This window comes from Geomonas ferrireducens (genome assembly GCF_004917065.1).
Taxonomy (GTDB): Bacteria; Desulfobacterota; Desulfuromonadia; order Geobacterales; family Geobacteraceae; genus Geomonas; species Geomonas ferrireducens.
In genome coordinates, this window is sequence record NZ_SSYA01000002.1 from 742129 (window position 1) to 799799 (window position 57671).

Genomic DNA, 57671 nt, shown 5'->3' on the forward strand with positions numbered 1-57671 from the left:
TGTATTACGTGCTGGATGAGGTTGTCGATGGAGCCGACCTTCGCCACCATGTACGGTGCCTGGTCCGGACGGACGCGGATGACCACCTTGACGGAGACCTGGATCGGGAAGCCGTCCTTGGAAATGACGGTCAACTGGTCGAAACGGGTGTCTTCCTGATCATCCCAATCTATGGTGATGTTGGTGGTGTCGATGATGTACGCCATGAAGGCGCGACGGTTGAGGTAGTAGCGGCCCGGTCCGGCGACTTCCTCCTGGATGCCGCGGAATCCCTTCGGGACGACGTACTTCTCCTTCCCCTCTTCTTCGGAGGCGCCGGTCTGTGACGAGCCGAGACGTTTCTTCATCTCCTCGGTCGGGTCTTCCCCCACGTTGGAGACGATGACACCGACCTGCCCGCGCTCGACCACGGCAACGTCGTCGATGGCGACGCTGAACATGAGCGGGTTGATGTAATAGGTTCCCGGACGCAACACGTCCAGTTGCGGGCCGCGCTGCCCATGTTTGAGCAGGAAGGCCGAACCGTCCTGGTAGTCGTTATGGCCGGTGATCGGGGAGGCGACGTATTCGCGCTCAGGCAACGGAATACCGTCCAGAGCGGTTACGAGGCCGATCTTGTTCGCCTCGACCACCGCCGCAGGCGCGACCTGGATATTGAACAGGTTCAGGTTGATACGGTAGGTACCCGGAAGGAGCACGTCGATCTGGGGCCCCTTTTGTCCGCCGTTTTTGAGGAAGGCCTCGCCGTTTTCGTAGTTGGAGTGTCCCGGTACGCTCTGGGCCAGAAGGCGTCCCATGGGAATGGGTGCGCCGTCCTGGGCGGTGACCATGCCGACCTCCCCTTTCGCGATGATGACGGCCTCGGCCTTGGTCACCTTGAAGAGGTTCGGATGGATGCGGTAGACGCCCGGCGGCAGGATCTCGGTCTGAGGCCCCTTCTGGCCGCCGCTCACGATGAAATCCTGGCCGGACTGGAAGGAGTTGTGCCCGGAGACTACGGAAGCAAAGATGCGTCCGGCGGGGATGGCCGAGCCGTCGGCCGATTCCACCAGGCCGATCTCCCCGTCGCCGATCTTGGTCGCCGAGCTCTTGGTCACCTTGAAGAGGTACGGGTTGATGCGGTAATTGCCGGGAGGGATGATCTCGATCTGCGGACCTTTCTGTCCGCCGTTGTTGATGAAGGCCTCGCCGTTTTGGAATGAGCTGTGCCCTTCCACCGCCTGGGCGAAGATCCTCCCTTCCGGTATGGCGACACCGTCCACCGACTCTACGATGCCGATCTCGAAGTCCTTGATCTCGGTGACGTTCCCCTTGGTCAGCTTGAAGAGATACGGGTTGATGCGGTATTTGCCTGGAGGAAGCACCTCGATCTGCGGCCCCTTCTGGCCGCCGTTTCTGATGAAGGCTTCGCCGTCCTGGAAGGAATTATGACCGGCAACTACTGCGGCGAAAATGCGTCCGGACGGGATCGATGTGCCGTCCACCGATTCGATCAGGCCGACCTCGTTTTCCAGTATCTCGGTGAAGACACTTTTCGTGGCCTTATAGATGAAAGGGATGAGGAAGTGCAGTCCCGGGCCAAGGGTGCGGGCCTGGATCCCTACCTCGTTCCCGAGGGCCACGACCCGCCCCTGCGGCATCTTGCTGCCGAACCAGCGTCGCTCGATGAGAGCGATCTCGTTGCCGCCGACGATGACCACCGAGTTCCAGAGCAAAATTACGAGGGCTGTGAAGGCAAGAAAGTAGAGATAATGATTACCAAGCCAGATGAAGAGATTTGCGGGGTCGGACATGGTGCCTCCTGGATGTTCAGTGCTTAGACTAGGCTAAAATAAACCCATTAAAAAAGCCGCCAGTGCTGGTGAATAGCACTGGCGGCTGTGAACTGTGACGAACTGCCTCTTCCTATTGTCATGTTGACCTCTTAGCAAGATTTGGAGCGAGAATCTTTATACGCTCTTTTGCACTTGGAGGTCAATGAGAATGAATCAACTTGGAGAAAATCCTGATGGTGGAGGGGCCAAGGCTACGGGGGACAGGCCCCTTCGCGAAGGGGGGAACGCTAGGGCTCGTGCAGCGTTTTAGGAGTCATTGGTGAGCGGGTGTAGCTGGAGAAAGAAGGCGCCCGGTTTGGGGAAAACGGGCGCGTGGGGGGACAAAGCAAAAGAGCCTTCCGGCGGTAACCGGAAGGCTCTTTTTTTATGGTGGCGGTGCAGGGACTTGAACCCCGGACAACACGGATATGAGCCGTGTGCTCTAACCAGCTGAGCTACACCGCCAAGCTCTTATTTGTAATGATGTCAACTACCTGACTGCCTCTCGAAGCCTTTTATGCGCCGCCTCAAGAGACACTCTTTATAGTCTAGAGCGTCTTCGTTGTCAATAAAAAATAGCGCTAAAACTTTCTCATGCTGCGCGGACATATCAGCAGCAAGAATTTACTTCAGTATATCCAGAAGCTCGACCTCGAATATCAGTGTCGCATTGGCGGGAATCATCCCGGAGCCCTGCTCACCATAGGCCAGTTCAGGAGGACAGACGAGTTGTGCCTTGCCGCCGACCTTCATCTTCTGCACGCCCTCGGTCCAGCATTTGATGACCTGGTTCAAACCGAATTCGGCGGGACGCCCTGCGGCGTAAGAGCTGTCGAACTCCTTGCCGTCGACGAGGGTGCCGCGGTAATTAACCTTCACCCTGTCGGTGGCTGCGGGACTTGCGCCGGTCCCTTCCTTGATGGACTTGTACACGAGACCTGAAGCGGTCTTGACCGCACCTTTCTCGCTTGCGGCCTTCTCGACGAATTCTTTTGACTTGGCAGCAAGACGCTCGCCCTGTGCGGCACGACGCGCCAGTGCAAGCTGCTGGATTTTCGCCTTGTAAGGCTCGATGTCGAAATCCGGCTTCTTCCCGGCAATACCGTCCTTAACGCCTTTCAGCACCTGGTCCAGTTCATCCGACGTCATGTCGAAGATGGCCAACTGGCGTGCCATCACCTGGCCTACGGCATAAAGGGTCTTCTGGTCCTCGGCTTTCTTGTCGTCAGCCGCAAAGGCGGGAACAGCGAGAAGTACCAACAGCATGGCAGCGATGAGTCTGTTCATGGCTTATTTCCTCCTGGTTGGATGCGAAAAAAAAGCACCCCTTATGGAGTGCTTTAATAATAACGATGGTGCGGCCTACTTCTTGGCCTTGGGTGCTGCTTTTGCCTTGGGGGCTTTGGCAGCTTTCGCCGGCGCCTTGGGGGCCTTCGCGGCCTTTGCCGGTTTGGCTACCGTCTCTTTCTTCGCCTCGATGTTGGCCATGCGAACTTCCCGCGCCTTGGCAAGGTTGTCGGCCAGACCGCGGTCCTGCGCCATCTTGCGGCGAGACTCGGAATAGCTCTTGGCGGAAAGAGCCTGTTTGCTCGGGATGCCGAACTGTTTCTTGTAGGCACCCGGCTTCATCCCGTGTGCTGTGCTCAGGTGACGCGCAAGGGTCTTGAACCCTCCTTTGCCGCACACAAGACAGACCACCTCGTTCTTTTTGAACGCTTCTTTGATGGAGAGTGAAGATTTAACCTCTTCGACGCCTTCCACACCCTGTCCCGCCTCAAGATTCTTCAGTGCAGCGTGAACTTTGGCTATTTCCGCGAGAAGCTCGTCCGATGTCATCGGCGTGCTGGAGGCATGCGATGCAACGAGTTGTGCAGCTATTTCTACTAAGGTCGCCATTTACCACCCTCCTTCAAAGTTATAGTTAGGTGATTAATAGCAGAGACAGAAATATTGTCAATAATAAAGTAAAAATAACATTTATGGACTCAGTATACGGGAGGACAAAAAGAATGGAACACACGTGCAGAAGATACGGGCTTGAAATGATATGGTACGCGAGACCGGGTAGAGCGTATGTCGAGGCGACAGGATCATGCACCGGCTCCGCCGCCTGCAAGGATCAGCGAAAAAGGAACTATATCTCACGGGTGTGCATAGAATGCAGCTCTTCCGGCACCTAAAAGAGCGGTTTTTTCATTCAGTATGACGTGCACCGGAATAGACTGTACAAGTGGACTCAGCCTTCCTTTTGCGGTGAAAGAAAGCATGAATGCGGGTCCTTTCAGCAGATCAAGGATCTTCGGTGCGATCCCGCCGCCAAGGTAGACGCCGCCTGTGGCGAGAAACCTGAGGGCGGCGTTGCCCGCCTCGGCTCCGTAGACGGATATGAATACTTCAAGCGCCTTGCCGCACATGGGGCACCGGGATTCCAGGGCCGCCTTCGTGATGACCGCGGGCGGATCGCCGGCGCTCATCGCGGCGGCGATGGATTCCTGTTCGGGGAAGTAATGTTTGTCACGCAGGAAACGATAGATGTCCAGGAGCCCGGGGCCGGACAACACACGCTCGTAGCTGACCCGGCCGTGCTTCGTCTGCAGGTAAAGGAGAAGTTCTGCTTCCAGTTCGTTTCGTGCCGCGAAGTCGGCGTGTCCCGCTTCGCTGGGAAGCGGGTGGTGGATCCCTCCAGCGAAATAGGCGAGCGACTCGCCAAGGCCGGTCCCTGCAGAGACCACGGTTATGGTGCCGGAAGGATTGGCAACACCATGGTTTAGGGTGAAGAGGTCCTGTTGCTTAAGCGACGCGATGCCGTAGGTGTTCGCCTCGAGGTCGTTGATAAGCAGCACGTTTGGGAGTTCCAAAGCCGCAGCGAGTTCATCGCTCTCAATGGTCCAGGGGAGGTTCGGTGTGCGCACCCGTCCCTCGATGATGGGGCCGGCGATACCGAAGCAGGCGCGTTCAGCGCTGATGTGATGCTGCGAGGTGAAGTGGCGCACGATGTCGATGAGGCTGCCGTGCGCGGCGCTTTTGTACTGCGTCTCGGCAAGTGTGGTAAGTCCGGCGGGATCGGCCTGGAAATAGGCAATACGGGTCGAGGTTCCCCCCACATCTCCTGCGAGAATGAGCATATGACCTCCCGTTAACGGCAGTGCTGTGGCTGCGTAACTTGTTGTTTACCCCTCACAGATCAGTGGGGACATCGGAGAGACGGAAATCTGGGATCAAAATGCAAATCCCCCCTGCCCCCCCTTCGCAAAGGGGGGGACGTTATGCCATGCTCGCTGCTTCGAGACTATCGCAAAGATGCTTCAGCGATATTTCAGGAAGAACCTTCACAAAAGGGTGGGGAGAACTTCTATATCCGCAGGTTACTTTTGGGTCGCCTCCGCGGCAAGGACGGTTTTGACGATCTCGGCGCTGATCGTGTCGAGGGCACGGCTCGTCGCCTCTGCTACGGCTTCGTAACCTGGTCCGGTCGTTTTTTCGCGGACCACGGCGCGCCCTACCCTGCTGTCATTTCCACTGCGCACACTCCAGACTGCCTCGAGAGTGACTGCCTCGCCGGGAACGGCTTCCAGTCTGAGGATATCGACCGGCACCCCGTACTTGGCATCGGCGCCGGTACTTTGGCCGTAGGCAAACACGCGGTTCGAACCGAGCCTGCGCCCTACATCCTGCGATAAAAGCCGTGGGATTTCCTCTTTCAGCGGTTCTGCCCAGCGGTGCGATTCCAGAATGGCAACACGGTTGGGGGCAACGCGCACGACAAGCTGGGGGCGATCCAGAAGTTCCGGCAGCGTTACCGGTCCTACCCTTACCGACAAGGCCTGCGCGGACGACGCTTCCACCTCCGGAACCGCTGCCGGAGTCAGGGTGTAGAAAGTGACTCCGGGAGACCTGACGCATCCTGCGCACAGGAGAAAAAATCCAAACAAGACCGGGAGTACGGAGACGGTGCGCATGGCTATTTTCCCTCCTTTTTGCCGCGTATCAGGGATTCCGGATGCTGTTCGAGGTAATCACCAAGAACCCGCAGCGAACGCGCCGCACGCGAAACCTCGCGCATGGTGTCGCGCAGGTCGACCTGCACGGGCGCGTCGGCGCTTAGGACCCCGCTAGCACCGCCCAAAGTGGTCCGGGCTTCCGTGAGGGTCTTTCTCACGTCCTCGAGTGTTGTCTTCGTCTCGGTGAGCACCGATTTCGCCTCGGGAACCAGAGACTTGTCCATGTTCTGCAGCAACCGGTCGGCGCTCTTCAAGGTATCGTCGAGGGAGCGCATGGTCTGCCCCGCATCTCCGGCGAGTTTTTCGAGCGGCAGTTTTTCGATCCGCTGCACGATCTCGATGAGGTTCTTCTGCAGCTTCTCCATGGAGCCGGGCACGGTCGGGAAACGCGGCGGCGAGCTGTTCCAGTTGATGCGGCCGGCACGGGCGTCAGGTGCGAAGTCGAGCGCCACGTAGAGCTGGCCTGTCAACAGGCTGCCGCTTTTGATCTGGGCCCGGAAGCCGTGTGCCACCAGGTCGTCGAGAAGTTTGTGTGCTTCGGCGGTACCGGGCAGTGGCATCTTGCCCCCGCTGTCCTTGCGGAACTGGGTCTGCAGGTGCTCAGGGTAGAGCTGGATCTCGACCGGAACGGAGAAGTCCTTGCGGTTGGGGTCGAGCACCACATTGATATTGGTGACCTCACCCACGGTAACGCCACGCAAATCCACCGGAGCACCGACGGCAAGACCGCGCACCGATTCTCGGAACTCGAGGATGAATTTTTCCGAGGCAGCGGAGTTTTTGAGGGCCTCGTCGCGGGTACCGTAAAGGGTGTACGCGGTGTCGGCGGGAGCGGCGACGGCGCCGGAGGCGGATTCCTCGAAGGAGATGCCGCCCAAAAGAACGGCAAGCATCGACTCGGTGTTCAGCTTCACGCCGCCTGGTGTAACGGTCAAGTCGACGCCGCTTGCCTGCCAGAAATAGGTACTGGTGGTGACAAAGCGGTCGTACGGCGACTTGATGAAGACACGGACGGTGACGGCTTTGCCATCCCGGTCGAGGTCGGTGGAGATGACCTGCCCCACCTGTATGCGGTGGAAAAAGACCGGTGAGCCGGTGTAGAGCGAGCCTACATCGTCGGTGTGCAGCACGAACTGACGCCCCGGGACATCCATGGAAACAGCTGGGGGAGACTCTAGGCCGATGAAACTGTCACTGAGCTCCTTCGAAGTCCCCGCCTCGACTCCGATATAGGAGCCGCCAAGGAGCGTGGTGAGGCCGGAAACGTTTCCGCCGGAGATGCGTGCGCGCACCACCCAGAAACGGGTATCTTTCACCATGAGCCCCTTGGCGTCCTTGGTGACCTCCGCGGTAACCACGACATGGGTGCGGTCGTCGGAGATGGCGATCGATTTCACCTCGCCGATCATGACGTCCTTGTACTTAAGCTTGGTCTTGCCCGCCTCGAGCCCTTCACCGGTCTTGAAGGAGATGGTAATGGTCTCGCCGCGATCAACCCACGCCTTGGCCGCGATGGAAAGGCCGATGATGGCGGCGACTATGGGTATGATCCAGACGAGCTGGATCGAGAAGCGCCGCTTCGGCTCGCTTACCGCCTCGGGAAGGTCCTGTATCTCTTGTTTGTCCGATGGTTCAGTCATGGAATTCCTCTTTCTGCAACGGGTCCCAGATCAGGCGCGGGTCGAACTCCATAGTGGCAAGCATGGTGAGGACAACCACCGCGCCGAAAGCGATCGCGGCGGGGCCGGCCTTCACTATCGCGAGGGAGCCCAGTTGTACGAGCGCCGCGAGCAGGGTGACTACGTAAATATCCAGCATGGACCAGCGCCCCACCGCTTCCACCAGCCGGTAAAGCCGGGTGCGCTGCTGAGGGTGCCAAGTCGATTTGCGCTGCACGGAGATGAGCAGCAGGGTCAGGGAAAAGAGCTTTAAAAGCGGTATCGCCACGCTGGCCACGAAGACGATGACGGCGATCATCCAGGACCCGGTCCTCCAAAGATGCACGACACCGCTCACAATGGTGTCCTTACGGTAGCTGATCAGGGAGCCCGTCTCCATCATGACCAGGGTGTTGGCCGGTATGTAGAGGATGTAGGACGCGATGACGAGCGCCCAGCAGCGCTGCACGCTGCCCGGTCTGCGCAAATGAAGCCGTGCGCCGCAGCGCGGGCAGTACTGCCCGCGCGAAGTGCCGGTGCTCCGGGAGACCAGTTGGCAGACATGGCAGGAGCAAAGCCCGCGGCCGGCCGCGATGGGGGAGTCGGCGGTGCTCACCTTGACTCCAGATCCCGGCGTTTCGCGTCGAGCTGGGCCCAGACGTCGCGCGCGTTGAAGGCGGTGGCCGCGGCGGCAAGCAGCAGGGTGAGCACCGCGAAGGACCACAACGCCATCCCGGGTATGACGCGGAAGTTGTTGGTCAGCTTCACCAGGGAAACCAGCAGGCCGAGCATCAACACCTCCACCATCCCCCACGGCTCGATGCACTGCAGGGTGCGCATGAAAAGCGGATACCTCGGGGGCACCTTGCCGAGTTTTAAAGGCAGAAGCAGATAAGTGAGCGAGGCGAGCTCAAGCGCCGGAATCAGAATGGCAGTGATCAGGACGAGAGTTGAGACGCTCCTCATCCCCTGATCCCAAAGGGAGAGCACGGCGCCGAAAAGGGTGATGGCACTGCGGTCGCCCTGCACCTCGATGGCGAATATGGGAAAGAGGTTCGCGCCCAGGAAAACCATGCATGCCGCCAGGGTATATGCGAGGGTGCGGTCGACGCTGTCGGTGGCGTTACGGTACAGCACGGCACCGCAACGCCGGCAGCTGGCGTAGCAGCCTGGGTTGAGCTGGATGTCGCGCTGCAACAGGTCGCATTCGTGGCAGGCGATAAGTTGTGCGGTTCGATCGGTCATCGGGGAGACGCTCCCTCATATGCGGCCCCGGCAGGCCGTGGCAGACGCGTCGCACAGCGGAGGCCGGCAGGACATGACAGATGAAAACATACCACAGTTGCAGGCTTAAAACTAAGCCTGACTGTATCAAAAACGGTCTTAAAACTAGATCAGCCGCCCAGGAAGTCTCCCAAGCGGCTGATTGAAATGGTCGGTGCGACTGGATTCGAACCAGCGACCACTAGACCCCCAGTCTAGTGCGCTACCAGGCTGCGCTACGCACCGATTAAACCTGATAATTACAACTGATCCCGCAAATTCATCAATTCCAGCTTCACATCCTGAAGCAGTGCCGCAAGCGCTTCGCCGGAAAGGTCAGATTTTCGGTACTTTTTCTTCGCTTCCAGACGCTTTCTAGCTCCCTCGATGGTCAGCTTTTCGGCGTACAGAAGATCTTTTATCTCGTGGACCAGCTCTACGTCCTTCTTGGAGTAAAGCCTTTGGCCGCTGCTGCTTTTCCTTGGTGCCAATCCCGGGAATTCCGTCTCCCAGTAACGCAGCACCGAGGTTGGAAGGCCAGTTACCGCGGACACCTCGCCGATTCTGAGGTAAAGCTTGTCCGGGGTGCCGGTCGCCATGATTACGGCTGGGTGTTGATCGCGCTCTTCAGTACCTGGCTCGGTTTGAAGGTGAGGATCTTGCGAGCAACGATGGTGATCTCTTCGCCGGTCTGCGGGTTCCTGCCGCGACGGTCGGACTTCTCTTTCACTACGAAGTTGCCGAAGCCGGCAATCTTGATTTTGTCGCCGTCTTCAAGAGTGGACTTAATCAGGTCGAAGACCGTCTCAACGAGTTCGGCGGATTCTTTCTTGGAGAAACCGACCTTCTCATAAATTTTTTCTACGATGTCCGCTTTGGTCATAATCCCCTCAACAGGTTAAACATTTCAGTGTGTTCTCAACAGCGGCTTAATCTAATACCATAGCGTTTTCGATTTCGCAACCGTTTTTATCTGAAGGAAACATTTAATTTTTTCTGCAGTGCCTCGGTTACCTTCGTGTGCAGACGGGTTACTTCTTCGTCGGTAAGGGTCTTCTCCTTCGACCCGTAGCGCACGCGAATGGCGACACTCTTCTCATGAGCCGCAATATTCCCACCCATGTACAAGTCGAAGATTTCCACCCCTTCCAGCTCGGGCGCCTTTACGCCGTTCACGCACGAAACCACGTCGGAGACGGGAAGTTCCCGCGGCAGGAGCATGGCGATGTCGCGGAAGGTGGACGGGAAGCGCGAGGGGACCTGGGCGGCACCCTGTTTCTTCCGCGCGGAGAGAAGCGCCTCGAAGTTGAGTTCCAGGTAGTAAAGCGGCGTGGAGATGCCGTAGTTCTCCTGTACGGTCGGATGGAGCTCTCCCATGGAGCCGAGCACTTTCTTGCCGCTCAGGATGCGGCAGGCCTTGCCTGGATGGTAGTACGGATCGAGCTCCTCGACGCTGTAGTTGACCCCGCCTACGTTCAGGTCGGCTAAGAGGTTCTCGGCGATACCCTTGACGTCGAAGAAGTCGATATCACCCTTGGCCTGGTTCCACCCCTCGGGGTCGCGCCTTCCGGTCAGCAGAGCGGAAATGTAGAGCGGCTCTTCGGGGAGCTCGGCCCCCTCGACGGGAAGGTAGATGCGACGCATCTCGAAGATGCCGAGGTTCAGCGTCCTGAAGCTTACGTTCTTGACCGCGGTGTCCAAAAGCCCCGGGAGCATGGTGGTGCGCATGACGGAGAGTTCGTCCGAGATCGGGTTCAAAAGGACCATGCCGTTGCTGCGGAAGTCGTCCGCCGGGAGCATGATTTTTTCGCAGGAAGAAGGTGCGACGAAACTGTAATTGATCACCTCGGAGAGGCCGTGGGAGACCAGAAGCCCCTTCACCCTCCCAGCCAGGCGCTGTGTGTCGGAAGGGAGATCGGAGAAGACCGACGCCTGCGGCAGCGTGGCGGGTACTTTCTCGAAGCCGTTCACGCGGACCACCTCTTCGATGAGGTCTATCTCGCGCTCTATGTCGACCCTGAAAAGCGGCACCTTCACGGTGAAGACACCAGGCTCGCCCTGCTTCACCTCGAATTCGAGGCGCTCGAAGATGTCCTGCACCTCGGCGGCGGAAAGATCCAGACCGCAGACGGCGTTGATGCGCGACAGGCGCGCGGTGATGACGCGCGGCTCGACCGGCGCCGGATAGACGTCGATGATCCCCTTGGCGACCTTGCCGCCGGAAAGCTCGGCGATGAGCTGGGCGGCGCGATCGAGGGCGCGGGTGAGCCCGGCGACGTCCGCCCCGCGTTCGAAGCGGTGCGACGACTCGGTGTGGATCCCGAGACGCTTGGAGGTCTTGCGGATGGCGGACGGGTTGAAATAGGCGCTCTCGAGAAGCACCTCGGTGGTCCCCTCCCCTATTTCGGAGTTACCGCCACCCATGATGCCGGCAAGGGCCACCGCCTTCGCGCCGTCACGGATGGTGAGATCGTTCGAGGTGAGGGTTCTCTCCTGGCCGTCGAGGGTGGTGAACTTCTCCCCCTCGCCCGCCGCGGCAACGACGATCTTTCCGCCCGACAGGAGCTTGTAGTCGAAGGCGTGCAGCGGGTGACCGTACTCGAGGAGCACGTAGTTGGTCACGTCGACGATGTTGTTGATGGAGCGGATCCCGGCGGCCATGAGCCGGTTGGCGAGCCAGGCAGGGGAGTCGGCGAGCGTGCATCCGGTGATGTGGCGCGCGGTGTAGCGCGGGCAGAGTTCCGGTGCGAGGATCTCGACGCTTGCAATCGACGCGACGGGCGCCCCTTCCTCTTTTACCTCGAGGCCCGGGTAGTGCACCTTTTTGCCGAGCTTCGCGGCGACCTCGCGCGCGATGCCGACGACGCTCAGGCAGTCGGCACGGTTCGGGGTGAGCCCGATCTCGAATATGACGTCCTTGGTCCCGAGCGCGTCGAAAAGCGGAGTACCGAGGGTGTAGCTTTCGGGGAGGATCATGATCCCGGAGGACTCGGCGGAGAGGGCAAGCTCCTTCTCGGAACATAGCATGCCGCAGGACTCCTCGCCGCGGATCTTCGAGCGCTTGATCTTGAAGTCACCGGGGAGCGTCGCGCCGATCTGGGCCAGGGCGACCTTGTCGCCGGCCTTGAAGTTCTGCGCGCCGCAGACGACGTTCACGATCTCGCTTCCGTTGTCGACCTTGCACAGGGAAAGCTTGTCCGCGTTGGGGTGCTGGTTCTTTTCCACCACCCGGGCCACGACGACGTCGTCCATGCCGCCGCCGACCTCTTCCATGCGCTCGACCTCGAGGCCGAGCATGGTGAGCAGATGCGAGAGTTCAGCCGCCGGGAGGTCGCAATCGACGAATTCCTTGATCCAGTTATAGGTAACTATCATATCGATTCCTTCAAATGGAAAATCAATTAACAGGGATGAAGGTGCGGACCCTTCATCCCTGTTCAGCTCTTTTTAAAATTGCTTCAGGAACCTGAGGTCGTTCTCGAAGAGAAGCCTCATGTCGGCGATGCCGTACTTGAGCATCGCGATCCTCTCGATCCCCATGCCGAACGCGAAGCCGGTGTACTGCTCCGAGTCGTACCCCACGTGGCGGTAAACCTCGGGGTCGACCATGCCGGCGCCCAGAATCTCGAGCCACCCGGTCTCCTTGCAGACCCGGCACCCCTTGCCGCGGCAGATGACGCAGGCGATGTCGACCTCGGCGGAGGGTTCGGTGAACGGGAAGAAGGAGGGACGGAGCCTAACGCCGATGTCCTTGCCGAAGAGCTGGCTGATGAAGAGGGTCAGGATACCCTTGAGATCGCCGAAGGTGATCCCCTTGTCGACCATGAGCCCCTCGATCTGGTGGAACATCGGGGAATGGGTGGCGTCGGAGTCGCAGCGGTACACGGTCCCCGGTGCAATGATGCGCACCGGCGGGGGCTGCTTCAGCATGGTGCGGATCTGCACCGGAGAGGTGTGGGTCCGGAGAAGGACGCTCTCGCCGAAGTAGAAGGTGTCCTGCATGTCGCGCGCGGGGTGGTCCTTCGGGAGGTTCAGCGCCTCGAAGTTGTAGAAGTCGAGCTCGACCTCGGGACCTTCCGCAACGGCGAAACCGAGCGCGCCGAAGATGGAGCAGATCTCCTCGGTCACCAGGGTGATCGGGTGCTTGGAGCCCATCGCCTGGCGCCTGCCCGGCAGGGTCACGTCGATCTTCTCACCGGCGAGCCTGGCGGCCTTGGCCGTCTCGCGCACCTGGCTGCCGCGCGCATCGAGCGCATCCTCGAGCTTCGCCTTCACGGTGTTCACCACCTGGCCGACCAGAGGCCTTTCCTCGGGGGAAAGCGCACCGAGCCCTTTCATGACGCCGGTGAGCGCCCCCTTCTTGCCCAGGTACTTGACCCGGAGTTCCTGCAGCCCCTCTTCCGTGGAGGCCTGAGCCAGCTCGGAGAGGGCCTCTTCTAAAAGTGCTTCCAGTTTATCCTTCATCGCATGACCCTATCTTCGGAAAAAAAAAGAAATGGGACATCGCTATCCCATTTCTCTTTATGCCCGCGGTATGTATTAAAATTTTGCTTTGGCTGCTGCCGCGATAGCTGCGAAACCTTTCGGGTCGGAAACGGCTAGGTCGGCCATCACTTTCCTGTCGATTTCTACGTTGGCGAGCTTCAGACCGTGGATCAGCTTGCTGTAGGAAAGACCGTTGATCCTTGCCGCAGCGTTGATCCTGGTGATCCAGAGGGCCCTGAAGTCCCGCTTTTTCACCCTTCTGTCCCTGAACGCGTAGTTCAGTGCGCGGTCCACCGCTTCGGTGGCGCTCCTGAACAGTTTGCTTCTCGCGCCGCGGTAGCCCTTGGCAAGTTTCAATACTTTGTTTCTTCTCTGTCTCGCTTTAAAACCGCGCTTTACTCTTGGCATACATACTCCTTCTGGTCTTTAAATTAGCCGGATCCGCAAGGGGAGACGTTTCCTCACGGTTCTCGGACTTCGGTAACGGGCGAAAACGGCGGTTGAAGACGAACAGCTCCGAGGCGCACCCCGGTGCCGGTGTTCCAGTCCCTAGTCCCCAGCCCCCAGTCCCGATGTTATTTGTAGGGGATCAGGCAGCAGATGTTCTTGTGGTCGGAGGCTGCTACGATACCGCTTTTACGGAGGTTGCGCTTGGTCTTCCTGGTCTTGGAGGTCAGGATGTGGCTGGTGAAGGCGTGAGCCATCTTGATTTTGCCTGTGCCGGTCTTGCTGAAACGCTTGGCGGCGCCCCTATGGGTCTTCATTTTAGGCATTGTTTTACTACTCCTTTGTTGTGGTGTTTATTTTTTTACTTTGGGGGCGATGATCATGAACATGCTGCGCCCTTCCATCTTCTGCTTTACCTCGACCACGCCGATATCGGCGAGTTCGGCGGTTATCTTTTCCAGTGCGGCCATGCCGAGTTCCTGGTGCGTGATCTCACGACCGCGGAAAACGACCGTGATCTTCGCCTTGTTCCCTTCTTCCAGGAAGCGACGTACGTGCTTAACCTTGAACTCCAGGTCGTGCGTATCGGTCTTCGGACGAAGCTTCACTTCCTTCAGCTCGACCTGCACCTGCTTCTTCTTTGCCTCAGCCTGCTTCTTAGCCTGCTGATATTTGAACTTGCCGTAATCCATGATACGGCAGACAGGGGGAACGGCCGTCGGCGAAACCTCTACCAGATCGAGTTGCTGACTCTCAGCCAACGCCAGAGCCTCGCGAAGCGGAAGAATACCAAGCTGCTCACTTTCGGCACCTACTACCCTTACCTCTTTGGCCCTGATTGTCTGATTGATGTTGACTGTAGGTTTAGCTATGACGCCACCTCCTATTTGTAGGTTTTAACTTCGTTCTCAATGAAGGCGATGAACTGTTCGGGAGTCATCGCTTCGAGGTTCTTGCCGTCGCGGAAACGAGGCGCGAGCAGGCCGCCTTCGACCTCCTTGTCCCCCACCACCAGCATGTACGGTATCTTCTGCAGCTGGGCCTCGCGGATCTTGAAGCCGAGCTTTTCGTTTCTGAAATCCTTCTGAACCCGCACGCCCGCGGCACGCAGCTTGTCGAACGCAGCCTGTGCGTAGGGAATCTGGTTGTCGGTAACCGTAAGAACGGTCGCCTGAACCGGTGCCAGCCAAGTCGGGAAGTTTCCGGCGAAGTGCTCGATGAGGACACCGATGAAGCGCTCAATGGCGCCAAGGATAACCCTGTGCACCATGACAGGGCGTTTCTTTTCACCATCCGCGTCGACATAGGTGAGATCGAAACGCTCCGGAAGGGTAAAATCGCACTGGATAGTAGCACATTGCCATCTTCTGTCAAGAGCATCGCGCAGCTTGATGTCTATCTTCGGCCCGTAGAATGCACCGTCGCCCTCGTTTATCTCATAGGGACGACCGGAATCCTTCAGTGCATTCAGAAGCGCGTTGGTGGCAAGTTCCCATGCATCATCGGAGCCGATCGACTTCTCCGGACGGGTGGAAAGCTCCATCTCGAACTCGAAGCCGAAGATCGCCATCACCTCGGTGACGAACTGGATGACCCCCTTGATCTCGCCGTCCAGCTGTTCCGGGGTGCAGAGGATGTGCGCGTCGTCCTGGGTGAAGCCGCGTACGCGCAGAAGGCCGTGGAGGACGCCCGCCCTTTCGTGACGGTGCACCGTGCCGAGCTCGAAGTAGCGCAGCGGCAGGTCGCGGTAGGAGCGAAGCTGCGAGCGGTAGATCATCATGTGGGCCAGGCAGTTCATCGGCTTCACGCCGTAGCTCTGCTCGTCCACCGTGGTGAAGTACATGTTCTCGCGGTAGTTCTCGTAGTGGCCGGAACGCTGCCAGAGTTCGGTCTTCAGGATCTGCGGCCCCTGGACGATGTCATAGCCGCGCTTTAAGTGCTCCTTCCTCTCGAAGTCCTCGAGGATGGTGCGCAGCATCGCCCCTTTCGGGTGCCAGATAACCAGGCCGGCGCCGACCTCGTCGTTGAAGGAGAAGAGGTCGAGTTCGCGGCCGAGTTTCCTGTGGTCGCGCTTCTTCGCCTCCTCGATCCTCTCGAGGTAAGCCTCCAGTTCCTTCTTGTCGGCAAAGGCGGTGCCGTAGACGCGCTGCAGCATGGCGCGCTTTTCGTCGCCGCGCCAGTAGGCGCCTGCGATGGAAGTAAGTTTGAACGCCTTGCACCAGGAGGTGCTCGGCAGATGCGGTCCGCGGCAGAGGTCGGCGAAGTCACCCTGGGTGTAAAGGGAGACCTTGTCGGCGCCGAGATCCTCGATCAGTTCGACCTTGTAGCTCTCACCCATCTTCTTGAAGAGTTCAACGGCGTCAGCGCTGGTAAGCTCGGAGCGGACGATCTTGAGATCGGCCTTGGCGAGCTCGCGCATCTTCGCCTCGATCTTCTCGAGGTCTTCCGGGGTGAAGGGATGGTCGACGTCGAAGTCGTAGTAGAAACCGGTCTCGATGGCGGGACCGATGGTCACCTTGGCCTGCGGGAAGAGCGCCTTCACCGCCTGGGCCATCAGGTGCGAGGTCGAGTGCCTGATGATCTCGACCGCCTCGGGGCTTTTCTCCGTGACGATCTCGACGCGGGCGCCGTCGGCGAGCTTGGTGTTCAGGTCGACAAGGTTGCCGTCGATTTTGCCGGCGATGGCAGCCTTGGCAAGACCAGCCCCGATGGAGGCGGCCAGATCGTAGATAGAGGAGCCTTCAGGCAAGGGCCTTTGGGAACCGTCCGGAAGCGTGACCTTAATCTCGTTCATGCAAGACCCCTTTTGAGAAAATCGAATACAAACAGAAAGAGGCATCGAAACTCGATGCCTCCGTCGAACCTCGTACTGAAGGTCTCTGTTTAATTGGTAGGCGCGGGCGGTTTCGAACCGCCGACCCCTAGCGTGTCGAGCTAGTGCTCTACCCCTGAGCTACGCGCCTGTTTTTATTGCTGCTTCGTGGAACTTGAACTTTGTACCAATTCGTAGTTTCAAAGTCAAGGTTTTATTTTCGAGCACATGAATTTTTCTCATTGGAGAGACGGCGTCCCCGCACATGCTTCGTCAAGCAGCCGAATCAGCGCCCTTGAGACCTCTGATGGATCGGCATCGACGCAACTCCCCTCATGTGAACAGGGGGGGATGGTCCCCCACCTAGAGCATGGAGCACAGGAAAGGGTCGAGGCGAAAACGCGGTGGCGCTCCCCCTTGGGGGCCCATTTGGCGGGATCGCTCGGCCCGAAGAGCGAAACGGTTGGCGTACCGAGACCGGCTGCGATATGCAGAAGGCCGGAGTCGCCGGAGAGAAGCGCCTTTGCTTTGCCGATCACGGCAGCACTTTCGGCGAGGCTCCCCTTCCCCGCAAGGTCAAGCGCACCTGTGGACCGGGCAATCATCTCGCACGCCTCAGCTTCCCCTTCCCCGCCCAGAAGGACGACCGCGTATCCGGCCAGCACGGCTGAGGAGGCAACCTGACGGAACCGGCCGATGCCCCATTCCTTGCGCGGAACACTCGCTCCGGGAAAGATAGCGACGAATGGGCGCTCGCCGATATAGGCCAAAAGGCGCTGAGCCCCCTCCACCGCCTCCGGTGAGAGGGTCAGGAAGGGAACGGGGAGTTCGGACGGCGCCTCGATGCCGAGAGGGGCCAGCAGGCGGAAGAAGGAATACGGCTCGTACTCGTCGAGGGCGTAGGGGACGGCGTCGGTGAAGAGCCTCTTTCTCTCGTTGGTGGCGAAACCGATGGAACGGCCGGCACGCACCGCACGGGAGACGAGCGCCGAGAGGCGGTACCACTGCTCGGTGTCGATGACGAGGTCGTAGCGGTTGCGCAGGACGCTGGAAAGCTCTCCGGGGGCGTCGTAGCGGTGCACGGCATCGAGCCCGGGGCAGAACTCGAAAGCCGCGGCGTTTCTGGTCTCGGCGAGGATCTCGATGCGGCAGGCGGGGTAAGCGGACTTAAGCGCGCGCAGCACGGGGATGAGGAGTATGGCGTCACCGATCCCACCGGGGCGTATGACGAGGGCGCTTTGCGGCGCGCTGGTGGTGCCGGGGCGGCGGCGACGCGGCAAGAGATGGGACAGCAGGGGACCGGCGATGGAGTCGATTTTTTTCAAGAGGGTCGGTTGCAAGAGGGGTCCTCCGTGGGATCGTCGGCGCCGGTAGGCGCCGGTGCGCACTATCTTTACAGAAAACGGCGCGCTTTTGCAACCGGGTCCCCCCCTCCCGACCTCCCCCTCCAGGGGGAGGAGCGATGGACGGAAGCGGTGGACTAAGCGTGGACTTGCGCAAGGGGGGCATCCCTCCCCCGGAGGGGGAGGGTCTGGGAGGGGGAAGTTTTCTGGAACGGCGCGGCTGCGCGGCGGTGTGCCTTCTTCCTCAGCGCCCCGGCAGCTCAAGCTCCTTCATCTTCCGGTAGAGGGTGTTCCTGGCGATGCCGAGCGCCTTGGCGGCTTCGGTGATGTTGCCGTCATACTGGGAAAGCGCCTCCTTGATGGTTTCGGCTTCGGAATCCTTCAGGGCGTGCATGGGAGGAACGATCTTCTTCCTGCGCATGACCGCCAGCAGGTTGGACTGGGCCTGGCGCAGCGAGCTGAGCATCCGGTTCAGCTCTTCGGCTCCCATCCGCTCGAGCGCTTCAAAGCTCCCGCACTGCTCGACCAGTTCTGCCCCGGGTGCCGCTGAGGTCTGAGCTGCCGCGGTGACGGCGGTTTCGGTACGTCGCGCGGCGGACGGACCGGCCAGAAAAGTCCCCCCTAGGTGTTCGGGCAGGATGGTGTCGCCGTTACAGATGACGACGGCACGACGCATCACGTTGGCTAACTCCCTTATGTTTCCTGGCCAGGAGTACCCCTGCAAAAGTCGCACGGTGCCGGGGGCGAGACGCAGTTCGCGGTTCAATTGCTGCACGAAGTGTTCGGCCAAAAGCGGGATGTCTTCGCTGCGTGCACTAAGCGACGGGATCTCGAGGCGCACGACGTTCAGCCGGTAAAAGAGGTCCTCGCGGAAGGTCTTCTCGCGGATCGCCTGCTCGAGGTCGACGTTGGTCGCCGCTATGACGCGCACGTCGGTCTTGATCGGGCGCTCCCCCCCTACCCGCATGAATTCGCCGGTCTCCAGCACGCGCAAGAGCTTAACCTGGATCTGCGGCGTCGCGTCACCGATCTCGTCCAGAAGGAGGGTCCCGTTGTTGGCGAGCTCGAAGATGCCGCGCCTGGTCTGGTTCGCGCCGGTGAAGGCCCCCTTCTCATGCCCGAAGAGCTCGCTTTCCAGCAGGTTCTCAGGAAGGGCGCCGCAGTTCACCGGGATGAAGGGCTGACCGGCGCGCGCGGAGGCGGCATGGATGAAGCGGGCGAGCACCTCCTTGCCGGTGCCGGTCTTCCCCTGGATCAAGACGGAGATGTCCTTGCCGGCAACCTTGTACGCGAGTGAAACCATCCGCTTCATCGAGGGCGCGCTGCCGACCCGGAAGCCTACCCCCTGCGCGACCTCGGACCATTCGTCTACGGAAGCTTCCCCCCTTCTGTGCACGGCGCCCGCTCCGGCGGCCCTGGCGACCAGCTGCTCGATCATGTCGATGTCGTCGAAGGGCTTCTCTAGGTATTCGTAGGCGCCAAGCTGCATGGCGGTGACCGCGGTTTTCACCGTCGAGTAGCCGGTCATGATGATCACTTCGCAGTCAGGCTGACGCGACTTGATGATCTCCAAAAGCGTGATGCCGTCGGTGTCGGGGAGCTTGAGATCGACCAGGGCCACGTTGAAGCGCCCCGACTCCAGTGCGGCCATCGCCTCAGGCTCGTTAGCCGCGGTCACCACCTCGTACCCCCTGCGCGCCAGGAGGCGCTTGAAGAAGGTACAGACATCCCTCTCGTCGTCTATGATCAAAACCTGCGTTAAAGAATCACTCACGGCCAGCTCCACAGTTCGTATTGAATAATCATGCCTCGTCCACCGGCAGCACCAGGCTGAAACAGCTCCCCTGCCCCGGCGTGCTCTCCACCTCGATCCTGCCGTGGTGGGACTCCGCGATGCCGAGGCTGACCGAGAGACCGAGGCCGGTCCCTTTGGTCGCTTCCTTGCTGGTGTAAAACGGGGTGAATATCTTGGTAACGTTTTCCGGCGCGATCCCGATGCCGTTGTCGGACACGCTGAGCACCGCCCAGCGGCGCCCCCCCTCGATGCGCAGCGAGGTCGCCACCTCGATCACCTTCTCTTTCCCTTCGATCTCGTTGAGGGCGTCGCGCGCGTTGATCAGGAAGTTCGTGAGCACCTGCTGTATCTGGGGACCGTTCGCCTTTATCTTTGGGAGCTCGCGGTCGAAGTGCTCGAAAATCGCGATCTGGCTGCGGTTGATCTGGTACTGGATCATGTCGAGGACGCGTTCCGCCTCTGCGTTCAGGTTGATCCGGGTAAAGGGGGCCTGGTCCTGCCGAGAGAAGGTAAGGAGGTTCTGGATGATCCGTTTGCAACGCAGCCCGCAGTTTATGATGTCGGAGAGTGCCTCGGCGCGCTCGGTGTCCTCATCGTTCTGGATGTCGCGGGCGAGCATCTGCGCCGTACCGATGATCACGGTCATCGGGCTGTTCAGTTCGTGCGCGACCCCGGCCGCCATGACGCCTAGAGCGACCATCTTGGCGGACTGTACCAGTTGGGCCTCCATCTTCAGCTTCTTGGTCACGTCCTTCATGATGATGGTGACCGCGGCGAGCTGCTTCTCCTCGTTGAAAACCGGGTAGTAGGAGAGTTCCAGGGACTCCCCTTCCGGGGTGTTCCACTGCTGGAAAACCGGCTTGCCGGTCTGCTTGATCTCCTGGAGCGGGCAGTTCTGGCACGGCTCGGACGCCCCTTTCAGCTTGGCGAAGCATTTGTTGGTGACGGCCCTGTTCCAGTGGGTGCTCATGCCGGGGGGGAGCTGCCCGTTGTGCAAAAGCACGTTGTAATCGGTGTCGATCAGGAAAATGGGATCGGTCACCGCGCGGAACGTCGCCTCCCACTCCTTCTTGGCGCGGGAGACCTGCTTGTAGAGCCTGGCGTTCTGCATGCTGATGGCGAGCTGGTCGGCCAGGTGCTGCACGAAGTTCAGCTCGGCGCGGGCGTAGGCGGCATCGATGGTACTCCCGAGCAGGAGAAGACCGGTGACGGAGGAGCGCTCGAAGAGGGGTGCCGCGGCGAGGGAGCGCAACGGTTCGGTGTGCTTCTTCGTCATCCGCGCGAGGCAAAGCGGGTCCTGCATCGGGTTGTAACTGGTGGCCCCCTTGTCGCGGAAGGCGTTCCAGATGACGGACTGCTTCGGGATGTAGCCGAGATCGGTGAAGTCCCTCGGGGAAACGGCAATGAGCTTCAGCTTTCCGTCCTGCAGCTTGGCCAGGGCGAGAAAGTCGCAGGGAAGCGCCTCGGGGAGCTTCTTGAAGGCCCTCTCGATGATGTCCCCGATCGACATGTCGATGTTTATGTCGCGGGTTAGTTGCTGCAGGATCTCCAGGCGGCTGTTTTGTTTCAGCACGTCCTGGTTTCTCTTTTTCAGCTCGACGTAGTAGTTGAGCTTCGAGGAATCGACACCTGTCAGTTGTTCGAGCAGCTTGCCCCTGTTTTTCACGTTGCTTCCTCTGAGGACCGGCCTTCAGTGCCTACATGGCGTTACGGTAGATCTCCATGATCTGCTCGCGGGTGGCGTTGCGCGGATTGGTAACGAGACAGGCGTCTTTGGTCGCGTTCTCGCTCAAAAGCGGGATGAACTCCTCCTTGAGGCCTAGCTCCGAGAGCCCCTTGGCAAGACCGATGTCCTCGATGAGACGCTTGACCGCCTCGATGGAGCGCTCGGCGGCGGCCATCACGTCGAGCCCGGCCACATCCTCGCCCATGGCGACAGCGATATCCCGGAAACGCTCCGGGCAGGCCTGCAGGTTGAAACGCATGACGTGGGGCAGGATCGAGGCGTTCGTCTCGCCGTGGTGCTGGTCGAGAAGACCGTCCACCTGGTGCGTCATGGCGTGAGCCGCGCCTAGGATGGCGTTCGAGAAGGCAAGACCGGCGGTGAGGCTCGCCATGGCCATGTTGGTGTTCGCCTCCATGTCGCTTCTCTCGGCGACGGCGCGCCTTAAGTTTTTGGAGATGAGCTGGATCGCCTTAAGCGCGTGAATGTCGGTGAGCGGCGTGGCGGCGAGCGAGACGTATGACTCGATGCCGTGGGTGAGCGCGTCGACCCCGGTGGCCGCGGCGAGCTTCGCGTCCTTGGTCTTCAAGAGCTCGGGGTCCACTATGGCGATGTCGGGGATGAGGGAGCGCGAGATGATGGACATCTTCAGCTTGCGGTCCGTGTCGACGATGATGGTGAACTGGCTCACTTCGGAACCGGCACCGGCCGTGGACGGGACGATGACCATCGGGGGAAGCGGCGTGGAGATCTTGTTGATCCCCTCGTAGTCCTTAAGCCGCCCGCCGTTGGAGGCGAGGGTGGCGATCGCCTTGGCGACGTCGGTGGGGCTCCCCCCCCCCACCGAGACGATGCCGTCGCAGCCGGAGGTGAGGTAACGCGCCGCACCTTCGGTGACCTCGCAGTCCTTCGGGTTGCTGGTGAGACTGGCGAAGATCACGGTCTCTAGCCCCGCCGCACGCAGGTATTTGACCGCCGTGTCCACCCACCCCGCGGAGATGACGTCGTTGTCGCTCACCAGGAACACCTTGGAGACGCCCAGACGCACCACGCTCTCGCCGATCTGGCTCAAAGAGCCCCTGCCGAAGATGATCTCCGGTGCCACGAACTTGCTGATATCCATCTTTCAACTCCTAAAGGGTCTGCGCCGTTTTGCCGGCGAACCGGCCGAACCTATGGCAGGCGCGTTTTGTATACACAGGCAAGATCGATACCAATACGGCGATTACGCTCCAGCGCGGCGCCAAATTCTAATGAGCGACTGCGGCTAATGCTTTGAATACAAAACTGTGAGACAGTTTTTTAGCTTTTGCAGAATTGACAAAAAAACCTGCCGTTCCCGGCGCAAGCGACGTCGACACAGTGTCACTATATCTAACAGTTGTCACCTTTTGGAACATAAAAAAGTTACATAATGGAACACTAAGGAAGGCTGGCGTAGAGGAACCGGTCAACCGATGGGAGAAAAAGTGGCCGTCGATTTAGGCACTTACCTCGTAACATCGAAACGCCCCTATCTCCGGGGCGGTGCAGGGGCGCTGATATTCTATTTAGCTGTAAACAAGAGGAAAGCGTGCCGGGGAGGAAGCGGGGTTGTCAGAGGTGGCGCGGTGCGCCGCGGGGTGCATCAGTTCTGCTTGGCCTTGATCTTCACGTGCGGCTTGAACTCCCACGGAGCCTGGGGGTTTTCCTGGATCCACAGGCCGTTGCGGCGAGCACGGGCCATCCGTTCCTCGGCGAAGAACTGCGGGTGGTCCGCGCGGTTCAGAAGTCTGCGGTAGGCCCAGGCCCACCCCTCGTGGAGCATCTCGAGGTTTATATTGCGCCCGTCAAGATAGACGACCGCCACGGCGATCTGGTTCGGCTGCGTTTTGAAAAGCAGGGTTTGCTTCACCTCGATCTTGACCACCTGGTGCAGGACTTTGATGGAGAGAGCCCGGAAGGCGTCTTCGGCGTAAGGCTGCCCCGGCTTGTACCAGCCGGTGAACTTGTCGATCTTGGCGGTCTGGGGGGCGGCTATGCCGTAGAGGCGGACCGGTATTTCGGTTCCGAAAGAATTGACCGTGAGACGATCCCCTTCGCTCACCCCCACGACGAGTCCCTCGATGATGTTGCCGTGATGGTGCGGGTCTACCGCGAGCGCCGGAGCGGCAATAAGAAGCAAACAGCACGACAAGAATACGAAAAAACCGCCCGCCTTTCTCAAAAAAGCTCCCCCTTCTCTATTGCACCGGTGGCCCATCTGTAGCTGGCGCCATGTTAGCAAAACAAAAATCTCAACGCAATGCTCATGAGCGGAATTGCTGTGCCGGAAGCGGCGGCAAAAACTTGATGAGCAGCTGATAGGCAAGTATCTCGATCGAGACGATGCCCACTGCGATCATCACTTCAGCGAAGGATGGGAAATAATGCCAGCCGTTACCCGGGTTGAATCCAATCAGGTAAACGTTGAAGCGGTACAGACCGCCGCCTGAAAGCATGACTACGGCGGCAAGAAAAAGACGGCGCGGCGAGTGCCTTTTAGCCACGGTGAAAAGTGGTATCGCGCCTATGGCCATGAGAAAGCACTCGGCGAGGAAGAATATGGAGTAGAAATCGCCGTGGAAAACGGCGGCGACCTGGTCACGCCGCATGATGTCGCCGATCCTTATCGTGAGCCATGCGGTGGTGAGCCACGGGATGATCCGCCCGACGGCGGCAAGCTCCGCGTTGTGGAAGCCGCGCTCCAGGACGAAGGAGGAAAGGATTGAGACGAAGATGACGATGGCGTAACCGAAGTAGATGCAGTTGATGAGGAACAAAAGCGGCAGGAACGGGCTGTGCCAAAGCGGGTGCAGCTTCGTCGAGGCGATCAGCATCAGCGAGCCGAGTGCCGACTGGTGCACGGTCGGGAGTACGATCCCGGCAATCGCGATGCAGATGAGGACCTTGTTGATCCCGCCGGAGAGCCTGCGATCGGGAACGGGATCCCCCCCCTCACCGCTTCTTGCCGCGAGCCCCCTGCGCATGAGTGCCGTAAGGATCGTGGTGCGAAGCGCCGTGGGCGTGCCCCGTCCCATGAGGCGCAAGAGGTTCGGCAGGTATTCGAGGGAGAGCGCGATCAGGTATCCGAGGGCGCAAAGGGTCAGTTCGAAAAAGGCGGAGTTAGGCTGCCAGCTCGTGACGGACGAGAAACCGTGCGCGTTCCAGGGGCGGCCGATCTCGACCACGATGGAGGATGCGGCAAGGAACGACCCGAATAGGCTCGTGAGGATCGCGGACTTGACCAGCGAATGGTAATGGCCGCGGTTGATGATGTAGCTCAGGAGGGCGACGGCGTAACCGCCGCAGGTGACCGCGGTGCCGATGGCGACGTCGTAGGCAACCCAGATGCCCCAGGGGTAGCCGTCGCTTAGGTTGGAAACGGCGCCGATCCCCTTGACGAAGCGAACCGCGATGAAGAAGAGACCGACCAGGGACAGGGCGAGGAGAACGAAGAAGGACTTGGTCAGGATATTTCCATTGCCCTGGGGTAGGCGTTCTGTGTCACTGGTCATCTCGGTCCCTGTCTGCTTGGCGCTACGGAAAACGTCGCAAGTGTAAGGGGTGAGACCTGCCGCTGTCAACCATTCCGTATACCGCCGGTTACAGGCGGACGGGGAGCGCTGGTAGAAGAGCCATGAGCGTCCATGAAGCGCTGAAGCTTGCCGTCGGAAGGACAAGGGAAAACCGGTAAATCGCAGGCAGAAGAAAACCGCCCCCGGCATGCGGAGGGCGGTCTCGTTTTTCGGCGAAAGGGGCTTGTAGCGTCTAGGGTGAGGCCTTCTCCTTCTCATCCTTTACCGGCTTGTTCTTTTCGTGCAGGTACTGGTGCAGGGAGGCCAGGTCCGATGCCTTATCGAGAGCGGCTAGCATCTCCTTCTGCTCGATCACGTTCAGCTTTTTCACGAGCGCCGCCTCGATGCTTCCCCCGACGTGTACCGTGTTGTCCACCGACTGCGGCGGCTTCTCTCCGCGGTCACCGACGACGTAGAAGAACTTGAGGTATGGGTTCGACTTGATCGCCTCGGGGATGACGACGCGCAAGATGTCGAGCGGAACGTTCCTGCCGATCCAGACGGCGCAGTTGCTCTGCTGATCCACCACCCACATGTTTTTAGCGGGTACGGAGGCGTTGTATCCCTTCTGCTTTAGCGATGCGGCCAGTTCGCCGCTTTTGCCGACATCGGCGATCTCGACGGTGTAATTACCGGGTTCGGCGCCACGGGCTTTGGGTGGGACACCCAACGACACGAAGGCAAGCAAAACGACAAGAAGCAGACGCTTGGTGAAACAGAACATCTTTCCCTCCCTTTTCACAGATACTCGGATTGCAGTTGATGCAACGCATGTGGCCGGCGCCGCCTGTACCGACCTCAAGGAGGTCAGGCAGCAACGGCTTGAACAGATGCGGCGGGTGCCCGTACGGGCACCCACCGGACAGACGTAGGTTGAAGGTATCAGGCATTACGGCATCTTGAGTCCCTTCTCGGGACGCGAGAAGCTATGGCACCAGGAGCAGTCGTTGCCGCGGGTGTCGACGTGGCGACCGTGGAAGGAGACGTAGTCGCCTGAGTAGGCCTTCAGCGTGTGGCACTGGACGCAGACCACGGACTGGGCGGCTTTAAGGGCGTAGCCCATGTTGGTGATCAGCTTGAGCTGGGTGGCCGAAGCGTTCGGGTGGCAAGCGGCGCAGGCAAGGACGTTGCCGGTTGCCGGCGGCACCTGGTGGTTCAGCACCTGCAGCTCGTCGGTGGTGACGGTGCTGTAGGCGGTGGTGCTCGGAAGCCCCATGTACACCATGCCGTCCTTAACCGCCTGGTCGTAGTTGCCGGTGGCGAAGAAGGTGGCGGTGGAGATGGTGACCACCTTACCGTTGGCAAGGGCCTGGTTGGCGGTCTTGTACTTGAAGGGGTAAAGCTTCGTGCCGACCGGGTCGGTGATGGCGCCGACCGGGCGGGAGATCTTGTACGCGCCGGTGGCTGCATCGAGTACGGCGGCGTTCAGGGCGTTGTTACCCCAGGAGGTGCCGTTCCAGAAGGCGTACCTGGGGATCAGGTCGTTTGCCTTGGTCGGCATCGGCTCGTAGCGGTTCAGTGTCGCGTTCCACTCGGCCACCTGCCAGTTGCGGTTCGTCTCGGTCGCCTCGGTGGCGGCGGTGTCGTTCGCGTTCTTGCCGTACTTGTTGATGTGGCAGGTCTGGCAGGCGATGCGGGAGATGTGGTCGTTCACCGCGGCAGTTACGTGGCCGGTTGCGGTGGTCTTGGTCGGGTGGCAGGCGCTCGTGGAGCAGGTCACCTCGAGGGTGCTGTCCTCGGGCCTGAGGTCGGAACCGCGACCGGCTACGCGGTGCCCGGTGAAGGTGTGGCAACCCTGGCACTGGATGTTGCCGCCGTTGCCCATCGCCATGTGGGTATCGTAAAGGACGTCGGAGGTGGTGCCGGAGGCAAGGGCGATGTCGCCGCGCTTCACGGCGTCGCCGCCGCCTGCTTTCGCGTGGCAGCCGAGGCAGTTCTTGCGGGTCGGCTTCTGGCCCGCCTTCTGGACCACGAGGTTCATGTTGAGACCGGCGGCCGGCTCGAAGAGGCCGGTGGTTGCGTTACGCACGCGGCTGTAGGGAGCGTTGGTGGCGTCGGCATGGCAGATGAGGCAGTCTATGGAGGCAAGCTGCGCGGCACTCGGGTTGTTGGTCGCGACCGGTTTCGCGCCGGTACCCGCGTGGCAGGCTGCGCAGGGGCCCCAGTTGCCCTGGATGTTGATGCAGTAGGCGTTCAGTGCGGAGGAGCCGTCGGTGGCATCCATCTTCCCCTGGCTGGTCGGGCCGGTGGTCATCTCGGCCGCGGACCCCTTCCACTGGTAGTGCACGCCCTGGTACATCGCCTGGGCCTGGCTCGTGTGGCAGGTGGAGCACATGGAGTACCCGCTCCAGGTCAGCGTGGCGTGGGTCGAGGTGCCGCCGCCGGAGATGGTGTAGGTCTGCGCCTTCACCGTCTCCAGGTTACCGGCGGTATCCTTGGAGAAGTACTTCAGCGTGGTGGTGGCGCTGAAGGTGAGCGGCGCGCCGTACACGGTGGAGCCGGTCGTCGGGGTGGAGCCGTCCGTCGTGTAGTACGTGGTGGCCGCCTCGTTGACCGAGAGGGTCACGGTGACGGCGCTGGTGAAGGTGCCGCCCAGCGGTGAAGCGGTGGTGGTCGGCGCGGTCTTGTCGGCCACCGGTCTGCCTGCCAGGGCGATCGGGACGGACAGGGCCAACACCATGGCCAGACAGGTGAGTACTGCGAACATTTTTCTCATCATTTCGTTGCCTCCTCCTTTTGGCTGTGGCTGAGTGAAATTTCCCACCCATTGGGCAATCTCCCCCAGCTCGTATACTCACGGCATGCGGCACCTACTTGATCCCCTTTCGACAAAAACTCGTGATAACGTGGGGATCCCCCTCCTACCCGTACGAAAAACGAAACATTGAATGGCAAGAACCTCAACACGCCAAGTTAAACAGCACTAATCATTCCAACAGAAAATCTAATTATTCAAAGCTGCGGATGTATCTCGGGTCATACGACGGCGACGGCTTGGGAAGAAACTAAAGGGCGAGCACAAAAACGGGGGCGATCTTTCGATCGCCCCCGCTGGTTTGGTTGCTGCTAGGGAAGTTTCAGCCCCTTCTCCGGACGGGAGAAGGTGTGGCACCAGGAGCAGTCGTTGCCGCGGGTGTCAACATGACGACCGTGGAAGGAGACGTAGTCGCCGGAGTAGGCCTTCAGCGTGTGGCACTGGATGCAGACCACGGACTGGGCGGCCTTAAGGGAGTAGCCCATGTTGGTGATCAGCTTGAGCTGGGTGGCAGAAGCGTTCGGGTGGCACGCGGCGCAGGCAAGGACGTTGCCGGTTGCGGGCGGTACCTGGTGGTTCAACACCTGCAGCTCGTCGGTGGTGACGGTGCTGTAGGCGGTGGTGCTCGGAAGACCCATGTACACCATGCCGTCTTTAACCGCCTGGTCGTAGTTGCCGGTGGCGAAGAAGGTGGCGGTGGAGAGGGTGACCACCTTACCGTTGGCAAGGGCCTGGTTGGCGGTTTTGTACTTGAAGGGATAAAGCTTGGTCCCTGCGGGGTCGGTGATGGCGCCGACCGGGCGGGAGATCTGGTACGCGTTGGTGGCTGCATCGAGCACGGCGGCGTTCAGGGCGTTGTTACCCCAGGAGGTGCCGTTCCAGAAGGCGTACCTGGGGATCAGGTCATTTGCCTTGGTCGGCATCGGCTCGTAGCGGTTCAGGGTCGCGTTCCACTCGGCCACCTGCCAGTTGCGGTTCGTCTCGGTCGCCTCGGTGTTGGCGGTGTCGTTCGCGTTTTTCGCGTACTTGTTGATATGGCAGGTCTGGCAGGCGATGCGGGAGATGTGGTCGTTCACCGCGGCAGTTACGTGGCCGGTTGCGGTGGTCTTGGTCGGGTGGCAGGCGCTCGTGGAGCAGGACACCTCGAGGGTGCTGTCTTCGGGCCTGAGGTCGGAGCCGCGACCGGCTACACGGTGCCCGGTGAAGGTGTGGCACCCCTGGCACTGGATGTTGCCGCCGTTGCCCATCGCCATGTGGGTGTCGTAAAGGACGTCGGAGGTGGTGCCGGAGGCAAGCGCGATGTCGCCGCGCTTCACGGCGTCGCCGCCGCCAGCCTTCGCGTGGCAGCCGAGGCAGTTCTTGCGGGTCGGCTTCTGGCCGGCCTTCTGGACCACGAGGTTCATGTCGAGACCGGCTGCCGGCTCGAAGAGGCCGGTGGTTGCGTTACGCACGCGGCTGTAGGGAGCGTTGGTGGCGTCGGCATGGCACATGAGGCAGTCGATGGAGGCAAGCTGCGCGGCACTCGGGTTGTTGGTCGCGACCGGTTTCGCACCGGTACCCGCGTGGCAGGCGCCGCAGGGGCCCCAGTTGCCCTGGATGTTGATGCAGTAGGCGTTCAGTGCGGAGGAGCCGTCGGTGGCGTCCATCTTCCCCTGGGTGGTCGGGCCGGTGGTCATCTCCGCCGCGGAGCCTTTCCACTGGTAGTGCACGCCCTGGTACATCGCCTGGGCCTGGCTCGTGTGGCAGGTGGAGCACATGGAGTACCCGCTCCAGGTCAGCGTGGAGTGAGTGGTGGTGCCACCACCGGAGATGGTGTAGGTCTGCGACTTCACCGTTTCCAGGTTACCGGCGGTATCCTTGGAGAAGTACTTCAGCGTGGTGGTGGCGCTGAAGGTGAGCGGCGCGCCGTACACGGTGGAGCCGGTCGTCGGGGTGGAGCCGTCCGTCGTGTAGTACGTGGTGGCCGCCTCGTTGACCGAGAGGGTCACGGTAACGGCGCTGGTGAAGGTGCCGCCCAGCGGTGAAGCGGTGGTGGTCGGCGCGGTCTTGTCGGCCACCGGTCTACCTGCCAGGGCTGCCGGCACGGAGAGTGCCAGGAGCATGGCGAGGCAGGTGAGTGCTGCGAACAACTTTCTCATCTTTACTACCTCCTTTGGGTGATGCTGAGGGAAAACACCCAGCCATTGGGGTATACCACTCAGCTTTAGAATAGTCCCTTGCCACCGCCAGGTTTTACCGGGTGGGACCATACCCGTCAAACCTCCGTGATTTCGCGCTTTTAATGAGCGCGTAGCACCAGCTTGTAGGAAAACCGGAAAACTCCCACTAGGCGGTTTACCCTAATTCAGCAGCAACCGTTCCACATCAAAATCGTATTATTCAGAAAATTGAATAAAAAAAGACGCCGCAAGGCGCCTGCATAGCTGGGGTAATGGCCCTAGATTCAAAGAGTTGTAGGAAAATTAATGATGGCGGGCAGAGGAGAAAGGGATGGGATTAGAGGGTGAAAAAAAATAAGAAAAAATAATTTTAATGTTAGCAGGGCTTATCCGGCTGGGTGATTTAACGCTCGAGCACCTCCCGCACCCTGCGCAGCAGCTCCAACGGCTGCACCGGTTTCATGATCAGCTCGCCCCCCTCCTGCATGCCGCGACTCTGGATGAAGTCCGCCGTGTAACCCGAAGTGAACAGCACCTTCGCGTCGGGGCGCACCTTCCTGATCTCGTCGAAGGCGTCGATGCCGTTTTTGCGCGGCATGATGATGTCCATCAGTACGAGGCCGATGCCTTTCTGGTGCATGGCGAAACGGTCGACGACCTCCTGTCCGTCGTCCGCGAGGATCACCTGGTAGCCGTGCTTGGTCAGCACCATTTCCACCAGGTTGCGCACGCTCGGGTCGTCCTCGGCGACGAGGATGGTCTCCGTACCGCTCGGAGGCTCAAGCTGCGCTACCTGGTCCTGGCCGAGGGAGGCCTCCAGCGCGACAAGGGGGATCTCGATGGTGAATGTCGTCCCGTGCCCTGGGGTGCTGCTTACGCGGATGCTCCCCTTGTGCTGCTGGATGATGCCGTAGACGATGGCCATGCCGAGCCCGGTCCCCTTCCCTACCTCCTTCGTGGTGAAGAATGGCTCGAAGATCCTGTTGCGCGTCTCCTCGTCCATCCCCTTTCCGGTATCGGAGACGATGATGACGGCGTGCGCCCCCGAAGCCCCCGCAGGCCCCGCGCCGGCTTCCTGGAGGCCGGTGGCGATGGTGAAGGTCCCCCCGCGGGGCATCGCGTCGCGCGCGTTGGCGGCCAGGTTGACCAGTACCTGTTCGATCTGGCCGAGATCGACGAAGACCGGGAGCCGCTCCGGAAGCAGCTCGGTCTTTAGCTGGATGTCCTCTCCGATAACCCGTACGAGGAACTGCTCGACCCTGTGGACGATCTCGCCGACATCGGTCTGCTGCGGCGCCATGGCCTGCTTGCGGCTGAAGGCAAGAAGCCCGCGGGTAAGCTGCGCGGCGCGCTCGCTCGCCACCGCGATCTGCTCGACCAGTTCCAGATGTTGGCTGTCGTCCGGCAGGTCCATCTTGAGGATGTTCGCATAACCGGCAATGACGGTGAGGACGTTGTTGAAATCATGGGCGACCCCGCCGGCCAGCTGCCCCACCGCCTCCATCTTCTGGGACTGGCGCAGTTGCTCCTCCATCTCCTGCCGCTCGGTGATGTCGGTGATCGCTCCGGAGAGGCGCACGGCCTCCCCCTCGGTGTTCCACTCCGCCTGTCCGCGGCAGCGTACCTTCAGGTAGAGCTCTTCCCTGGTCCTGAGCCTGAGCTCGAGGTCGAAGGGTGAACGCCCGGAAAAGTGCGCGTCGAGGGCATCCTGCACCCGCGCGACTTCATCCGGGTGCAGCCGCGAAAAGAAGGTATCCGCCTCGTTTACGAGCTCGTCGTCGGCAAAGCCTAAAAGCTCCTTCCAGCGCGGCGAATAGTAGTAGTCGCCGCTTTTCAGGTCCCAGTCCCACAGACCGTCGCTCGTGCCCCGTACGGCGCGGGAGTAGCGCGCCTCGCTTTGCGCAAGCCGCTCCAGGTTCTCCTTGAGTTCCTGGTTTGCGAGCAAAAGCTCGCCGGTGCGCTGCGCCACAAGCGCCTCGAGCGAATCGCGTTCCAGGCGCACGGCATCCTCGCTGCGCTTGATGCGCACCATCGCCTTGATCTGGGCAACGAGCTCCGCCTCGTCGATAGGTTTCGAGAGGAAGGCGTCGGCGCCGCATTCGAGCCCCTTGACGCGGCAGGCGGAATCGCTTCTATGCGCCGTTACGAGGATCACCGGGATGTGCTGGGTGGAAGGTATCGACTTAAGGCGCCTGGTCGCCTCGAAACCGTCCATACCCGGCATCTGTATGTCGAGCAGGATGGCGTCAGGCCCCTCCATGCGCGCCCGGCGGATCCCGTCCTGGGCCGACTGCGAGGTGATGAGACTCGCCTCCGGAAGGAATATCTTCAGGAGCGCTCCGAGGGTGAGCAGGTTGTCGTGGTTGTCGTCGATGGCGAGGAGCTTCATGTGGGCAGTTCCTCGCATGGTGCTGCCTGCTCGGGCGCGGTGAGCTGGGCGGGCGCCAGGTAACGCGCCACGAGTTCCTGCAGTTCCTCGGGCTGATACGGCTTGGAGAGATACCCCGCGCACCCGGCGGCAAGGGCCCTTTCACGGTCTCCCGCCATGGCGCTGGCGGTAAGCGCCACGACCGGGATGGCGGCCGTTGCCGGATCCCTTTTCAGGCGCTGCAGCACCTGGAAGCCGTCCAGCACTGGCAGATGCATGTCGAGCAGGATGAGCGACGGAAGCGACCGTCTCGCGGCTTCGACCCCGGCGGCGCCATCCACCGCCTCGATGATACGGTACCCGGTGCCGAGCACCGCCTTCAGGGTGGTCAGGTTGTCATGGTTGTCCTCGATCACGAGCAGCGAGCCGTCTCCAACCCAGCACGCCTCGGCGGGGACGGCCGGAAGAGAAAGCGTTGCAGCCTCCCCCCGAAAGAGCGTCACCGCACCCAGCATCTCGTAGACCCGGCGCAAGAGCTCCTGCAGTTCGACGTCCCCTTTTTGCACGAGGTGGCGCACGGCGAGCTCGCGCAGCCGGTCATGCTCCCCGGGAGAAAGGGTCTTCGCCGTCATCACGAGCACGGGAACCTCTTTGGTGAGGCTCGAGGAGCGTACCGCCTCCAGCACCTCGAAACCGTCCACCTCCGGCATCATGATGTCGAGGATGATCCCGTCGGGAACGTGGGTCTTCAGGTAGGTAAGCGCGTGCCTCCCACCGGAGACCGCGTCGACGCAGAAACCGGCCGATTCGAGCGCGAAGCGGAGCTGGATGGTGGCCGCCTCGCTGTCCTCGACGATGAGGATGCGCGCCCCCTTCGGCCCGCGCCGCTCGGGAAGTTGCCAGCCAAGCCGCGTCAGTGTCTTCACCAGCTCTTCGAGCACGACCTCGCGGTCGAGGGCGTTTTTGGACAGGACCGCGCTCACCCCGGAGGAGAGGCGCTGCAGCTCGACGGCCGAGAGCTCCTTCGAGGTGATCACCACCACCGGGATGTCGGCGGTGCTCTCGTTCGACCGCAACCGGTCGAGGACCGCCGCGCCGTCCATACCGGGCATGAGCAGGTCAAGGGTGATCAGATCGGGGTAGTCGGCAGCGGCGAGCTCGAGAGCCTCCGGCCCGTTCTCGGCCATGAGCACGTCGAGCCCCTGCTCCTTGAACATGGAGGCGATGAAGTACCGGTCAAACTCGCTGTCGTCGACGACGAGCACAAGGCGGCACCCGGCGCCGGCAAGCCGCGCGAAGGTCTCCATGAGCTGTTCCTTCCCTACGGGCTTGGCGATCACCCCGACGGCACCGAGGGCAACGCCGGTTTCCCGGTCCTCGGAGAGCGAGATGATCACCACCGGGATGTCCGCCGTCTCGGGATGCTCCTTGAGTTCCCGCATCACCTCCCACCCGTCCATATCGGGCATCATGATGTCGAGGGTGATGGCGAAAGGATGCCTTGCCAGCGCAAGCCTCAGCGCGTCGGGGCCGTTCAGCGCGGTCAGCGTCTCGAACCCCGCCTGGGCCAGGTGTCCGGCTATGAGCGATACCGCCTCGGGGTCATCGTCGACCACCAGGATGGGACGTCCCGGCACCTGGTGCGGCGGAGCCTGCGCAGGTGCGACCAGCGCGCTTTGGGCCGGACCTGCCGCGCGGCTGCAGTCAAGCGGCAGGCGCAGGATGAAGAGCGATCCCCGCCCCAGCTCGCTCGTAACACTCACGTCGCCCCCGAGAAGGCGCGCCGTCTTCTTGACGATGGCAAGGCCGAGCCCGGTCCCCTCGTAGGAGCGGGAGGTGGAGCCGTCGGCCTGGCGGAACTCGTGGAAGATGCTGTCCAGGTACTGCGGCGCGATGCCGATCCCGGTGTCCTCTACCTCGAAAAGGAGCTCACCCTCAAGCGGCATGAGCCGCAGGGTGACCGAGCCGTGCTGCGTGAACTTGACGGCGTTCCCCACGAGGTTTTGCAGCATCTGGCGGAGCTTCTTCACATCGACGACCATGGGGGGAACGGGCTCGGGCGCACGGAGCTCGAGCGCTATCTCCTTTTCGCCGGCCAAGACGGCGAGCCCGTCGACCACCTCGGCGGCGATCCGCTCGGGCGCCACTGCCTCGAGGTAGAGGTCCTGGCGCCCCGACTCGATCTTCGCCAGATCGAGGATGTCGTTTATGAGCGAGAGGAGGTGCTTGCCGTTTTTCTCGATGATGGACAGATATCCCTTCTCGTCCGAGGTGAGCCGCTCCCCCCCCTGGACCGCAAGGACGCGGGTGAGCGCCAGCACCGAGTTGAGCGGGGTGCGCAGTTCGTGGCTCATGTTCGAGAGGAATTCGCTCTTAAGCCGCGTTGCCTCTTCGAGGAGCTGCTTTTGCTGGTCCAGTACGCGGTTTCTGCGGGCGAGCTCGTCGGACTGCTGGGCGAGCTCCGTCGACTGCTGCACCAGTTCCTCCGACTGCTGGGTGAGCTCGGCGTTCTTGACGGCAAGCTCCGAGGCGAGGCGGTGCACGTCCTCTTCGGCAAGGATGCGGGCGTAGGCGGAGCCAAGGGGCATGAGCACCATCTCAAGGGTTTCATGCACCCACGAGGCGAAGGGCTTGTCGCAGGCAAGGGAGATGAAGGCGCAGAGTTCGCCGTCCACCTCGACCGGGATGGTCACGATCTCGGCAGGGACGATCTCGCCGAAAGGAGCGAGCAGGCGCAGGGACGAGCCGTCCGGTTCGGGGGCGTAACGGGTGATGCGCCGGGAAGCGAGCAGGATGCCGAGTTCCCCCTCGAGCCCTGCGCGGCTGTAGCGGCGCATTCTGGCACAGTCGGCGCCGATGGCGCAGGCGGGCACGAAGTGGTCCGCTTCGGCGTCCTTCACGAAGGCCGCCGCCAGCTTCGCCCCGGTGATCTCGCAGAAAACCGGGAGAAGGCGCTGGAAAAATTCGTCCAAGGAAGCGGCATCCACCAGACGTTCCGACAGACGCAGCATGGCGTCCTGAGCGGCCATCTTAAGCTGCAGCGTCCCGGCCATGTTGTTGAAGGCACCGGCAAGGGCGACCTGCTCCAGGGTCCCTTCCGGCTCTATCCGCACGGCGTAATCTCCACCCTGGATCTCGCCGGCCGCGTCGGAAAGCTTCACGAGCGGCGCGCTGATCCCCATGGCGAGCCGCCATGCGAAGAAAAAGACGAGGATGCCTATCAAGACGCTCAGCCCGTAGGTGAGGTACAACATCCGCTTGATGGGCGTGTAGATGTCGGTGGAATCCTGCTTGCAGACGAGCCCCCAACCGGTGCGCGGGATGTGGGCATAGGCGGATAGGACGTCGACGCCGCGGTAATCCGTGGTGCGTGCGATGCCGCTTTGCCCTGCGGCCGCCATGAGGGCCGGTTTCCCCTTGAGCCGGACCTTCAAGACGGAGTCCGGGAGGGAGCGCAGCCCGACCAGGGGCTGGGCGTCGCGGTTCACCAGCACGACTTCGCCGCTTTGCCCCATGCCGGTACGGTTCTCGGTGATGACGGAAAGAAGTTTGCGCAGGTTGTAGCGCACCACGACGACCGCCTTTACCGGGACCCCTTCCCCCTTGATCGGTGCGGCGAGGTCGAGGCTTGCACTCGCCTCGCTGCCGAAAACGTACGCCTCGCCGATGATGGGGGTCGCGTCGTGCAATGCTGCAGCGGCGATCTCGGGTCTCGCTATGCGCTGGCCGCGCCGTTCTGCATCGGTACTTAAAAGGATGGTCCCGTCCTCGGCCACGATGGAAATGTCGGACACCGGCTCGTATCCACCCTGGTAGCCGCGCAAGAGGGGAAAACTATCCCGGGCGCTATCGCCAAGGGCATTCCGCTCGGCTAGCAGCGCACGGGCTGCGACCTGTACCGTTCTCCCGGAGCTCACCGTGGTGACGTCGACGATCAGGTTGTCGAGGACCGAGTTGATCTGGTCCTGGCGCAGCGCGGTGACGGCCGCCAGCTTGTCGAGCATGAGCGAGGTGGCAAGCCGCACGCGCTGCACGTAGATCAGGGTGGTGATCATAGCAAGTGGCACCAGACAGAGGGTCGTGAACCAGAAGGCGAGGCGCCCCCTCAGGGTGGGGAAGAACGTTTTTTTCATTTGGCACCATCCGATGGATCAGAGCTGCGGTAATCAAACCTCTGCAGGGCGAAACGCTCCCCATCGGCCATCACCTTGCGCAGCATTTCATTGTCAAAGGAGTCGCGCACCCTGGACCAGGGGGTCGACTGAGGGATCTTCCCCGCCTGTTTCAGGAAGAGAAACTTTCTGTAGAGCAGCCCCTCTTCGCTGAGAAGGGCGGGGGATATGCGCGGGGCGGCCGGGATGTTGAGCAGATCGTTGCGTACGAGGCCGTTTACCTGGGGAGCGGTGAGCGGCAGAGCCCCCCCCTGGAACCGCTCCGCCGTGGAGATGGTCCACCCGGAAACCTGGTCGAGGTGCCCGGGCAGGCGCATCCACATGCAGGCGCGCGCTACCGAGGCCGCGAGCTCACGCACCTGCTCGGGGTGCTGTGCCACGAACTCGCGGCGCAGGCAGAGAAAGCCGTAGCTGATCCCCTTGTTGATCAAGTGCCATTCCGGATGTTGGGCCAGGGTGATGGTGGGCGTCGGTTCCCAGGCGCTGAAGGCGTCGATGCTTTCGTTGTCGAGCGCCTGCGCCATCTCGCTGACCTCCATCGGGACGAGCTTTATGTCGCGCTCGGAGAGCCCTTCGCTCTCAAGAGCGCTCAAAAGGGCGAAATGTGCAGCTGAACCTACGCCGGTGGCGACGCGTCGCCCCTTTAGGTCGCGCACGAGCATCGGACGTTTCGAGATGATGGAGGCAAAGCCCTGCTTGAGCTGGGCGACTACCACGAAATTACCGGTGGCAAGGGCCGTCAAGGTCGGCATGTCGGCGAAGATGCCGCCGTCGAGCTGTCTGGTCGCGAGGTAACCTGCGATGTCCTTTCCCTTGAAGAAGGGGTGCACCCTTAGCTCCATACCGGCCATGGCGAGCCGCTCCTCGAGCGTCATGTCGCGTGACAAAAGCTCGGCAACGGCAGCTTCCGGCAGGGTGATCGGTTGCGAGCCCAAGTCCATGACGGCGTCGCCGCCGAAGCGGTATCCCTGATACGTTGCGGCTGCCTTCCGCTCTTGCCCGGAGGGGGCACCCTCCTCCTTGGAGGAGCAACCAAAGAGAGACAATGCGATGAAAAGGGTGATCAGGAGACGACGAAACAAACTCTGCATCAGCTCCTCCCGGTCTGCTTCTTGCGGTAGAGGTTGCCGCAGTCGAAGATGCGATCCAGGTGCTGAAGATACCGATCAGGCACCGTTTCCGCCTTCCCGAGCATCAATACCCCTCCCTGGTTCAGGGCTCGGAAGAGGTTGTCGAAAACCTTCAAGTATCCCTCCGGATCGAGGTACATCAGGAAATTGCGGCAGGCGATGAGGTCGAACCCACCGAACAGGGATTCGGGCGGTGCATAGGTGTGCGGATCGAGGAGATCGTGCCGCGAATAGGTAACCATGGAGAGGATGGACGGATCGATCCGGTAGCCACCCCCGTCAGGAGTGAAGTAAGTATTCAACCGCTGCAGCGGCACTCCCCCAAGGCTCCCCGCCGCGTAGCGTCCACGGCGCCCCTCTTCCAGCGCGTCCTCCGCGATGTCGGTGGCGAAGATCTGCACCTTCACCTGATGATCCAGGAGCTTGGCGGTTTCGTCGATGATGATCGCCAGGGTACAGGCTTCCTCGCCGCCGGCACACGCCGCGGACCAGGCCCGGAAGTACCCGTTCCCCTGCAGCAGCATGGGAGGGATCACGTGGGAACGAAGAAGTTCGAACTGCAACGGGTCGCGAAAGAAGCTGCTGAACCGGATGCGCAGCATGCGGACGAGACGACACGGCTCCTCTGGGTCGCTCCGCAATAGGTCCAGGTAAGCCGCGGCATCGGAAAGCCGGAGTTGGGCGGTCCGCTCAAGGATCCTTCTTTCCACGAGCCCCTGTGCATAGGACCGGAAGTCCTCACCGAAATGAAGCGTCAAAAACTGGATAATCTCAGCTACCGTCTCACGCAATCAGGCCTCCAGAGGCTGCAGAAACGTGTCGGCAGACCGGCACGTTCCGAGGATTACATGGAATCAATGGGCAACTTCGTTCCGGCTATCTTTTACAGCGGTAACGAAGAAGAGTAAAAACGCCCTGACAGGCCGTCCCCTTCTTACGTTTCGGTAGGAAAAACTGTTACTTGAGGTGTAAGTAAAAGCGATCTTCACTTACACCTTTTTAGGAAGTAAAGTCAACGAGAATTGATACTGCAGACAATCCGCAAAGTATGTATATTTTCGGATACATGCGGTGTACTGAGAGCATAAGGTGGGGAAATGAAGCAGGCCGTCCCCTGCTCGAAGGCGGCCCCGAATTTCGCGTGCAGGTCTAGTCGGAAAGGGAGCGGCTGAAGCGTGGCTGGAGCACGCCATCGACCTCGACTTGTTCCAGAAACATCGCTTCCGGACGCACCCAAAGCCCACCCTCGCCGTAGAGCGGGCGGTACACCACCATAGGTTCATCGGTCTCACTGTGCCGCGCGGTTCCTATGACTTCGTAGTAGTTTCCCTTGTAGTGCCGGTAGCGGCCGGGTTCGACAGGCATGTCGCGTCCTCACTTTTCCATAGTCTAGAACGAAGCGTGTTCGGTTCGGGCGATGATCTCGTTCTGCAGTTCGCTTGAGAGATCGCAGAAATAGTCGCTGTACCCCGCGACGCGCACGATGAGGTCGCGGTGCTCGGACGGATTCGCCTGCGCGCGCTTCAGGGTCTCTACATGCACCACGTTGAACTGGACGTGATGGCCGTCCATCCTGAAGTAGCTCCGCACGAGAGCTGCGACGCCGTCGAGGCCGTTCGCGTCGAAAAGAAGCGTCGGCGAGAACTTGAGGTTCAGGAGCGTACCTCCGCTTCTGATGTGGTCCATCTTGCCGGCGGAACGGATCACCGCGGTCGGGCCGTTGCGGTCCGCCCCCTGCACCGGCGAAATCCCTTCGGAGAGCGGTGCGCCGCGCCTGCGCCCGTCCGGGGTGGCACCGACCACCGAGCCGAAATAGACATGGCAGGTGGTCGGGAGCATCTCGATCCTGTAGACGCCGTTTTTAGTGTTGGGCCTGCCGTCCACCACGTCGAAGAAGGCGTCGAAGACAAGACGCATGAGGTCGTCGGCGTAGTCGTCGTCGTTGCCGTACTTGCGGGTCTTGTTCCAAAGCCGCTGGCGCAAAGGCTCCTGTCCGGCGAAGTCAGCGTCGAGCTCTACCACGAGTTCGGCAAGGGGGAGCGCCTTCCGCTCGAATACCTGCTCCTTTATCGCGGAGAGCGCGTCGGTGATGCTGCCGATCCCGACCCCCTGGATGAAGCTGTTGTTGTAGCGTGCGCCCCCCGCGTTGTAGTCGACGCCGCGACTGATGCAGTCGTCGGTGAGGACGGAGAGGAACGGTGCGGGCATGGCGGAGGCGTAGATCATCTCGATGAGCCGGTTGCCCCGGATCTTTATGTCGATGAAGTGGGAGAGCTGGGCGCGAAACGCCTCGAAGAGCACCTCGAAGCTTTCGAAGCTCTCCGCCCTCCCCGTTTGCGGGCCAAGCTGCCTGCCGGTCATCGGATCGACGCCGTCGTGCAGGGCAAGCTCCAGCATCTTCACGAGGTTGAAATAACCGGTGAGGATGTAGGCCTCCTTGCCGAAGGCCCCCACCTCGACGCAGCCGCTGCAGCCGCCGGCGCGGGCGTCGACGAGGGTCTTTCCCTGGCGCAGCTGTTCCTCGACCACGGCGTCGGCGTTGAAGATGGAGGGGAATCCGTAGCCGTTACGCACCACCTTCAGGGTGTGCTTCAAGAAGGCGTCCGGGGACTTGCGCGAGAGCTGCACGTTGCTCGAAGGCTGCAAAAGGTGCATCTCGTCGATCACGTCGAGGATGAGATGGGAGACCTCGTTGGAGCCGTCGGAGCCGTCGGGAAGAAGCCCACCCAGGTTGATGTTGGCGAAATCGGTATAGGTGCCGCTTTCCGCGGCGGTCACGCCCACCTTCGGGGGGGACGGGTGGTTGTTGAACTTGACGAAGAAGCACTCCATGAGCTCGCGCGCGCTCGCTTCGGAGAGCGCCCCGCTTTCGAGCCCTTGCCGGTAGAAGGGATTCAGGTGCTGGTCCAGGTGCCCCGGGCTGAAGGCGTCCCACCCGTTCAACTCGGTGATGACGGCCAGGTGGCAGAACCAGTAGGACTGCAGCGCCTCCCAGTAGTCGGTCGGCGCGTGCGCGGGGACCCAGCGGCAGTTGGCCGCGATCCTCAAAAGCTCCTGTTTGCGCGCGGTGTCGCTGGTTGCCGCGGCCATGGTCTCGGCGAGCTTCGCGTGGCGCTCCGCGAAGAGGATGACCGCGTCGCACGAGATATCCATCGCTACTAGCTGCTCGCGTCGCGCCCAGGCATCGGGGTCGGCGGCGAAGTCGAGGGCGTCGATCGCCTGCGCGATCTCCTTCTTGAAATCGAGGAGCCCCTTGCGGTAGATCTTGTCGTCGAGCACCGTGTGCCCCGGGGCGCGCTGCTCCATGAATTCGGTGAAGATGCCGTGGCGGTACGCCTCGTGCCACTCCTTGGGGAGTGCGGCGAAGATCTTCTCGCGCAGCGACCTCCCTTCCCAGTAGGGGATCACGGTCTCCTGGTAGATCTTCAGGCACGCGTCGTCGACCCGGTACCAGGTCTTCTCCCGGGAATCGAGGATGCGCAAATCTTCAAGCGAGTGGCAGGTGAGCTCCGGATAGGTCGAGACGAGCTTCGGCGCCGCCCCCCTCTCCCCGACCACCAGCTCGCCCTCTCCTATGTAGATCGTCTTCTTCTCGCAGAGGTGATAGAAGGACTTCGCGCGCATGACCGGGACGGACCAGCGCCCCTCGTTCTCGCGGTAAAACTCGGTGATGAGCAGCGCGCGCTCGGCGGAAATGGCCGGCTCGGCGGCGAGACTTTCCTCACGCAAACGTTCGGTTCTTCCGGTCATCTATACCCCTCCTATCTGTATATCCAGGCCCCTGTTTTTAAAGAGCAGGGCGAAATGCTCCATCGTTTCCGCGGCGGGCGCCTGCGCCGTCGCAGCCTCTTTCGGTGCCTTTTTACCAAGTCGCGCCGGTTTCGCCGACCAGCTGCCGTGATATGGGAGGAGCCAGACCTGGCGTACCCCCGCCGCCCCTGCCGCAAGCTCCGCCAACGCCTCCATCTCCTGAACGCTGTCGTTGAAACCGGGCACCACCGGGATCCTGATCCAGATGTTTTGATGCACCCGTCCAAGCGCCTCCAGGTTAGCCAGGATGGCGGCGTTGCCGGTACCGGTCCCCCGCAGATGCAGGCCATTGTCGGCGCATTTCAGATCGAAGAGGAAGAGATCCACGAGCGGGGCAAGATCGATGAGAGGTTCGGTCGGGCAGAGCGCTGCGGTGTCCACGGCGGTATGGATGCCGTGGGCGCGGCATCTGGAGAGGAGTTCCTTTAAAAAGGCGGGCTGGCAGAGGGGCTCACCTCCGGAGAAGGTGACGCCGCCGCCTGAGTCTTCGAAGAACATGCGGTCCTTAAGGACCTCTCGCAGCACGTCGGCAACCGTCGTTTCCCTGCCGATAACCTCGCGGGCACCGGTCGGGCAGGCCTCGGCGCAGGCCCCGCAGTTGCTGCAGGCGTTACGCGGTCTGAGCCCCTCGTGGCACGCAAGCAGGCAGGCGTCGCAGGAGATGCAGCGGTTCTGGGAACAGGCGATTTCGGGCGTGGCGGCGTGGCTCTCCGGGTTATGGCACCACCAGCAGCGGGCGGGACACCCTTTGAGGAAGACCGTGGTCCGGATACCGGGCCCGTCGTGCAGCGAGTAGCGCTGCAGGTTGAAGATCACACCACTGCTCATAGCTTGGCCGCGTCCCCCGACTAAACCACCCGGATCATGAACTCGGGACAGGCCGCCCCGCAGTAGCCGCACAGGATGCAGGCCTCGTCGTCGACCCGGGCCTTGCCGTCCACCATGGCGAGCGCGTTGTTGGTGCAGGCCGGGACGCAGGCGCCGCACCCCTTGCAGAAGGCCTCCATGATGGTGAGCTTGCGCCGCCTCCCCTCGAGGGTGCTCCAGAGCTCCTCGTCCGCGCGCCCCTCGTGGAAAAGGGCGAGGTTGCCGTCGATCTCGGCCTCGGAGAGCATGCCGAGCGCGATGCCGTGCACCCCTTTGAGGTTCAGCACGAAACGGAGGCTCTCCCGCGCGGTCGAGATGAGGTTTCCGCCGGCGAGCGCCTTCATGGCGTAGACCCCCTTCCCCGCGGCGGAGCACGCGGCGATCGCCTCGGCCATCTCTTCCTGGGACCCGTCAATGATCCCCATGCCGGTGCGGTTGATCAGGGGGTGCACTACTTCGATCTCGGGATGCGACACGGACTTTTTTATGGCGGCGACGAAGTGAGAGGAGAGACCTACGTGGGCGATCTTTCCCTCCTCCTTCATGCGCACCAGGGTCTCGATCACATCCGGACGCTCGACGAAGGGATCGGCGACCCGCGCGCCGTGCAGGTGCACGATGTCGAGGCGTTCGAGACCCAACTCGTTGAGGGCGCGCTCCACGTGGGCGCGTGCCCCCTCAGCCGTGTTGGCGTGCGTTTTCGAGGCGATGAAGACCTCGCCCGTGTAGCCGTCGATGGCGCGGCGGATGTGCGGGTAGGTCTGGTACAGCTCGGCGGTGTCGAGGAGGTTCACGCCGCGCTCGAGGGCGTAGCGGATCAGGCGTCCACCCTCGTCAGGAGAGAGGGAGGCCTGCAAGGGGCCGAGGGGAAGCGTGCCGAAAACGAGAGGGTTGATGCTCAGACCGGTACTGCCAAGCGCTACTTTCTTCATGCGTCTCCTGCTCCTGATCAGTAATGCGGGGGTGGCTCTTCTTCGGAGGGGAGCCTCGTCTGCGAGCTCATGCCGCGCAGGTGCTCCTTGATGATCTTGAGTTCCTTGGTGAGCTGATCGATAAGGGTCTGGTGCCCGGTCACTACCTCGTTCAGTTGATCGATCACGTGACCTTGATGCATGATCAGCATCTCCATGTCGGTCAGACGCTGTTCCATAGTATTTCTCCTTCAGTAGCGGTCACCGTCCGGGCAAAGCGTCACGGACCGGCAAAGTTTAACCTGATTCATTTCCATAGCCAAGACAAAAAACTTCAAAAACAGGACGGATTCTGATAATTTCGGTCCCTGTCCCGGAGGCCGGAGCGCCGGGAGACGGAGGAAGAGACATGTCGGATACGCCGAAATCGAGCAGCGAGAAGCACATCGAAACGATAATGCAGCATCTGGAGCCCGGAACGGACCGTTACGAGGTACTGGACAAGGCGAAGCGGTTCAAGTCGTCCTGGGTGGAGCTTGGCGAGAAGCTGCTCGACGTGAGCAAGCGGGCGCGCTTCCGCGAGTGGGGCTACGGCAGCTTTGAGGAGTACTGCGTGCAGGAGATCCGCATCAAGCGCGGCACCGCAGAGAAGCTCACCATGGCGTACCGGTTCATGGAGAAAGAAGAGCCGCAGTTATTGCAGCAGCGTGAGGAGTTGCGTCCCCTCCCCGACTATCGGTCCATCGATCTGTTGCGTCAGGCAAAGGAAGAGAAGGGGTTTTCCGAGGAAGAGTACGGCGACTTGAGAAAGCGCGTGGTGGAGGACGAGAAGAGTCATCCCACCGTGCTGAAAAAGTTCAAGGAGGTGTCCGCGTTGCGCGAGGAGCCGAACCCGTTGGTGCCGTTGAAGGCCGCGGTGTCCGCGGCGAAGCGGCTGGAGTCGGCGCTCAGGGCCTGCGAAGTGGCCCCCGCAGCGTTTGTGCAGCAAGTAGGTGAGATGCTCGATCATCTGGAGCAGGAGCTGAACGCCCGTGACCTGGAGAGCGAAGCCGAAGCGGGCACCGTGCGCGAGATCTAGCGGGGAGATGCCCTGCCCCATCCTGCGAAAAGGGGGGACCGGCACCTGCTGAGCCGCCCCTCCCCTTACCGGTAGCTGTCCCAAAAAAGCTTCGCCGTCACCGCAAGCACCGAGCAGATGAACACCGGCCTGACGAACCTGGTCCCCTTGTGGATCACGAGCTTCGCACCGACCCTGGCCCCCGCCGCCTGCCCCGCCCCCATGAGAAGCCCCGCCCCCAAAAGCACGTGCCCCCCAGCCACGAACACCACCAGCGAGACGATGTTGCTCACGAAGTTGAAGAGCTTGGTGTACCCGGTCCCCTTGCGCATGTCGAAGCCGAGACCCAGCATGATGGCGATCACCCAGAACGAGCCGGTGCCCGGTCCGAGGAAGCCGTCGTAGAAGCCCAGCCCCAGGCCTGCAATGCCGTAGAAGAGCCGGCGCGGCAGGCGCGGGTGCACCTCTTCGGCGCCGAGCCTCGGCGTGAAGATGGTGTAGCAGAGAATCGCGAGAAGCAGGAACGGGATGCACTTCTTCAGAAATCCGGGGTCGATCTGCTGCACCGTGTAGGAGCCAAGGATGGCACCCACGGCGGTCCAGATGACGCCGGGAAGCGCGTCGCGCAGGTTGACCGTTCCCGCCCGGACGAAGTGGAACATGGCGCTGCAGGAACCAAAGGACGCCTGCAGCTTGTTAGTCCCGAGTGCCGTCTGCGGGGGAAGTCCCAGGCCGAGAAGCACCGGAATGGTGATCAGCCCGCCTCCTCCGGCGATGGAGTCGATCAGTCCGGCAACCGCGCCGGTGAGAAAAAGAATGGGGAAAAGGATCGGGGAGAGCTCGATCATGCCGGGTCCCCCTCTGCGCCGTCGCGCGACGCGGTGCGTGACTGGTAAGCCTTCAAGGTCTGCTTTGCTACGGATACTGCCAAGGGAATCTCCTTCAGTGCTATCGATGGGTCGGCCATGGCCTGCGCCACGTGGTACATCCGCTGCCAGACGATGGGCGCCTGCGGCGAGGATTTAAGCCAGAGCGCCTGCAAAACCAGCCGGTCCACCAGGGTTTGACGTTTCTGCTCCAGTAACTGATCGCACAGCCGCTCGATGACGGCTGTCACGTTTCTACTGCCGTCGGGGGGCGTGCCGCCGACCACGCGCGTCACCGCGCTCCCCTCTTCCTTCCACCCGCCGAAGAGGGCTCGGTAGCGGCACCACTCACCGGACTCTTCAAGCGAGGCGACCTGTTCGGCCGGCTCCAGGAAGGGCGGGGTGTTCTCAGCTATTTCCTCAAGCATCGCTTCAAGTTCGCGTCCGGCGTCCAGCGGCGCCGCCTTCCAGCGGTTGCACCCGAGGATCTCTGCCAACCGGACCAGCCAGTGCCCGGGCGCCCTCCCCTGCTCGTTCCCCTGCGCCAGGGCGTGTGCGATGCGCAGATCGAGGTAGTCGAGGCTCGAGTCGATACAGCAGCCGCGGTTTCGGGCGGCGGCAAGGAAGGCGTCCACTTCGGTCCTCGAAGAGAGCCTGGTCACCGTGCATTCGGCCACCCCTCCGCCTTCCCGCAGCGAAACGGTGCACCCTGCATGACCGCCCGAGTCGACAGCCACGGCGTAAAAGAGCTGGTTTCCGGCACCGTCGAGGGGACCGGCAAGGACGCTCACCTCCGAGGGTGTCGGCATGTGGGCGCAGGCAACCCGCGCCTTGCGGGCATTGCCGATGACCTCGTCGACAAAGCCGCGCACAGGGTCGTCGAACCAGTTGCGCGTGACGATGAGGCGGCTGAGCGTCTCGGGCGTGATGCTCCCCCCCTCGACCGCCGCCAGCATGCGGGCAACGCCCCGCGACAACTCCGTGTCCCCGTTGTAAAGAAAGAGCGCGGCGATGTCGCGCAGAAGCGGAGTGTCCGCGCTTAGCATCTCCCAGACAAGACCGGGGAGCATCTCGGCGTCGCTTAAGGTGAAAAGCCCGAGTATCTCGTCGGCGCCATCGAAAGGCGAAACCAGACCGGACGCGGTGAAGCGCTTCATCACGCCGGGGAGAAACGGCTCCCCCACATCTTGCGGGAAAGCGTCGCCTGATATCATGCGCTCCAGTTCCGGTATGAGCGTCACGCGCGCCTCAGCGAGAACGGCGATCACATCGCGCTGCAGCGCCGCCGGGGCGTCTTCGTAAAAAACGCGCGACAAAAGCGCCCTTTGCAGCCTTTGCATCTGCAGCCTGGCCCCTGGGAGCCCCCCTTGAGCCTCGACGATGTAGAAATCGAGGGTATGCCGCAAGAGCCTCAGCGCTGCGGCACACTCCTGGACCTCATCGGGGGCACCGGAAAGGCCGGCAAGAAGTGCCGCCAGATCCTCACACGCAGCCGGGTTCGCCAGCAGGTGTCGGTGCAGTTCCTCGCGCAGGGCGATGTTGACGCCCACCGATGCATCCGCCCCCGCCTGGAGGGATAGTTCCACGAGCCGCTCGATCCCGTTAAGCGCCCTCCCCGCGTCCGGACGCACACGAGAACCGCAGAGCCTGCCGTCATGCCTGAGGGACTCCCTTAGCGAGCTCTCCAGGTCAGGCGACGGCATGGCGCGGAAGAAAAGTTGGCCGGGGAGCGGGAAAGGCTTCCCGCAGTAGGGTCTGCCGTCGACGAGTTCGCGCACCTCGCCGTAGTGCCGTTGCAGGCTTTCGAACCAGTCGGGACAGGAGTTAAGGGAATGGACGCAGAAGTCGAGGAGTTCGTCTGCGTAGGGGGCCTGGTAGCTTACGGGATCGAGGTGCGGACCGCTGAAGGGACCCTCGTCGTCGAGGGATAGGTGAATCTGCGCTCTGTGCCGCATCTTCGCGTCGATCACCAGGAGCACGACACGGCGGCAGTCGCACGCGGGTCGCGTGCAGAAACACTCCAGAAAGGTGTATTTCCCCTGTGGGATCCGGCCGCTTTTGTGCGCGACATCCAGGGTCATGGCAGGCGCCTGGGCGCCGGGAAAGATCTGCTGGAACGGCTTCATGGTGAGGCCCCTTTGCCTTTAGCGCCCGGGGCGTTTCCCCTTCCCCTCCCGCTCGTAGATCGCCTCGACCGCTTCCTGCAGGCCCGGGTAAGCGAGCACCCCGTCCGGGAGCCTGGCGGAGTCTGCGGCGCCGTACCCTGTCTGCACCATGAGGGAGGTGCACCCGGCGTTAAGCCCGGCCTCGATGTCTCCCAGCTTGTCCCCGATCATGTAGGAGCTTGAGAGGTCGATATCCAGGTCGAGCGCGGCCTGCTGCAGCATACCCGGGAGGGGCTTTCGGCAACTGCAGTCAACGCGGTAGTCGCCGAGCGCATGTTCGGGGTGATGCGGGCAGAAGTAGCATGCCTCGATGGTGATGCCAAAGCTGCCGAGTTCCTCGTGCATCTTGTCGTGGATCGCGTGCAGCGCCGCCTCGTCGTAGAGCCCGCGTCCGATGCCGGACTGGTTCGTGACGACGACCAGGAGAAAGCCGGCGTCTTTCAGGCGCTGCAGCGCATAGGGGACCCCCGGGATGAGGCGGAAATCCTCCACACGGCTTAGATACTGCACCTCTTCGTTGATGGTCCCGTCCCTGTCGAGAAAAACCGCCCGATGCTTGCCCATGATGCCCGGCCCTTCCGGCTCGTCAGCCGCCTTTTAAAGAAACAACCCGCGCTCAACGAGGTCGCAGATGATGTGGATCATGGTGATGTGCCCCTCCTGGATGCGGGGCGTGTCGTTGCTTGGGACGATCAGGGAGAGTTCGGCGACCGTCTTGATGCTGCCGCCATCCTTGCCCAGAAGCGCCACGGTCCGGCACCCAAGGCGGTGCGCAGCCTCAAGGGCGATCTGCACGTTCGGTGAATTGCCGCTCGTGGAAATGCCGACGACGACGTCCCCTGGACGCGCATGCGCCTCGACCTGACGGGCGAAGATCTGTTCGAAGCCGTAGTCGTTGCCGACCGCGGTGAGGATCGAGGTGTCGGTGCTGAGGGCTATGGCGGGAAGCGCGCGGCGCTCGAGCTTGAAACGCCCGACTATCTCGGCGACGAAATGCTGGGCATCCGCAGCGGAGCCGCCGTTGCCCATGACGATGAGCTTGCGCCCATCCTTCAAAGCCTCAGTCAAAAGGGAAACGGCGCTCTCTATGGCGGGAGTAAGGTCCCTTTCGAGCGCCGTCATGACCTGGTTGTGGGCCTGGAGCTGGGCCCTGATCTCGTCTTTCATCATCCCTCCGACTTTTTGTGTGCTGACAAGCGGCCTCTAGTGGGCGCGCGATTTGATCCGCTCGGCAAGCTGTGAAAACGACAGGTACTGCTCGCTCCACGGCAAGGCAAGTCCGTCTACGGCGATCACCGGTTTCGTGCCGGGGGAAGCGGCGAGGAGCTTCTCGTAAAGGCGGCGCTTCATGCCGTCCAGTGCGATGCGCGGAAGAGGCACCAGTTTCACGCTTTCATGCAGCGCGGCAAGCCCCTGCTGCCGGACCTGCTGGTGCAGCGCGAAAGGAAGGAGCACCGTGTAGCAGTCGCCGTGCCGGGCCCCCTCCACCAGGAGTTCGAGCTTCTGCTCGAGAAGCGAAGCCTCGACCCCCTTAGGGACGTAGACGAGGAAGTTGCCCCCCTCCCCCCAGCGCTCCTTGAAAAGGGAGATGCTCCGCAACAGGGTCTCGTGGCGGCGCTGCAGGGAACCAAGCGGCGCCTCGTCATAGTGGCTCACGGTGGGACCGGGGACCTGCACGGTGCGGAACCCTTCGGCGCAGGCACGCATGGTGAAGTCCTTAAGACACCAGGCTCCTCCGTCCATCCCCTCGTCGAACCCTCCGATCTTGCGGTAGAGCTCGCGGCGCACGGCCATGGCGGCGAATGAACCGCTGACCACCTCGCGCGGAAGGTCGCAGGGATCACCCGGGTCAAGACAGGGAAGCATTATCCCTGCATCGGCATGGGTGTGGGCGAACTGCAAAAGCGGTTCGAACCATCCCTTTTTTACTATGCTGGTGCTGCGCATCAGGGCCAGAAACGGCGCCTCGGAACTCTCAAAACCGCGGTTTGCGGCACGCACGAACCCGATGTTGCTGTCGTCGCGCATCAAAAGGGCGCGGTCGTCCAGAGCGTCGGCAAACTCCTGCAACATCCTCTCGGTGTCGCGCTCTGAGCCGCAATCCACGATGATGAAGCGGGCGTTCGGTGTGTGGTTGATCAGGTTGACCAGGCAGTTTCGAGTCTCTTCGGGCCGGTTCCAAACGGGTATGATGACGTCTACGATAGCGTCGGTCATGAAAATCCCTCTGGTAGAAACGGCGGATTTGAGCGCGATCCGGCCTAGGAACTGACGGCGACGTTGCGAAGCAGTGCGAGCTCGTCGAGCACCTTGCCGGAGCCGAGCACGACGCAGGAAAGCGGGTCTTCGGCGGTGACCACCGGCAGACCGGTTTCTTCGCGCAAAAGGACGTCCAGATTTCTCAACAGAGCGCCACCGCCGGCCAGCACGATCCCCTTGTCGACGAGGTCGGCCGCAAGCTCGGGCGGGGTCCGCTCGAGGCAGTTGCGCACCGCGTCCACGATGGCGGTGACCGGCTCGGAGAGGGCCTCGCGGATCTCGTTGGAGTCGATCTCGGTGGTCTTGGGGATGCCGGAGACGAGGTCGCGCCCCTTGACCTCCATGTGCAAAAGTTGGGTCCCCGGGTATGCCTCGCCGATCTCGATCTTGATCAGCTCGGCCATACGGTCGCCGATTAAGAGGTTGTACTTGCGCTTGATGTACTGGACGATCGCCTCGTCCATCTTATCGCCGCCTACGCGGACGCTCTTCGTGTAGACGATGCCGGCCAGTGAGATCACGGCCACCTCGGTGGTGCCCCCCCCGATATCGACAATCATGTTGCCGGACGCCTCGGTGATCGGGAGCCCCGCACCGATCGCGGCCGCCATCGGCTCCTCGATCAGGTACACCTCGCGGGCACCGGCGGACTCGGCGCTCTCCTTGACGGCGCGCTTCTCCACCTGGGTGATGCCGGAGGGGACGCAGATGACGATCCTCGGGCGCACCAGGGTTTTCCTGTTGTGCACCTTATGAATGAAGTAACGCAGCATCTCTTCTGTGATGTCGAAGTCGGCGATGACCCCGTCCTTCATCGGCCTGATGGCCGTGATGGTGCCGGGGGTACGCCCCAACATCTTCTTTGCCTCCATCCCTACGGCAAGCACCTTCTGCTGGCCGCTTGGCATCTTCTGGACCGCAACCACGGACGGTTCGCGCACTACGATCCCCTTACCCTTCAAGTAAACGAGGGTGTTGGCCGTGCCGAGGTCGATGGCGAGGTCGTTAGAAAACATGCCGAAAAGGGCATCGAAAATCTTGAGCATCCTGGGAACTCCTTTTGAATTGGCGCGGTAGCCGGGACCGACCCGGCAAAGGTGGAAATATAGCAAAAGCTACACACCCTTGCAAGAAAGAAAACCCGTCTACTGGCTGACAGGGCGCTGAAACATTGGACGTATACCGCTTCATTCTACCGTTGCTTTTGCGATTAAATTATATTATCATTCGCGTCTCTTGAACTAATCTAATGGCGTCAATTTTGTGTGCAAAGGAGCCGAACCCGAATGCTAGGCGTAATGAGGAAGTATAAGCAGTCGATCGTCATCAAGATCGTCTTTGTTGTCATCGTTCTCTCTTTCATAGGAACCATCTTCCTGGTCTGGGGCAAAGGTGGCGACGGTCAGCGTGGCGGCAAAAGTTATGCGGCGTCCGTCAACGGCACGAAGATCAGCCTGGACGAGTTCCAGAAGAGTTACTACCGCACCCGCGGCCTCTATGAGCAGATCTACGGGAAGACCCTCACCCCCGAGATGGAAAAACAGATGGGGATCAAGAAGCTCACCATCGACACCCTTATCGACAACGTGCTCATCTTCGACGAAGCGAAGAAAATGGGCGTGAAGGTAAACAAGGACGAGGTCGCGGCCGAGATCGCCAAGATCCCCGCCTTCCAGAACAACGGCGCTTTCGACTTCAACCTCTACCAGCAGACCCTCAAGGCGAACCGGCTCACCCCGAAGGAATTCGAGGAGGCCCAGGAGCAGGAGATGCTGCTTGCGAAGGCGCGCAACAAGGTGAAGATGGGTGCCACGGTTACCGACGCCGAAGTGAAGGACGCCTTCAAGAAACAAAACGACAAGGTCGACCTCGCCTACGTCTCCTTCTCCCCTGCCGACGTCAAAGGTGGCATCAAGCTGACCGACCAAGAGCTCACCACCTACCTGCAGGATCACCAGAACGAGTTCAAGACCCCGGAGCAGGTCTCCGTGGCCTACACCTTGGTAAACCCGGCCCAGGCAGCAGGCAAGGCGACCGTCACCCCCGAAGAGGCGCAGACCTACTACCAGAAGAACATCGACCGCTACCAGGGTAAGGGCGGCATCCTCCCCTTCTCCGAGGTGAAGGATCAGGCCACCGCGGACGCCCAGAAGCAGAAAGCGGCCAAAGAGGCATACGAGAAAGCGGCCGAGGCGGCGAATAAATTCAAAACTACCGGCGATATCAACGCCGCGGCAGCGGCCCTCGGCAGCAAGGTGGAGAAGACCGCGCTCTTCACCGCCAAGGCCCCGGCGGCAGCACTTGCCGGCGAAAACGAAGTGATCGCCCGCTCCTTCGCCATCAAGCAGGGTGAACTGGGTGGCCCGGTGGAGACCGCGAAAGGGATCTACCTCATCAAGGTACTGGACAAGAAACCGGCTGCCGTCCCCCCGCTGGCGCAGATCAAGTCGGCAGTCGAGGCGAAAGCGGTCGAGGCAAAAGCGGCCGAGCTCGCCAAGAAGAAGGCCGAAGAGGCGCTGCAGCAGCTCGCCAAGGGCGGCGCCGCCAAGTCCACCGGCAGCTTCGGCTACGCCGCGACCGGCGCCGTGCCGACCATCGGCACCTCGCCGGAGCTCATGGAAGCCGCCTTCACGCTCACCGCTCCGAACCAGGCGGCGAAGCAGCCCTTCAAGGTCGGTGACCGCTGGTACGCGGTGAGCCTCAAGTCCCGCACCGAGGCGCCTCTTGCCGACCTCGCCGCCAAGGCCCCCGGCATCAAGGCCGCCCTCCTTCCGAAGAAGCAGCAGGAGGTGCTCGAGAAGTGGGTGAAGGGGCTGCGTGACAAGGCCAAGATCGACATCAACCCGCTTGTGCTGCAGGACTAACGGGTCAAGAGGAAGCGTCAACAGCTTTCAAGTGTGAGGTGGAGGGTGCAAGGTGCACTCTTCACCTTTCACTTTTCACGCTCAAGGCGAACCATAAAAGGAGAATGCACCAATGACTACACCGGTACTCAACACTGACTTCCCCGGCCTGAAGCTTGCCGCACGCGGGAAGGTGCGCGACATCTACGACCTCGGGGAGACGCTGCTCATCGTCACCACCGACAGGATCTCCGCGTTCGACGTCATCATGAACGAAGGGATCCCCAACAAGGGTTACGTGCTGACCCAGATCTCCGCCTACTGGTTCCGCCAAATGGAAGGCATCATCAAGAACCACATCATCTCCACCGATGTGGCCGATTTCCCGAAGGAGTGCCAGCCCTATGCCGAGACCTTGAAAGGCCGCTCCATGTGGGTGAAGAAGGCGAAGCCTTTGGCCGCCGAGTGCATCGTGCGCGGCTACATCTCCGGTTCCGGCTGGAAGGACTACCAAAAGACCGGCTCCATCTGCGGCATCAAGCTCCCCGAGGGGCTTAAGGAAAGCGACCGCCTGCCGCAGCCGATCTTCACCCCCTCCACCAAGGCCGAGCTCGGCACCCACGACGAGAACATCTCCTTCGAAGAGATGTGCAACATCTGCGGGAAAGAGATCTCCGAGAAGGTGCGCGACGTGACGCTCAAGATCTACGAGAAGGCGCGCGACCTGGCCGACGAGAAAGGGATCATCATCGCCGACACCAAGTTCGAGTACGGCATCTACGACGGCGAGCTGATCATCATCGACGAGTGCATGACGCCGGACTCCAGCCGCTTCTGGCCGAAGGAGAGCTACAAGCCGGGCGGCCCGCAGCCATCCTTCGACAAGCAGTTCCTGAGGGACTACCTTGAGACCCTGGACTGGGGCAAGACCGCCCCTGCCCCGCCGCTTCCCGCCGAGATCGTTCAGAAGACCGGTGAGAAGTACATGGAAGCGCTGGTAAAGCTGACCGGGATGAAGGCGCCCTAGCCTACCGACCTGGACCGGCTTTGGATAAAAAAAGGCCCCGACATCGTTTCCGATGCGGGGCCTTTTCCTTTGGATGCCGCTCTTTGCGTCCTGCCTTTGCCTTCTACCCGATCATCTTCGCCAGGCGTGCCCTCTCCTTGGTAAGACGCGCCTCCCCGTCCTCCAGGGCTTTCAGAAGGTTCTTCTTGGCGCCGTAGGCCATGTCCTTGCCGCGGTCGAGGATCTCTGCCGCGCGATCGCCCATCGCCTCGGCCATATCGGTCACCTGCTCGGTGAAATCCTCAACCGCCTCCAGCGCCTCCTCCCCTTTGCGCCGCGCCTTCTTCGCGTAGCGGGAGATGTCCTTGCGGGTTTTCTGGCCGCTTTGCGGCGCGTACAAAAGCGCGACCCCCGCGCCGATGATGCCGCCTGCCAAGAGCATGAGCGCTCCAACCATCACCTTGTTATCCCGATCGGCCATGGCCCCTCCTCCTTTGGGTGTTTTGTTGTTCAAGGGAACATCCATATACTACCCGATGGTTAGGCTTTGCCAAGTAGGCTTCTCATTATTGCTTTGAAGCGGGTATTGAAGCGTGTATATTTGAACCGTTGCAACGACACCAATCTTGCTCTCCAAGAGGAAAACATGGATCAAAAATATGATGTGCTTATCGTCGGTGGCGGCCCCGGTGGCGTAGCTGCGGCTTACCTCTGCCACAAGCATGGTCTCACGCACATGCTGATCGAGTCCGGCAAGGCGATCTTCCAGGGAATCGCCAACACCTACCCCGAAGGAAAGAACGTCTACCCGTCCAAACCCAAGGAAAACCCCGAGCCGTTCCTGGTGGAGGAGCTCCGCCCACCCGACAAGCCGGTGACCGTGGAGAAGTACATCCAGTACGTGCAGCACTTCGTCCAGCACGAGGGGTTGAACGTGCTTACCGAGACCCAGTTCGAGAACATCGAGGACGGGCGCGATTACCTAAAGGTGCATACCTCGCGCGGCACCTTCCAGACTAAAAAGGTGCTCCTTGCCTTCGGCAGCTCCATCCCGAAGGAGCTCTCGGTGTACGGCGACGCGAAGATGGTGGCAAAGACCCTCGACGACCCGAAGAAGTACATCGGCAAGCGCACCCTGGTGATCGGAGGGGGCAACTCGGCGGCCGACGTGATCATCTCCATCCTAAAGGAGAAGAGGAGCGCGAACGACAAGGAGCCGGTCTACTGGGCGCACGTAGCGGAAACCTTCGACGTGAACAAGGAGACCGCACAGCGTCTGGGTGAAGAGATCCTTCTGGGGGGGAACATAAGGCTTTTGCCGGGGGCCACGCCGAGGATCGGCGAGGTGGACGACGAGGGGGTCGACCGGCTGGTGATCAGGATCAGCGAAGACAAGATCGCAGGCGGAATCGAGCGCTACCACGCCATGAGTTTCCCGATGAAGAACGTCATCGCCTGCATCGGTAGCCAGGGCCCCACCACCATCTACGATAAGATCGGGGTGCAGACGATCGCCTGCGCCGAGGGGGTCTGCCAGGTCGCCAAGGAAGGTGACCGGCTGCTGCTGCTCACCGCCGACTTCGAGTCGACCAGAAAAGGGGTCTACGTGATCGGCGGTGCGATCTCCCCTTCCTACATGCGCATCAGCAAGGGGGCCATTCAGGAGGAGCGCCACCCGAACCTGATCTACACCGCCGTGAACGACGCCCATCACGTCATCGAAGCGGTCGTCAAGAAGCTGAAGAAATAGCCGGAAGTAAAACGTTAAGCAGACACGACAAAGGGGAGCCGATTCGGCTCCCCTTTTTTGATTTGGTTCAGCAATTGATGTCCGGTGCAGTTGCCAACGAAGTGCTGCATGCGCCTGACGTCCCCCCCTTTGCGAAGGGGGAGCCTGGGATTTGCCTTTACCGCCCCCTACTTAAGCTCCTCCCGAAGCCCCTCCACCACAGCCTTCACCTCAGCGATCATCTCGCGTGCCTGCGGCGAGTGTTCCCTCTTAAGGTAGTTCTCGAAGTGCTTGATCGCCTCGGCGGTGCGGTCCTGGTCGATGCAGATGTTCCCAAGGGTCAGGTAGCTCATGGTGAACTCGGGATCGAGACGGATCGCCTCCAAGGTCTCGCGCTCGGCGGCCTCGAGCTCGTCCATGTCGTAGTAGAGCTCGCCCAGGTTGAAGCGGGCCGTGGCGTCGTTGGGGTCGATCTCGATCCCTTTGTGGTAGGAGGCGATCGCCTTTTCGTTCTCGCCCAGCCCGTAATAAAGATCCCCCAGCGCGTTGAGCGCGAAGACGTTGTTCGGGTCGAGTTCGAGCGCCTTCTCAAAGGACTTCAGCGCGTCATCGGCGCGCTCCATAGCGTTGTAGACAAGCCCCATGCTGACGTAGCCGTCGCACTCCACCGGCTTCAGTTCGGTCACCTTGCGGTAGCAGGCAAGCGCGTCCTTGTGCTTGCCGGACTCGAAATAAACGTCGCCCAGGGCGGTGAGACCGTCCAGGTCCTGCGGGGCGAACTCGAGGCCCTTTTTCAGCGCGGCGATCGCATCATCGTTGCGCCCTGACTCGGAATATGCCTCGCCAAGGTAGAAGTACCCTTCGGCGTTGTCCGGTTCTACGGCGATGCACCCCTTGAAGGACTCAATGGCCTGGTCGTACTCGCCGGACTCCATGTGGGCTATTCCGTTCGCCAGCGCCTCGTCAAAATTCGTTGCCATTGCCACCTCCGTAACTGCATCAGATTTCATTGGCGCACACTATAACAGGAAGTGCCTGCTTTGCCAACTTAAGAGCAGTGAAAAAGCATTAAAAGCTTTCACATATCTTTTCTCTCATATATACTGCGGCAAACAGAAGCAAGGGGGAGGCAATGCCGGAGGAGGCAGGAGAACAACTGGGACTAAGGACGCTTGAGGACATCAGCGCGCTGATCCTGCAATCCCACGACCTGCAGGAGACCCTGGACAACATAGTCAACCTGGTCGCTAAGAGGATGTCTTCAGAGGTCTGCTCCATCTATCTCTTGGAGGAGGACGGTGAGACGCTCAGACTGCACGCGACTCGCGGTCTGTCCAGACTCTCGGTCGGCATCACCATGAAGATCTCCGAAGGTCTCACCGGCCTCGCCGTGGAACAGCGCGGCGTGGTGGCAACCGACAACGCCCCCCTGCACCCCCGCTACAAGTACTTCAGGAAGACCAAGGAGGAGAAGGTACTCTCCTTCCTAGGTGTCCCCTTCTTCGAACGCGATCGCCCCATCGGCGTCCTGGTCATCCAGAACCGCGAGTCGCGCACCTTCACACCCCAGGAGATCAGTGCGGTATCCACCATCGCCTGGCAGATCTCAAGCATCGTCTCCAACGCCAAACTGCTCGATTCCGTCCGCAAGAAGGAAGAGGAGCGCGCCTTCTACGCGGCAGAGGTGGACCGCCTGAGAAAAGGGGGCACGCCGAAAGAGGCCGTCCGCGGCAACCGTAAGGGTGCAGGCTCCACCGCACTCACCGGCATAGGCATCTCCCCGGGTTTTGCCCTCGGCAAGGTGTCCATACTGCACCATCGCGGATCTGCCGAGGAGGCGGTACTGGAACGGGCCCGTCCGCGCGCCGAGGAGCTGAACCTGTTCCACCAGGCACTCGAGAAGGCGCGCATCCAGACCATCTACATGGAAAAGCGGATGGGTGAAATCCTCTCGGAGGCCGATGCCGCCATCTTCCACAGCCACCTGATGATCCTCGAGGATCGCGGTTTCATCGGCAAGATCACCGCTCTCATCGATGAAGGGGTCGGCGCTCATCGTGCGGTGAGCCAGGTGGTGGAAGCGTACGTTGCCGCCTTCGCCCGCATGGAGGCCCCCTACCTGAGGGAGCGCAGCGCAGACATGGAGGACATCGGCCGCCGTATCTGCGACGCCCTGAACGGTCACAGCAGGCAAAAGGAGCGGCTTCGCGACGAGCGCATCATCGTGGCGAGGGAGTTGCTCCCGTCCGACCTCGCCATCATGGATCATGGCAAGGTGATCGGTATCGCCACGGAGAAAGGAAACCGCAACGCGCACGCGGCCATCATGGCCCGCGCGCTCGGCATCCCAGCCGTCTTCGGCGTGGAGGGACTTTTGAAGCGGGTCGGCGTACGCAGCGAGGTCGTCGTTGACGGCAACTCCGGCTGCGTCTATGTGAACCCGGACCAGGGGGTGAAGCAGGAGTACGTGCGGCTGCAGGGAGAATTCGACCAGAAGCAGCGCGAGCTCGAGGAGATCCGCGACCTCCCCGCCCGGACCCTCGACGGCTGCACTGTTTCCCTCCTCGCCAACATAGGGCTTCTGAGCGACCTGAGGGTGGCGCACCTGCACGGAGCCGAAGGGGTCGGCCTTTACCG

At 61.3% G+C, this 57671-nt stretch carries 47 protein-coding genes and 3 tRNA genes (2 of these 50 only partly in view); 5 read left to right on the forward strand and 45 right to left on the reverse strand.

Going from position 1 to position 57671, the window contains the following annotated elements; all coding sequences use genetic code 11:
• The 37 genes from E8L22_RS12075 to E8L22_RS12255 form a co-directional block, all read right to left on the reverse strand.
• Nucleotides 1-1793, reverse strand: the 5' portion of a protein-coding gene (locus E8L22_RS12075) for an SPFH domain-containing protein (RefSeq protein ID WP_246044626.1). 715 nt of this gene lie to the left of the window's left edge; the window shows 1793 of its 2508 coding nt (coding positions 1-1793); its start codon is at nucleotides 1791-1793; the stop codon falls past the left edge of the window.
• A 409-nt stretch (nucleotides 1794-2202) separates the two neighbouring features.
• Nucleotides 2203-2279 (reverse strand) — tRNA-Met (locus E8L22_RS12080).
• Between the two features lie 159 nt (nucleotides 2280-2438).
• Complete coding sequence (locus tag E8L22_RS12085) at nucleotides 2439-3101, reverse strand: FKBP-type peptidyl-prolyl cis-trans isomerase (RefSeq protein ID WP_136525419.1); 663 nt, start codon at nucleotides 3099-3101, stop codon at nucleotides 2439-2441.
• Nucleotides 3102-3176: 75 nt separating this feature from the next.
• Nucleotides 3177-3710 (reverse strand): MucR family transcriptional regulator, encoded by a 534-nt coding sequence (locus tag E8L22_RS12090; protein WP_136525420.1) that lies wholly within the window; start codon nucleotides 3708-3710, stop codon nucleotides 3177-3179.
• Between the two features lie 245 nt (nucleotides 3711-3955).
• Nucleotides 3956-4939 carry a glucokinase gene (gene glk, locus E8L22_RS12095; RefSeq protein WP_136525421.1) on the reverse strand — a complete coding sequence of 328 codons (984 nt, stop codon included), beginning with the start codon at nucleotides 4937-4939 and terminating at the stop codon, nucleotides 3956-3958.
• A 240-nt stretch (nucleotides 4940-5179) separates the two neighbouring features.
• Nucleotides 5180-5773, reverse strand: a complete 594-nt coding sequence (locus tag E8L22_RS12100) for a PqiC family protein (protein WP_136525422.1) — start codon at nucleotides 5771-5773, stop codon at nucleotides 5180-5182.
• 2 nt (nucleotides 5774-5775) lie between these two features.
• Nucleotides 5776-7455: a PqiB family protein gene (locus E8L22_RS12105; protein ID WP_136525423.1), complete on the reverse strand. Its 1680-nt coding sequence runs from the start codon at nucleotides 7453-7455 to the stop codon at nucleotides 5776-5778.
• Nucleotides 7448-8089 (reverse strand): paraquat-inducible protein A, encoded by a 642-nt coding sequence (locus E8L22_RS12110; RefSeq protein ID WP_136525424.1) that lies wholly within the window; start codon nucleotides 8087-8089, stop codon nucleotides 7448-7450. The genes E8L22_RS12105 and E8L22_RS12110 overlap by 8 nt, the downstream gene beginning before the upstream one ends.
• The gene (locus E8L22_RS12115) at nucleotides 8086-8718 is read right to left on the reverse strand and encodes a paraquat-inducible protein A (protein WP_136525425.1); all 633 of its coding nucleotides are present in this window, start codon (nucleotides 8716-8718) and stop codon (nucleotides 8086-8088) included. The genes E8L22_RS12110 and E8L22_RS12115 overlap by 4 nt, the downstream gene beginning before the upstream one ends.
• 187 nt (nucleotides 8719-8905) lie before the next feature.
• Nucleotides 8906-8982: transfer RNA gene (locus tag E8L22_RS12120), tRNA-Pro, on the reverse strand.
• Between the two features lie 14 nt (nucleotides 8983-8996).
• The gene (locus E8L22_RS12125; protein WP_136525426.1) at nucleotides 8997-9335 is read right to left on the reverse strand and encodes a MerR family transcriptional regulator; all 339 of its coding nucleotides are present in this window, start codon (nucleotides 9333-9335) and stop codon (nucleotides 8997-8999) included.
• Between the two features lie 2 nt (nucleotides 9336-9337).
• The gene (locus E8L22_RS12130) at nucleotides 9338-9619 is read right to left on the reverse strand and encodes an integration host factor subunit alpha (protein WP_136525427.1); all 282 of its coding nucleotides are present in this window, start codon (nucleotides 9617-9619) and stop codon (nucleotides 9338-9340) included.
• Between the two features lie 86 nt (nucleotides 9620-9705).
• Nucleotides 9706-12111, reverse strand: a complete 2406-nt coding sequence (pheT, locus tag E8L22_RS12135) for a phenylalanine--tRNA ligase subunit beta (protein ID WP_136525428.1) — start codon at nucleotides 12109-12111, stop codon at nucleotides 9706-9708.
• Nucleotides 12112-12183: 72 nt separating this feature from the next.
• Nucleotides 12184-13200: a phenylalanine--tRNA ligase subunit alpha gene (pheS, locus tag E8L22_RS12140; RefSeq protein WP_136525429.1), complete on the reverse strand. Its 1017-nt coding sequence runs from the start codon at nucleotides 13198-13200 to the stop codon at nucleotides 12184-12186.
• 75 nt (nucleotides 13201-13275) lie between these two features.
• The gene (rplT, locus tag E8L22_RS12145) at nucleotides 13276-13629 is read right to left on the reverse strand and encodes a 50S ribosomal protein L20 (RefSeq protein ID WP_015720525.1); all 354 of its coding nucleotides are present in this window, start codon (nucleotides 13627-13629) and stop codon (nucleotides 13276-13278) included.
• Nucleotides 13630-13796: 167 nt separating this feature from the next.
• A complete protein-coding gene (gene rpmI / locus E8L22_RS12150; protein WP_129128247.1) occupies nucleotides 13797-13994 on the reverse strand; it encodes a 50S ribosomal protein L35 in 198 nt (65 codons plus the stop codon).
• Nucleotides 13995-14021: 27 nt separating this feature from the next.
• Nucleotides 14022-14540, reverse strand: coding sequence for a translation initiation factor IF-3 (infC, locus tag E8L22_RS12155; protein WP_136525430.1), 519 nt, complete (start codon nucleotides 14538-14540; stop codon nucleotides 14022-14024).
• Between the two features lie 11 nt (nucleotides 14541-14551).
• The gene (gene thrS / locus E8L22_RS12160; protein ID WP_162604822.1) at nucleotides 14552-16462 is read right to left on the reverse strand and encodes a threonine--tRNA ligase; all 1911 of its coding nucleotides are present in this window, start codon (nucleotides 16460-16462) and stop codon (nucleotides 14552-14554) included.
• A gap of 94 nt (nucleotides 16463-16556) precedes the next feature.
• A tRNA-Val gene (locus tag E8L22_RS12165) sits at nucleotides 16557-16631 on the reverse strand.
• An 88-nt stretch (nucleotides 16632-16719) separates the two neighbouring features.
• Nucleotides 16720-17820: a glycosyltransferase family 9 protein gene (locus tag E8L22_RS12170; RefSeq protein WP_136525432.1), complete on the reverse strand. Its 1101-nt coding sequence runs from the start codon at nucleotides 17818-17820 to the stop codon at nucleotides 16720-16722.
• 247 nt (nucleotides 17821-18067) lie between these two features.
• Nucleotides 18068-19597 (reverse strand): sigma-54-dependent transcriptional regulator, encoded by a 1530-nt coding sequence (locus tag E8L22_RS12175; RefSeq protein ID WP_136525433.1) that lies wholly within the window; start codon nucleotides 19595-19597, stop codon nucleotides 18068-18070.
• Nucleotides 19598-19625: 28 nt separating this feature from the next.
• On the reverse strand, nucleotides 19626-21284 hold the full coding sequence (locus E8L22_RS12180) for an ATP-binding protein (RefSeq protein ID WP_136525434.1): 1659 nt from the start codon (nucleotides 21282-21284) through the stop codon (nucleotides 19626-19628).
• A gap of 31 nt (nucleotides 21285-21315) precedes the next feature.
• Entirely contained in the window at nucleotides 21316-22464 is a 1149-nt protein-coding gene (locus E8L22_RS12185) for an iron-containing alcohol dehydrogenase (RefSeq protein WP_136525435.1), read from the reverse strand.
• Between the two features lie 504 nt (nucleotides 22465-22968).
• Nucleotides 22969-23517 carry a thermonuclease family protein gene (locus E8L22_RS12190; RefSeq protein WP_246044627.1) on the reverse strand — a complete coding sequence of 183 codons (549 nt, stop codon included), beginning with the start codon at nucleotides 23515-23517 and terminating at the stop codon, nucleotides 22969-22971.
• Nucleotides 23518-23629: 112 nt separating this feature from the next.
• Entirely contained in the window at nucleotides 23630-24877 is a 1248-nt protein-coding gene (gene hybB / locus E8L22_RS12195; RefSeq protein WP_136525437.1) for a Ni/Fe-hydrogenase cytochrome b subunit, read from the reverse strand.
• Between the two features lie 253 nt (nucleotides 24878-25130).
• The gene (locus tag E8L22_RS12200) at nucleotides 25131-25661 is read right to left on the reverse strand and encodes a hypothetical protein (protein WP_136525438.1); all 531 of its coding nucleotides are present in this window, start codon (nucleotides 25659-25661) and stop codon (nucleotides 25131-25133) included.
• 165 nt (nucleotides 25662-25826) lie between these two features.
• Entirely contained in the window at nucleotides 25827-27656 is a 1830-nt protein-coding gene (locus tag E8L22_RS12205; protein ID WP_246044628.1) for a chitobiase/beta-hexosaminidase C-terminal domain-containing protein, read from the reverse strand.
• Between the two features lie 347 nt (nucleotides 27657-28003).
• Nucleotides 28004-29830, reverse strand: coding sequence for a chitobiase/beta-hexosaminidase C-terminal domain-containing protein (locus tag E8L22_RS12210; RefSeq protein ID WP_136525439.1), 1827 nt, complete (start codon nucleotides 29828-29830; stop codon nucleotides 28004-28006).
• Between the two features lie 424 nt (nucleotides 29831-30254).
• On the reverse strand, nucleotides 30255-32258 hold the full coding sequence (locus E8L22_RS12215; RefSeq protein ID WP_246044629.1) for a response regulator: 2004 nt from the start codon (nucleotides 32256-32258) through the stop codon (nucleotides 30255-30257).
• Nucleotides 32237-36352 (reverse strand): response regulator, encoded by a 4116-nt coding sequence (locus tag E8L22_RS12220; RefSeq protein WP_136525440.1) that lies wholly within the window; start codon nucleotides 36350-36352, stop codon nucleotides 32237-32239. Before E8L22_RS12220 ends, E8L22_RS12215 begins: the two co-directional genes overlap by 22 nt.
• The gene (locus E8L22_RS12225; protein WP_136525441.1) at nucleotides 36349-37482 is read right to left on the reverse strand and encodes an NrtA/SsuA/CpmA family ABC transporter substrate-binding protein; all 1134 of its coding nucleotides are present in this window, start codon (nucleotides 37480-37482) and stop codon (nucleotides 36349-36351) included. The genes E8L22_RS12220 and E8L22_RS12225 overlap by 4 nt, the downstream gene beginning before the upstream one ends.
• A complete protein-coding gene (locus E8L22_RS12230; RefSeq protein ID WP_136525442.1) occupies nucleotides 37482-38312 on the reverse strand; it encodes a CheR family methyltransferase in 831 nt (276 codons plus the stop codon). The genes E8L22_RS12225 and E8L22_RS12230 overlap by 1 nt, the downstream gene beginning before the upstream one ends.
• A 358-nt stretch (nucleotides 38313-38670) precedes the next feature.
• Nucleotides 38671-38886 (reverse strand): DUF1653 domain-containing protein, encoded by a 216-nt coding sequence (locus E8L22_RS12235; protein ID WP_136525443.1) that lies wholly within the window; start codon nucleotides 38884-38886, stop codon nucleotides 38671-38673.
• Nucleotides 38887-38910: 24 nt separating this feature from the next.
• Entirely contained in the window at nucleotides 38911-41271 is a 2361-nt protein-coding gene (gene hypD / locus E8L22_RS12240; RefSeq protein WP_136525444.1) for a trans-4-hydroxy-L-proline dehydratase, read from the reverse strand.
• A complete protein-coding gene (locus E8L22_RS12245; protein ID WP_136525445.1) occupies nucleotides 41272-42159 on the reverse strand; it encodes a glycyl-radical enzyme activating protein in 888 nt (295 codons plus the stop codon).
• A 20-nt stretch (nucleotides 42160-42179) separates the two neighbouring features.
• On the reverse strand, nucleotides 42180-43130 hold the full coding sequence (locus tag E8L22_RS12250) for an aldo/keto reductase (protein ID WP_136525446.1): 951 nt from the start codon (nucleotides 43128-43130) through the stop codon (nucleotides 42180-42182).
• 17 nt (nucleotides 43131-43147) lie between these two features.
• Nucleotides 43148-43348 (reverse strand): SlyX family protein, encoded by a 201-nt coding sequence (locus tag E8L22_RS12255; RefSeq protein WP_136525447.1) that lies wholly within the window; start codon nucleotides 43346-43348, stop codon nucleotides 43148-43150.
• A 170-nt stretch (nucleotides 43349-43518) separates the two neighbouring features.
• On the opposite strand from E8L22_RS12255, the gene E8L22_RS12260 reads away from it, so the two are divergent.
• Nucleotides 43519-44187, forward strand: coding sequence for a hypothetical protein (locus E8L22_RS12260; RefSeq protein ID WP_136525448.1), 669 nt, complete (start codon nucleotides 43519-43521; stop codon nucleotides 44185-44187).
• A 65-nt stretch (nucleotides 44188-44252) separates the two neighbouring features.
• Here E8L22_RS12260 and E8L22_RS12265 read toward each other — a convergent pair whose 3' ends face one another.
• From E8L22_RS12265 to E8L22_RS12290, 6 genes are read right to left on the reverse strand one after another with little or no spacing between them, the layout of a single operon-like run.
• Complete coding sequence (locus E8L22_RS12265) at nucleotides 44253-45014, reverse strand: TSUP family transporter (RefSeq protein WP_136525449.1); 762 nt, start codon at nucleotides 45012-45014, stop codon at nucleotides 44253-44255.
• Nucleotides 45011-47158, reverse strand: a complete 2148-nt coding sequence (locus E8L22_RS12270; RefSeq protein ID WP_136525450.1) for a hypothetical protein — start codon at nucleotides 47156-47158, stop codon at nucleotides 45011-45013. The genes E8L22_RS12265 and E8L22_RS12270 overlap by 4 nt, the downstream gene beginning before the upstream one ends.
• An 18-nt stretch (nucleotides 47159-47176) precedes the next feature.
• On the reverse strand, nucleotides 47177-47761 hold the full coding sequence (gene gmhB, locus E8L22_RS12275) for a D-glycero-beta-D-manno-heptose 1,7-bisphosphate 7-phosphatase (protein WP_136525451.1): 585 nt from the start codon (nucleotides 47759-47761) through the stop codon (nucleotides 47177-47179).
• A 33-nt stretch (nucleotides 47762-47794) separates the two neighbouring features.
• On the reverse strand, nucleotides 47795-48364 hold the full coding sequence (gene gmhA / locus E8L22_RS12280) for a D-sedoheptulose 7-phosphate isomerase (RefSeq protein ID WP_136525452.1): 570 nt from the start codon (nucleotides 48362-48364) through the stop codon (nucleotides 47795-47797).
• Between the two features lie 36 nt (nucleotides 48365-48400).
• Nucleotides 48401-49414 carry a glycosyltransferase family 2 protein gene (locus E8L22_RS12285; RefSeq protein WP_136525453.1) on the reverse strand — a complete coding sequence of 338 codons (1014 nt, stop codon included), beginning with the start codon at nucleotides 49412-49414 and terminating at the stop codon, nucleotides 48401-48403.
• 44 nt (nucleotides 49415-49458) lie between these two features.
• The gene (locus E8L22_RS12290) at nucleotides 49459-50502 is read right to left on the reverse strand and encodes a rod shape-determining protein (RefSeq protein WP_129128273.1); all 1044 of its coding nucleotides are present in this window, start codon (nucleotides 50500-50502) and stop codon (nucleotides 49459-49461) included.
• A 240-nt stretch (nucleotides 50503-50742) separates the two neighbouring features.
• Here E8L22_RS12290 and E8L22_RS12295 point away from each other — a divergent pair, with 240 nt between their 5' ends.
• Together E8L22_RS12295 and E8L22_RS12300 are read left to right on the forward strand one after the other, a co-directional pair.
• Nucleotides 50743-52320, forward strand: a complete 1578-nt coding sequence (locus tag E8L22_RS12295; RefSeq protein WP_136525454.1) for a peptidylprolyl isomerase — start codon at nucleotides 50743-50745, stop codon at nucleotides 52318-52320.
• Nucleotides 52321-52432: 112 nt separating this feature from the next.
• On the forward strand, nucleotides 52433-53326 hold the full coding sequence (locus E8L22_RS12300) for a phosphoribosylaminoimidazolesuccinocarboxamide synthase (RefSeq protein WP_129128275.1): 894 nt from the start codon (nucleotides 52433-52435) through the stop codon (nucleotides 53324-53326).
• A gap of 103 nt (nucleotides 53327-53429) precedes the next feature.
• Here E8L22_RS12300 and E8L22_RS12305 read toward each other — a convergent pair whose 3' ends face one another.
• Nucleotides 53430-53786, reverse strand: a complete 357-nt coding sequence (locus tag E8L22_RS12305) for a YtxH domain-containing protein (RefSeq protein ID WP_136513218.1) — start codon at nucleotides 53784-53786, stop codon at nucleotides 53430-53432.
• Between the two features lie 165 nt (nucleotides 53787-53951).
• On the opposite strand from E8L22_RS12305, the gene E8L22_RS12310 reads away from it, so the two are divergent.
• The gene (locus tag E8L22_RS12310) at nucleotides 53952-55055 is read left to right on the forward strand and encodes an NAD(P)-binding domain-containing protein (protein WP_136525455.1); all 1104 of its coding nucleotides are present in this window, start codon (nucleotides 53952-53954) and stop codon (nucleotides 55053-55055) included.
• 167 nt (nucleotides 55056-55222) lie between these two features.
• Here E8L22_RS12310 and E8L22_RS12315 read toward each other — a convergent pair whose 3' ends face one another.
• Nucleotides 55223-56014, reverse strand: coding sequence for a tetratricopeptide repeat protein (locus E8L22_RS12315; protein WP_136525456.1), 792 nt, complete (start codon nucleotides 56012-56014; stop codon nucleotides 55223-55225).
• 152 nt (nucleotides 56015-56166) lie between these two features.
• Here E8L22_RS12315 and ptsP point away from each other — a divergent pair, with 152 nt between their 5' ends.
• Nucleotides 56167-57671, forward strand: the 5' portion of a protein-coding gene (gene ptsP, locus E8L22_RS12320) for a phosphoenolpyruvate--protein phosphotransferase (RefSeq protein ID WP_136525457.1). 838 nt of this gene lie beyond the right edge of the window; only the first 1505 of its 2343 coding nucleotides appear in the window; the start codon lies at nucleotides 56167-56169; the stop codon falls past the right edge of the window.

What these genes read in the sequence shown, in the direction of transcription:
- E8L22_RS12085 (WP_136525419.1), bottom strand. Translation starts at nt 3,101, where the DNA reads ATGAACAGACTCATCGCTGCCATGCTGTTGGTACTTCTCGCTGTTCCC.
- E8L22_RS12090 (WP_136525420.1), bottom strand. Translation starts at nt 3,710, where the DNA reads ATGGCGACCTTAGTAGAAATAGCTGCACAACTCGTTGCATCGCATGCC.
- glk (WP_136525421.1), bottom strand. Translation starts at nt 4,939, where the DNA reads ATGCTCATTCTCGCAGGAGATGTGGGGGGAACCTCGACCCGTATTGCC.
- E8L22_RS12100 (WP_136525422.1), bottom strand. Translation starts at nt 5,773, where the DNA reads ATGCGCACCGTCTCCGTACTCCCGGTCTTGTTTGGATTTTTTCTCCTG.
- E8L22_RS12105 (WP_136525423.1), bottom strand. Translation starts at nt 7,455, where the DNA reads ATGACTGAACCATCGGACAAACAAGAGATACAGGACCTTCCCGAGGCG.
- E8L22_RS12115 (WP_136525425.1), bottom strand. Translation starts at nt 8,718, where the DNA reads ATGACCGATCGAACCGCACAACTTATCGCCTGCCACGAATGCGACCTG.
- E8L22_RS12125 (WP_136525426.1), bottom strand. Translation starts at nt 9,335, where the DNA reads ATGGCGACCGGCACCCCGGACAAGCTTTACCTCAGAATCGGCGAGGTG.
- E8L22_RS12130 (WP_136525427.1), bottom strand. Translation starts at nt 9,619, where the DNA reads ATGACCAAAGCGGACATCGTAGAAAAAATTTATGAGAAGGTCGGTTTC.
- pheT (WP_136525428.1), bottom strand. Translation starts at nt 12,111, where the DNA reads ATGATAGTTACCTATAACTGGATCAAGGAATTCGTCGATTGCGACCTC.
- pheS (WP_136525429.1), bottom strand. Translation starts at nt 13,200, where the DNA reads ATGAAGGATAAACTGGAAGCACTTTTAGAAGAGGCCCTCTCCGAGCTG.
- rplT (WP_015720525.1), bottom strand. Translation starts at nt 13,629, where the DNA reads ATGCCAAGAGTAAAGCGCGGTTTTAAAGCGAGACAGAGAAGAAACAAA.
- rpmI (WP_129128247.1), bottom strand. Translation starts at nt 13,994, where the DNA reads ATGCCTAAAATGAAGACCCATAGGGGCGCCGCCAAGCGTTTCAGCAAG.
- thrS (WP_162604822.1), bottom strand. Translation starts at nt 16,462, where the DNA reads ATGAACGAGATTAAGGTCACGCTTCCGGACGGTTCCCAAAGGCCCTTG.
- E8L22_RS12185 (WP_136525435.1), bottom strand. Translation starts at nt 22,464, where the DNA reads ATGGATATCAGCAAGTTCGTGGCACCGGAGATCATCTTCGGCAGGGGC.
- hybB (WP_136525437.1), bottom strand. Translation starts at nt 24,877, where the DNA reads ATGACCAGTGACACAGAACGCCTACCCCAGGGCAATGGAAATATCCTG.
- E8L22_RS12200 (WP_136525438.1), bottom strand. Translation starts at nt 25,661, where the DNA reads ATGTTCTGTTTCACCAAGCGTCTGCTTCTTGTCGTTTTGCTTGCCTTC.
- E8L22_RS12205 (WP_246044628.1), bottom strand. Translation starts at nt 27,656, where the DNA reads ATGATGAGAAAAATGTTCGCAGTACTCACCTGTCTGGCCATGGTGTTG.
- E8L22_RS12210 (WP_136525439.1), bottom strand. Translation starts at nt 29,830, where the DNA reads ATGAGAAAGTTGTTCGCAGCACTCACCTGCCTCGCCATGCTCCTGGCA.
- E8L22_RS12215 (WP_246044629.1), bottom strand. Translation starts at nt 32,258, where the DNA reads ATGCGAGGAACTGCCCACATGAAGCTCCTCGCCATCGACGACAACCAC.
- E8L22_RS12220 (WP_136525440.1), bottom strand. Translation starts at nt 36,352, where the DNA reads ATGAAAAAAACGTTCTTCCCCACCCTGAGGGGGCGCCTCGCCTTCTGG.
- E8L22_RS12225 (WP_136525441.1), bottom strand. Translation starts at nt 37,482, where the DNA reads ATGCAGAGTTTGTTTCGTCGTCTCCTGATCACCCTTTTCATCGCATTG.
- E8L22_RS12235 (WP_136525443.1), bottom strand. Translation starts at nt 38,886, where the DNA reads ATGCCTGTCGAACCCGGCCGCTACCGGCACTACAAGGGAAACTACTAC.
- hypD (WP_136525444.1), bottom strand. Translation starts at nt 41,271, where the DNA reads ATGACCGGAAGAACCGAACGTTTGCGTGAGGAAAGTCTCGCCGCCGAG.
- E8L22_RS12245 (WP_136525445.1), bottom strand. Translation starts at nt 42,159, where the DNA reads ATGAGCAGTGGTGTGATCTTCAACCTGCAGCGCTACTCGCTGCACGAC.
- E8L22_RS12250 (WP_136525446.1), bottom strand. Translation starts at nt 43,130, where the DNA reads ATGAAGAAAGTAGCGCTTGGCAGTACCGGTCTGAGCATCAACCCTCTC.
- E8L22_RS12255 (WP_136525447.1), bottom strand. Translation starts at nt 43,348, where the DNA reads ATGGAACAGCGTCTGACCGACATGGAGATGCTGATCATGCATCAAGGT.
- E8L22_RS12260 (WP_136525448.1), top strand. Translation starts at nt 43,519, where the DNA reads ATGTCGGATACGCCGAAATCGAGCAGCGAGAAGCACATCGAAACGATA.
- E8L22_RS12265 (WP_136525449.1), bottom strand. Translation starts at nt 45,014, where the DNA reads ATGATCGAGCTCTCCCCGATCCTTTTCCCCATTCTTTTTCTCACCGGC.
- E8L22_RS12270 (WP_136525450.1), bottom strand. Translation starts at nt 47,158, where the DNA reads ATGAAGCCGTTCCAGCAGATCTTTCCCGGCGCCCAGGCGCCTGCCATG.
- gmhB (WP_136525451.1), bottom strand. Translation starts at nt 47,761, where the DNA reads ATGGGCAAGCATCGGGCGGTTTTTCTCGACAGGGACGGGACCATCAAC.
- gmhA (WP_136525452.1), bottom strand. Translation starts at nt 48,364, where the DNA reads ATGAAAGACGAGATCAGGGCCCAGCTCCAGGCCCACAACCAGGTCATG.
- E8L22_RS12285 (WP_136525453.1), bottom strand. Translation starts at nt 49,414, where the DNA reads ATGACCGACGCTATCGTAGACGTCATCATACCCGTTTGGAACCGGCCC.
- E8L22_RS12290 (WP_129128273.1), bottom strand. Translation starts at nt 50,502, where the DNA reads ATGCTCAAGATTTTCGATGCCCTTTTCGGCATGTTTTCTAACGACCTC.
- E8L22_RS12295 (WP_136525454.1), top strand. Translation starts at nt 50,743, where the DNA reads ATGCTAGGCGTAATGAGGAAGTATAAGCAGTCGATCGTCATCAAGATC.
- E8L22_RS12300 (WP_129128275.1), top strand. Translation starts at nt 52,433, where the DNA reads ATGACTACACCGGTACTCAACACTGACTTCCCCGGCCTGAAGCTTGCC.
- E8L22_RS12305 (WP_136513218.1), bottom strand. Translation starts at nt 53,786, where the DNA reads ATGGCCGATCGGGATAACAAGGTGATGGTTGGAGCGCTCATGCTCTTG.
- E8L22_RS12310 (WP_136525455.1), top strand. Translation starts at nt 53,952, where the DNA reads ATGGATCAAAAATATGATGTGCTTATCGTCGGTGGCGGCCCCGGTGGC.
- E8L22_RS12315 (WP_136525456.1), bottom strand. Translation starts at nt 56,014, where the DNA reads ATGGCAACGAATTTTGACGAGGCGCTGGCGAACGGAATAGCCCACATG.